57 protein-coding genes (1 of these 57 cut by a window edge) are annotated in these 54913 nt (G+C 64.7%); 24 read left to right on the forward strand and 33 right to left on the reverse strand.

Annotated elements, in window-relative coordinates; translation table 11 throughout:
- Positions 1–19: 19 nt before the first annotated feature.
- Together ACXMDM_RS03770 and ACXMDM_RS03775 are read left to right on the forward strand one after the other, a co-directional pair.
- Positions 20–1351 (forward strand): hypothetical protein, encoded by a 1332-nt coding sequence (locus ACXMDM_RS03770; protein WP_233831196.1) that lies wholly within the window; start codon positions 20–22, stop codon positions 1349–1351.
- Between the two features lie 658 nt (positions 1352–2009).
- Entirely contained in the window at positions 2010–2891 is an 882-nt protein-coding gene (locus ACXMDM_RS03775) for a formate/nitrite transporter family protein (protein ID WP_071800661.1), read from the forward strand.
- Positions 2892–2998: 107 nt separating this feature from the next.
- Here ACXMDM_RS03775 and cynS read toward each other — a convergent pair whose 3' ends face one another.
- The 5 genes from cynS to ACXMDM_RS03800 form a co-directional block, all read right to left on the reverse strand.
- On the reverse strand, positions 2999–3466 hold the full coding sequence (cynS, locus tag ACXMDM_RS03780) for a cyanase (protein WP_071800662.1): 468 nt from the start codon (positions 3464–3466) through the stop codon (positions 2999–3001).
- Positions 3467–3614: 148 nt separating this feature from the next.
- Complete coding sequence (gene ureC, locus ACXMDM_RS03785; protein ID WP_071800663.1) at positions 3615–5339, reverse strand: urease subunit alpha; 1725 nt, start codon at positions 5337–5339, stop codon at positions 3615–3617.
- Positions 5340–5402: 63 nt separating this feature from the next.
- Complete coding sequence (locus ACXMDM_RS03790; protein ID WP_499570117.1) at positions 5403–5738, reverse strand: urease subunit beta; 336 nt, start codon at positions 5736–5738, stop codon at positions 5403–5405.
- Entirely contained in the window at positions 5735–6037 is a 303-nt protein-coding gene (locus tag ACXMDM_RS03795; RefSeq protein ID WP_071800665.1) for an urease subunit gamma, read from the reverse strand. Before ACXMDM_RS03795 ends, ACXMDM_RS03790 begins: the two co-directional genes overlap by 4 nt.
- 232 nt (positions 6038–6269) lie before the next feature.
- Complete coding sequence (locus tag ACXMDM_RS03800) at positions 6270–6677, reverse strand: type II toxin-antitoxin system VapC family toxin (RefSeq protein ID WP_071800666.1); 408 nt, start codon at positions 6675–6677, stop codon at positions 6270–6272.
- Between the two features lie 270 nt (positions 6678–6947).
- Between ACXMDM_RS03800 and ACXMDM_RS03805 the strand changes: the two genes are divergently transcribed.
- Positions 6948–8324, forward strand: a complete 1377-nt coding sequence (locus ACXMDM_RS03805; protein ID WP_071800667.1) for an MFS transporter — start codon at positions 6948–6950, stop codon at positions 8322–8324.
- On the opposite strand, the gene ACXMDM_RS03810 is transcribed toward ACXMDM_RS03805, so the two are convergent.
- On the reverse strand, positions 8316–8984 hold the full coding sequence (locus tag ACXMDM_RS03810) for a TetR/AcrR family transcriptional regulator C-terminal domain-containing protein (RefSeq protein ID WP_071800668.1): 669 nt from the start codon (positions 8982–8984) through the stop codon (positions 8316–8318). The genes ACXMDM_RS03805 and ACXMDM_RS03810 overlap by 9 nt on opposite strands.
- Positions 8985–9086: 102 nt before the next feature.
- On the opposite strand from ACXMDM_RS03810, the gene ACXMDM_RS03815 reads away from it, so the two are divergent.
- Positions 9087–10145 carry an NAD(P)-dependent alcohol dehydrogenase gene (locus tag ACXMDM_RS03815; RefSeq protein ID WP_233831198.1) on the forward strand — a complete coding sequence of 353 codons (1059 nt, stop codon included), beginning with the start codon at positions 9087–9089 and terminating at the stop codon, positions 10143–10145.
- Here the strand turns inward: ACXMDM_RS03815 and ACXMDM_RS03820 are convergent.
- Positions 10119–11060, reverse strand: coding sequence for an urease accessory protein UreD (locus tag ACXMDM_RS03820; RefSeq protein ID WP_071802065.1), 942 nt, complete (start codon positions 11058–11060; stop codon positions 10119–10121). The two genes, ACXMDM_RS03815 and ACXMDM_RS03820, sit on opposite strands and share 27 nt — an antisense overlap.
- Before the next feature lie 78 nt (positions 11061–11138).
- Here ACXMDM_RS03820 and ureE point away from each other — a divergent pair, with 78 nt between their 5' ends.
- The 8 genes from ureE (at position 11139) to urtE (ending at position 18771) form a co-directional block, all read left to right on the forward strand.
- The gene (gene ureE / locus ACXMDM_RS03825; protein WP_083544450.1) at positions 11139–11693 is read left to right on the forward strand and encodes an urease accessory protein UreE; all 555 of its coding nucleotides are present in this window, start codon (positions 11139–11141) and stop codon (positions 11691–11693) included.
- On the forward strand, positions 11647–12399 hold the full coding sequence (locus ACXMDM_RS03830) for an urease accessory protein UreF (protein WP_083544451.1): 753 nt from the start codon (positions 11647–11649) through the stop codon (positions 12397–12399). Before ureE ends, ACXMDM_RS03830 begins: the two co-directional genes overlap by 47 nt.
- A 119-nt stretch (positions 12400–12518) precedes the next feature.
- Positions 12519–13166, forward strand: a complete 648-nt coding sequence (gene ureG / locus ACXMDM_RS03835; protein ID WP_071800669.1) for an urease accessory protein UreG — start codon at positions 12519–12521, stop codon at positions 13164–13166.
- Positions 13167–13282: 116 nt separating this feature from the next.
- On the forward strand, positions 13283–14578 hold the full coding sequence (gene urtA, locus ACXMDM_RS03840) for an urea ABC transporter substrate-binding protein (RefSeq protein ID WP_071800670.1): 1296 nt from the start codon (positions 13283–13285) through the stop codon (positions 14576–14578).
- A gap of 227 nt (positions 14579–14805) precedes the next feature.
- Complete coding sequence (locus ACXMDM_RS03845; protein WP_071800671.1) at positions 14806–15963, forward strand: ABC transporter permease subunit; 1158 nt, start codon at positions 14806–14808, stop codon at positions 15961–15963.
- Positions 15964–16026: 63 nt separating this feature from the next.
- Positions 16027–17169, forward strand: coding sequence for an urea ABC transporter permease subunit UrtC (gene urtC / locus ACXMDM_RS03850; protein ID WP_071800672.1), 1143 nt, complete (start codon positions 16027–16029; stop codon positions 17167–17169).
- A gap of 101 nt (positions 17170–17270) precedes the next feature.
- Positions 17271–18017, forward strand: a complete 747-nt coding sequence (urtD, locus tag ACXMDM_RS03855; RefSeq protein ID WP_071800673.1) for an urea ABC transporter ATP-binding protein UrtD — start codon at positions 17271–17273, stop codon at positions 18015–18017.
- Between the two features lie 37 nt (positions 18018–18054).
- Positions 18055–18771, forward strand: coding sequence for an urea ABC transporter ATP-binding subunit UrtE (urtE, locus tag ACXMDM_RS03860; RefSeq protein ID WP_259723290.1), 717 nt, complete (start codon positions 18055–18057; stop codon positions 18769–18771).
- 12 nt (positions 18772–18783) lie between these two features.
- Here the strand turns inward: urtE and ACXMDM_RS03865 are convergent, their stop codons facing one another.
- The 8 genes from ACXMDM_RS03865 to ACXMDM_RS03900 all read right to left on the reverse strand — a co-directional run bounded on the left by ACXMDM_RS03865 (position 18784) and on the right by ACXMDM_RS03900 (position 27022).
- Positions 18784–19056, reverse strand: a complete 273-nt coding sequence (locus ACXMDM_RS03865; protein ID WP_071800675.1) for an FmdB family zinc ribbon protein — start codon at positions 19054–19056, stop codon at positions 18784–18786.
- 79 nt (positions 19057–19135) lie between these two features.
- Positions 19136–20341, reverse strand: coding sequence for a formamidase (fmdA, locus tag ACXMDM_RS03870; protein ID WP_259723289.1), 1206 nt, complete (start codon positions 20339–20341; stop codon positions 19136–19138).
- A gap of 66 nt (positions 20342–20407) precedes the next feature.
- Complete coding sequence (locus tag ACXMDM_RS03875; RefSeq protein ID WP_499570124.1) at positions 20408–20929, reverse strand: hypothetical protein; 522 nt, start codon at positions 20927–20929, stop codon at positions 20408–20410.
- A 27-nt stretch (positions 20930–20956) separates the two neighbouring features.
- Positions 20957–21871: an aminotransferase class IV gene (locus ACXMDM_RS03880; RefSeq protein ID WP_259723287.1), complete on the reverse strand. Its 915-nt coding sequence runs from the start codon at positions 21869–21871 to the stop codon at positions 20957–20959.
- Positions 21868–23178, reverse strand: a complete 1311-nt coding sequence (locus tag ACXMDM_RS03885; RefSeq protein WP_259723286.1) for an anthranilate synthase component I family protein — start codon at positions 23176–23178, stop codon at positions 21868–21870. Before ACXMDM_RS03885 ends, ACXMDM_RS03880 begins: the two co-directional genes overlap by 4 nt.
- Positions 23179–23185: 7 nt before the next feature.
- Positions 23186–23884, reverse strand: coding sequence for a 7-cyano-7-deazaguanine synthase QueC (gene queC, locus ACXMDM_RS03890; RefSeq protein ID WP_259723285.1), 699 nt, complete (start codon positions 23882–23884; stop codon positions 23186–23188).
- 11 nt (positions 23885–23895) lie between these two features.
- Complete coding sequence (locus ACXMDM_RS03895; protein ID WP_499570127.1) at positions 23896–25974, reverse strand: serine/threonine protein kinase; 2079 nt, start codon at positions 25972–25974, stop codon at positions 23896–23898.
- A 16-nt stretch (positions 25975–25990) separates the two neighbouring features.
- Complete coding sequence (locus tag ACXMDM_RS03900; RefSeq protein ID WP_259723283.1) at positions 25991–27022, reverse strand: cysteine synthase A; 1032 nt, start codon at positions 27020–27022, stop codon at positions 25991–25993.
- A 98-nt stretch (positions 27023–27120) separates the two neighbouring features.
- Here ACXMDM_RS03900 and egtB point away from each other — a divergent pair, with 98 nt between their 5' ends.
- The 5 genes from egtB to ACXMDM_RS03925 are packed head-to-tail and all read left to right on the forward strand — an operon-like array spanning position 27121 to position 30991.
- The gene (egtB, locus tag ACXMDM_RS03905; RefSeq protein ID WP_259723282.1) at positions 27121–28395 is read left to right on the forward strand and encodes an ergothioneine biosynthesis protein EgtB; all 1275 of its coding nucleotides are present in this window, start codon (positions 27121–27123) and stop codon (positions 28393–28395) included.
- A complete protein-coding gene (gene egtD / locus ACXMDM_RS03910) occupies positions 28392–29390 on the forward strand; it encodes an L-histidine N(alpha)-methyltransferase (protein ID WP_259723281.1) in 999 nt (332 codons plus the stop codon). Before egtB ends, egtD begins: the two co-directional genes overlap by 4 nt.
- Positions 29387–29611, forward strand: coding sequence for a hercynine metabolism small protein (locus ACXMDM_RS03915; protein WP_071800683.1), 225 nt, complete (start codon positions 29387–29389; stop codon positions 29609–29611). Before egtD ends, ACXMDM_RS03915 begins: the two co-directional genes overlap by 4 nt.
- A gap of 38 nt (positions 29612–29649) precedes the next feature.
- Positions 29650–30180 (forward strand): hercynine metabolism protein, encoded by a 531-nt coding sequence (locus ACXMDM_RS03920; protein ID WP_071800684.1) that lies wholly within the window; start codon positions 29650–29652, stop codon positions 30178–30180.
- 13 nt (positions 30181–30193) lie between these two features.
- Positions 30194–30991: a YdcF family protein gene (locus ACXMDM_RS03925; RefSeq protein ID WP_071800685.1), complete on the forward strand. Its 798-nt coding sequence runs from the start codon at positions 30194–30196 to the stop codon at positions 30989–30991.
- A 35-nt stretch (positions 30992–31026) separates the two neighbouring features.
- On the opposite strand, the gene ACXMDM_RS03930 is transcribed toward ACXMDM_RS03925, so the two are convergent.
- The 7 genes from ACXMDM_RS03930 to ACXMDM_RS03960 form a co-directional block, all read right to left on the reverse strand.
- Positions 31027–31290 (reverse strand): DUF8660 family protein, encoded by a 264-nt coding sequence (locus ACXMDM_RS03930; RefSeq protein WP_048016474.1) that lies wholly within the window; start codon positions 31288–31290, stop codon positions 31027–31029.
- A 29-nt stretch (positions 31291–31319) separates the two neighbouring features.
- Positions 31320–32888, reverse strand: a complete 1569-nt coding sequence (gene lysS, locus ACXMDM_RS03935; protein WP_233830553.1) for a lysine--tRNA ligase — start codon at positions 32886–32888, stop codon at positions 31320–31322.
- 80 nt (positions 32889–32968) lie between these two features.
- The gene (gene rpaB / locus ACXMDM_RS03940; RefSeq protein ID WP_071800686.1) at positions 32969–33775 is read right to left on the reverse strand and encodes a response regulator transcription factor RpaB; all 807 of its coding nucleotides are present in this window, start codon (positions 33773–33775) and stop codon (positions 32969–32971) included.
- Between the two features lie 82 nt (positions 33776–33857).
- Positions 33858–35195 carry an ABC transporter substrate-binding protein gene (locus ACXMDM_RS03945; protein WP_399252942.1) on the reverse strand — a complete coding sequence of 446 codons (1338 nt, stop codon included), beginning with the start codon at positions 35193–35195 and terminating at the stop codon, positions 33858–33860.
- 27 nt (positions 35196–35222) lie between these two features.
- Positions 35223–35726: a rod shape-determining protein MreD gene (mreD, locus tag ACXMDM_RS03950; protein WP_071800688.1), complete on the reverse strand. Its 504-nt coding sequence runs from the start codon at positions 35724–35726 to the stop codon at positions 35223–35225.
- 3 nt (positions 35727–35729) lie between these two features.
- Complete coding sequence (mreC, locus tag ACXMDM_RS03955) at positions 35730–36494, reverse strand: rod shape-determining protein MreC (RefSeq protein WP_259723280.1); 765 nt, start codon at positions 36492–36494, stop codon at positions 35730–35732.
- A 5-nt stretch (positions 36495–36499) separates the two neighbouring features.
- On the reverse strand, positions 36500–37546 hold the full coding sequence (locus ACXMDM_RS03960) for a rod shape-determining protein (RefSeq protein WP_071800690.1): 1047 nt from the start codon (positions 37544–37546) through the stop codon (positions 36500–36502).
- A gap of 243 nt (positions 37547–37789) precedes the next feature.
- Between ACXMDM_RS03960 and ACXMDM_RS03965 the strand changes: the two genes are divergently transcribed.
- Positions 37790–38194 carry a single-stranded DNA-binding protein gene (locus ACXMDM_RS03965; RefSeq protein WP_071800691.1) on the forward strand — a complete coding sequence of 135 codons (405 nt, stop codon included), beginning with the start codon at positions 37790–37792 and terminating at the stop codon, positions 38192–38194.
- A gap of 33 nt (positions 38195–38227) precedes the next feature.
- On the opposite strand, the gene ACXMDM_RS03970 is transcribed toward ACXMDM_RS03965, so the two are convergent.
- Entirely contained in the window at positions 38228–38893 is a 666-nt protein-coding gene (locus ACXMDM_RS03970; RefSeq protein WP_071800692.1) for a DedA family protein, read from the reverse strand.
- Positions 38893–40377, reverse strand: a complete 1485-nt coding sequence (ahcY, locus tag ACXMDM_RS03975) for an adenosylhomocysteinase (RefSeq protein ID WP_083544453.1) — start codon at positions 40375–40377, stop codon at positions 38893–38895. The genes ACXMDM_RS03970 and ahcY overlap by 1 nt, the downstream gene beginning before the upstream one ends.
- Positions 40378–40476: 99 nt before the next feature.
- Here ahcY and tsaE point away from each other — a divergent pair, with 99 nt between their 5' ends.
- Positions 40477–40962, forward strand: coding sequence for a tRNA (adenosine(37)-N6)-threonylcarbamoyltransferase complex ATPase subunit type 1 TsaE (tsaE, locus tag ACXMDM_RS03980; protein WP_233830555.1), 486 nt, complete (start codon positions 40477–40479; stop codon positions 40960–40962).
- Here tsaE and ACXMDM_RS03985 read toward each other — a convergent pair.
- Both ACXMDM_RS03985 and ACXMDM_RS03990 read right to left on the reverse strand, forming a co-directional pair.
- The gene (locus ACXMDM_RS03985; RefSeq protein ID WP_071800694.1) at positions 40937–41986 is read right to left on the reverse strand and encodes a carbohydrate kinase family protein; all 1050 of its coding nucleotides are present in this window, start codon (positions 41984–41986) and stop codon (positions 40937–40939) included. The two genes, tsaE and ACXMDM_RS03985, sit on opposite strands and share 26 nt — an antisense overlap.
- A gap of 57 nt (positions 41987–42043) precedes the next feature.
- A complete protein-coding gene (locus ACXMDM_RS03990; RefSeq protein ID WP_071800695.1) occupies positions 42044–43189 on the reverse strand; it encodes an A/G-specific adenine glycosylase in 1146 nt (381 codons plus the stop codon).
- Positions 43190–43416: 227 nt separating this feature from the next.
- On the opposite strand from ACXMDM_RS03990, the gene ACXMDM_RS03995 reads away from it, so the two are divergent.
- Complete coding sequence (locus ACXMDM_RS03995; protein WP_145536875.1) at positions 43417–44949, forward strand: serine hydrolase; 1533 nt, start codon at positions 43417–43419, stop codon at positions 44947–44949.
- A gap of 31 nt (positions 44950–44980) precedes the next feature.
- Here the strand turns inward: ACXMDM_RS03995 and ACXMDM_RS04000 are convergent, their stop codons facing one another.
- The 3 genes from ACXMDM_RS04000 to mgtE form a co-directional block, all read right to left on the reverse strand.
- A complete protein-coding gene (locus tag ACXMDM_RS04000) occupies positions 44981–45697 on the reverse strand; it encodes a putative 2OG-Fe(II) oxygenase (RefSeq protein WP_071800697.1) in 717 nt (238 codons plus the stop codon).
- Between the two features lie 13 nt (positions 45698–45710).
- On the reverse strand, positions 45711–46661 hold the full coding sequence (locus ACXMDM_RS04005) for an RpoD/SigA family RNA polymerase sigma factor (RefSeq protein WP_071802072.1): 951 nt from the start codon (positions 46659–46661) through the stop codon (positions 45711–45713).
- Positions 46662–46875: 214 nt separating this feature from the next.
- Positions 46876–48294: a magnesium transporter gene (gene mgtE, locus ACXMDM_RS04010; RefSeq protein WP_071800698.1), complete on the reverse strand. Its 1419-nt coding sequence runs from the start codon at positions 48292–48294 to the stop codon at positions 46876–46878.
- Positions 48295–48374: 80 nt separating this feature from the next.
- On the opposite strand from mgtE, the gene ACXMDM_RS04015 reads away from it, so the two are divergent.
- On the forward strand, positions 48375–48854 hold the full coding sequence (locus tag ACXMDM_RS04015) for a glutathione peroxidase (protein ID WP_071800699.1): 480 nt from the start codon (positions 48375–48377) through the stop codon (positions 48852–48854).
- On the opposite strand, the gene ACXMDM_RS04020 is transcribed toward ACXMDM_RS04015, so the two are convergent.
- From ACXMDM_RS04020 to gyrB, 4 genes are read right to left on the reverse strand one after another with little or no spacing between them, the layout of a single operon-like run.
- Entirely contained in the window at positions 48820–49251 is a 432-nt protein-coding gene (locus tag ACXMDM_RS04020; RefSeq protein ID WP_071800700.1) for a fluoride efflux transporter FluC, read from the reverse strand. The genes ACXMDM_RS04015 and ACXMDM_RS04020 overlap by 35 nt on opposite strands.
- A gap of 1 nt (position 49252) precedes the next feature.
- A complete protein-coding gene (locus ACXMDM_RS04025) occupies positions 49253–49627 on the reverse strand; it encodes a fluoride efflux transporter FluC (protein WP_071800701.1) in 375 nt (124 codons plus the stop codon).
- Positions 49628–49642: 15 nt separating this feature from the next.
- Positions 49643–49951 carry an SH3 domain-containing protein gene (locus ACXMDM_RS04030; protein WP_071800702.1) on the reverse strand — a complete coding sequence of 103 codons (309 nt, stop codon included), beginning with the start codon at positions 49949–49951 and terminating at the stop codon, positions 49643–49645.
- Complete coding sequence (gene gyrB / locus ACXMDM_RS04035) at positions 49951–51909, reverse strand: DNA topoisomerase (ATP-hydrolyzing) subunit B (RefSeq protein ID WP_071800703.1); 1959 nt, start codon at positions 51907–51909, stop codon at positions 49951–49953. The genes ACXMDM_RS04030 and gyrB overlap by 1 nt, the downstream gene beginning before the upstream one ends.
- Before the next feature lie 302 nt (positions 51910–52211).
- Here gyrB and miaA point away from each other — a divergent pair, with 302 nt between their 5' ends.
- The 3 genes from miaA to ACXMDM_RS04050 form a co-directional block, all read left to right on the forward strand.
- Entirely contained in the window at positions 52212–53111 is a 900-nt protein-coding gene (miaA, locus tag ACXMDM_RS04040) for a tRNA (adenosine(37)-N6)-dimethylallyltransferase MiaA (RefSeq protein WP_071800704.1), read from the forward strand.
- A 118-nt stretch (positions 53112–53229) separates the two neighbouring features.
- Complete coding sequence (gene infC / locus ACXMDM_RS04045; protein ID WP_259723279.1) at positions 53230–53886, forward strand: translation initiation factor IF-3; 657 nt, start codon at positions 53230–53232, stop codon at positions 53884–53886.
- A 106-nt stretch (positions 53887–53992) separates the two neighbouring features.
- On the forward strand, positions 53993–54913 hold the 5' portion of the coding sequence (locus tag ACXMDM_RS04050) for a GntR family transcriptional regulator (RefSeq protein WP_071802073.1). 108 nt of this gene lie beyond the right edge of the window; the window shows 921 of its 1029 coding nt (coding positions 1–921); the start codon lies at positions 53993–53995; its stop codon lies off the right edge, out of view.

Below are 54913 nucleotides of genomic sequence, written 5' to 3' on the forward strand. Positions count from 1 at the left end.
CATCACCTGCGAGGACGGCGTGGCCTGCACGCCTGAGACAAGCCTGTTGCCGGCCGCCTTGCCGGGCCCGGAGTCTGCGCAGCGCTGGCCCTGGCTGCAGCGGCTGCGGCGCAGCAGCGATGTGCCCCTGGAGGCCTGGTTGCAGGCGATCGAAACCGGAGCCCTGTCGCTCGATGCCGACCTGATCGCCGCCCTGGCCCCGCGCCTCGACGCCGCGGCGGCGCTGCGGCTGCTGGACGGCTGGTTGAGGGGCGGCTCCAGGGATCCCGCCGTGCTGCAGGTGATCGGTCAGCACCGCGGTCCCGCCCTGGCGGCCCGCTTGCGCCAGGCTTTGGCCGCCGATGGGGTCGGGCGGGCGCCCTGGCTGCTGCCCCTGCTCGGTCATCAGCGCGATCCGGCCGACTTTGCGTTGTTATCGAGCTGGCTGCTGGGTCCGCAGCCGTTGCGCTGCCGTCAGGCGGCCCTTGAGGGGCTGGCTGTCGGACTCTCCAGCTGGCCCCTGCCTGCGCTGCGCGCCCTGTTGCGCCAGCTGGTTACGGGTCTGCAGCCTTCCCTGGCCGCCCCTGCGCTGGATCTGCTGGCCCGCTTGCCCCAGCCCAGGCGGGCGCTCGCGGGCCTGGCGCCCGCAGCCCTGGAGCCTTCGGTGCAACGGCGCCGGCAACGCCGGCTTGCGGCCTTGCCGGCCAATCCCCTTGTCCTGGTGGTGCACGGCCGCAGTGGTGGGCTGATCCCGCCCGAGCTGGAGGTCCTGCGCGCCGAGTTACAAAGCCTGCGTCGCTCGCCGGTGCTGCTCCAGGCTCTGACGGCAGCGGCCTTGCCCGTTCCCGAACCGCTCCGCCAGGCCGCTGAGGGCCAGCCCCTGAGCCTGATGCCACTGCTGCTGCTGCCTGGCAGTCACGTCTGCGGCGATGTGCCGGCGCTGGCCGCCCGCTGGCGTAGCAGCGGCCCAGTGATCCGCTTGCCCTTCCTGGGGGCCTGGCCCCTCTGGCAGCAGGCCCTGCGCCAGGAAGTGTGCGCCCTGGTGGCGGCCAGCGAGCCATCCGCTGGCGACGACGGGCCGCTGCTGCCACTGCTGCTGCATCACCCGCTTCGGAGCTCCCTGGCCGGGCGCTATCTGGCCCACCTCGGCCCGTTCTGCGGCGCCACCTGCCTGCCCACGCCCTACAGCGCGCCGGATTCCGATGCAGGGCGCTCGCTGCTTGAAGACCCTTCAGACCGCCCCGTTGTGCTGCCGTTGGTGCTGGCCAGCAATCGCCTCACTGAGGCCTTGCCCGATTGGTGTGCTGAGCCCCTGCTGCAGCGCCCCGCACTGCGCGCGTGCCTGCTGGATTTGCTCCTCTGCCTGCCTTAAGCGCTCCCGCTGCGTGAGCAGATGACCACATGGGGCGGCTACCGAGCCGGGATCGGGGTGGTTGGTAACACGAGCTACAGGCAGGAAGACTCGCCCCTGTTCTAATAATTGAGTGAATGAGTCAGCCTTGGCTGCTTCATTTTCTTTTTGGGTCAATATCTGCGGGTGCAACTTTGTTATGGGGCCAATCGGCTCCTGACGCCCGCACATTGACTTCCACGCGTGAAACGCTTGGGCTCTGTGTCCTTCTAGGCATTGACCCGCAAGCTTTTGTTGCGTCGTTGCTTTGGCCAGCACGATTCAGCCGTTTGAATGATTTGCGTTGCTTGGCATCTTGGGTCCGCTCAGGTCCCTGCTGCCGCTGTATCTCAGCGAATCTCGTCCAACTATTTTTGCATTGAGTTTTTATGGCTTCCATCCCTTCCAAGCAAGCTTCTGACCCGATGTCGCGGCTCCTCAATTGGTTCAGCGCCCTGGGCGCAGATACCCCTGAAACGCAGCCTTCACGGAAACGGCTTGATCCATTCAGCAGGTTGATGAATCGAATTAGCGGCTGATGTCTTCTCTTTTTGCGAACGTCAGGCTCGAATCCCAGGCCTGATTCAAAATCTGATACGCGCTTCTGTCCCACACCCTTTTCCAGGCTTACCTTCCTCCAATGGATTACGTCTTACCGAATGAACTCGTCGACGGCATGATTGCCGCCGGCGGCAAGAAATCCAGCGTCAGTATTAAGAATCTGTTGTTGCGCGGGTTTTATTCCGGATCCGCCCTCGGCCTGGCGTTGTGCCTGGCCCTCACGATCATGGTTCAGACGGGCATTCCCTGGATCGGCTCGTTCATCTTCCCGTTCGGATTCGCCAGCATCGTGCTGTTCGGTATGGAGTTGGTGACTGGAAACTTTGCCCTGCTGCCGATGGCGGTCTGGGCAGGCCGGACCACCTGGAGCAAAACCTTCCGCAACTGGATCTGGGTGTGGATCGGTAATTTCCTTGGCACCGGCCTGGTCGGCATTCTCTTTGCCATCAGCCTCACCAGTGGTGGCACCGCAGACCTGGCCACAGGCTCCGGTGACTGGGTGGAGGTCGCCAACAAAATCATCGGCCTGAACAAGGCCAATGTGATTACCAAGTATCAAGATCTGGGCCTTCTTGGCTTTTTTCTTGCCTTTCTTCGTGGCGTGATTGCCAACTGGTTGGTTTGTCTTGGGGTCACCCTGGCGCTGGTGAGCAAGAGCGTTCCAGGCAAGATCATGGCCTGCTGGCTACCGATCACCGCCTTCCAAGCCCTGGGTATGGAGCACATTGTGGTGAATATGTTCCTGCACACCACCGGCCCTTTGCTGGGTTCTGGCGTGGGCTTCGCCCAGATCGTCTTCTGGAATTATCTTCCCGTCACTCTGGGCAACATTGTGGGCGGCATGGTGTTCATCGGCATGCTCTTCTACAGCACGCACCGTTCACCCATCAGCAATGTGTTGCCGCTGAAGCATGATGAACGGCTGGAGCGTGAATTGGCTGCCGAGCTTGGTGCTCGCTGATCCAGCACTCTCTCGATAAGTGGCTACTCTTCGTGAGTGGCCGAAACCCAGCCTCTGGCTGGGTTTTTTATTGGCGAAAAGAACCGGGTCTGATCACCTGGCGGCGATTACCACTTCTTGTAGGGCAGGAACTTGCCACACATGCTGACCTGGACGCGAGCGCCGCCGGGGTCTTCGATTTTTTCCACATTGAGGGTGAAGTCGATGGCGCTCATGATGCCATCGCCGAATTTCTCTTGAATCACATCTTTGAGCGGCAAGCCGTACACCTGCATGATCTCGTAGAAGCGATAGATCAAGGGATCGGTGGGCAGCACCGGATCCAGGCAGCCTTTGGTGGGGTAGGCCTGCAGGGCTTCGGCAATCTCCGCTGAGAGATCCAGCAGGCCAGCCAGTTGTTCGGCCTCCGCCGCTGAAGCTGCGGCCTGGCCATAGAACAACGAGGCAATCCAGACCTCATCGAGACCCATGGCCGCTTCCAGGTCAGCAAAGCTGAGGCCCTTGGCTTTCTTGGCGGCCATCAGGGTGGCGGTGAGGCTGGGGCCTGGCGAAGCTGAGGCAAACGAGTGGGCCATAAAATGAGTAGAGCGGCGTACAGAAGGGATGGAAACAAGCAGGTTTTTATGCTGCTGAGCAACCGCCATTATGCGGCCTTTCAATCATCTCTTCCTAACGCGCAATAGCCCGTGCCGGTTGCTACGAATAGCCCCACCCTGCCTGGACTCAGAGCAGGAAGTAGCGCTGGGCCATCGGCAGCACATCGGCTGGTTCGCAGGTGAGCAATTCGCCGTCGCCGAACACCTCGTAGGTCTGCGGGTCCACCTCCACCTTGGGCAGGGCGCTGTTGTTGCGCATGTCTGCCTTGCCGATATCGCGGCAGTGCACCACCGGCACGCAGGGCCGCTTCAGGCCCAGTTTGCGCGGCAGGTCGTCGTCGAGGGCGGCCTGGCTCAAGAAGGTGAGGCAGCTGGGGGCGAGTGCTGCCCCGTAGGCGGCAAACATCGGCCGGCCATGCACGGGGCCCGGGGTGGGAATCGAGGCATTGGCATCACCCATCTGCGCCCAGACAATCGAGCCCCCCTTGATCACCAGCTCTGGCTTGACGCCGAAGAAGCCCGGCTTCCAGAGCACAAGATCGGCCAGTTTGCCCACTTCCACCGACCCCACTTGGCTATCGATTCCGTGAACAATCGCTGGATTGATCGTGACCTTGGCGATATAGCGCTTGAGGCGGTGATTGTCGTTGCGGGCGCCGCGGGGATTGGCGGCATCTTCGGGGAGATGGCCCCGCTGCACCTTCATCTTGTGGGCCGTCTGGAAGGTGCGGGTGATCACTTCACCCACCCGGCCCATGGCCTGGGAATCGCTGGCGATGATGCTGAAGGCGCCGAGGTCGTGGAGGATGTCTTCAGCGGCGATCGTTTCACGGCGGATGCGTGATTCAGCGAAGGCCACGTCTTCGGGGATTGAAGGATCCAGGTGGTGGCACACCATCAGCATGTCGAGGTGTTCCTCGAGCGTGTTGCGGGTGTAGGGGCGCGTGGGGTTGGTGGAGCTGGGCAGCACGTTGGCCTCGCCGCAGACCCGGATGATGTCGGGGGCGTGGCCGCCGCCGGCCCCCTCGGTGTGAAAGGTGTGGATGGTGCGACCGCCGATTGCCCGGATCGTGTCTTCAACAAAGCCCGCTTCGTTGAGGGTGTCGGAGTGGATGCAGACCTGAATATCGAACTTGTCGGCCACTGTTAAACAGCAGTCGATGGCGGCGGGGGTGGTGCCCCAGTCTTCGTGGAGTTTGAGGGTGCAGGCGCCGGCTCGAATCTGCTCTTCGAGGGCTTCGGGGGTGCTGGCGTTGCCCTTGCCGAAGAAGCCCAGGTTCACCGGCAGACCTTCGGCCGCCTGCAGCATGCGGCCCATGTGGAAGGCGCCGGGGGTGCAGGTGGTGGCGTTGCTGCCGGTGGCCGGGCCGGTGCCGCCGCCCAGCAGGGTGGTGACCCCGGAAGCCAAGGCGGTTTCGATCTGCTGCGGGCAGATGAAGTGGATGTGGGTGTCGAGGGCTCCGGCGGTGAGGATGTGACCCTCGCCAGCGATCGCCTCGGTGCCGGGCCCGATGACGATCGTGACGCCATCGGTGATGTCGGGATTGCCCGCCTTGCCGATCGCGCAGATGCGGCCGTCGCGCAGGCCGATGTCGGCCTTGACCACCCCCCACCAATCGAGGATCAGGGCGTTGGTGATCACCGTGTCGACGGCGCCAGCGGCGCGGGTGGTCTGTGCCTGGCCCATGCCGTCGCGGATCACCTTGCCGCCGCCGAACTTCACCTCCTCGCCATAGGTGGTGAAATCCTTCTCCACCTCCAGGATCAGCTCGGTATCGGCCAGCCGCAGCCGGTCGCCGGTGGTGGGGCCATAGGTTTCGGCGTAGGCCCGCCGATCCATCCGATAGGGCATGGGTCTGTTGGGGAAAGGTGTGGTGCGGAGAGGTTCGGTGCTGAAAGGGTTGGGCGAGCAGATTCAGTCGAGCGGACCGTTCACCAGGCCGTTGAAGCCGTAGACATGGCGCCGGCCGGCCAGGGGCACCAGATGCACCTCCCGTTCGTCCCCCGGTTCAAACCGGATCGCTGTGCCGGCGGGGATGTCCAGCCGCTGGCCGCGGGCGGCCTCCCGATCGAACTGCAGGGCGCTGTTGGCCTCATGGAAGTGGAAGTGGGAGCCCACCTGCACCGGCCGGTCACCGCGGTTGGCCACCGCCAGGGTGGTGACCGGCCGGCCTGCGTTGAGGGTGTGGCTGCCGGGCTCGCTGAACAGCTCGCCGGGAATCAGGGGGTCATCGGGGGCGGGGGTGTTCAACGGATCGGGTCGTGCAGGGTGACCAGCTTGGTGCCGTCAGGGAAGGTGGCTTCCATCTGCACCTCGCTGATCAGCTCAGGGATCCCCTCCATCACCTGGTCGCGGCGCAGCCAGGTGGTGCCCTCACTCATCAGCTCAGCCACGGATTTGCCATCCCGCGCCCCCTCCAGCACCTGGAAGCTCAGCCAGGCCACCGCTTCTGGGTAGTTGAGGCGCAGGCCCCGCAGCAAGCGGCGCTCCGCCAGCAGGGCAGCCGTGACGATCAGGAGCTTGTCTTTCTCCTGGGGAGTGAGATGCATGGGTGGAAACGACCAGCGACACTCTGGCAGTGGCCAGGCGTCCGGGCAGGTTCAGCAGGAACGTTCAGACGGTGCTGGTTGAGAGGCCCAATTGGCTACGAAAGAGACGGTGGGGAGTTCGCACTCCACATCAATGGGGTCTCTCTTGGGAGTCAGGTTGGCGAACTTCAACTCGTAGACACTCTGGGAGGATCGTCTCATCCAACGGCCTGTGATCTGGAGCCAAGCGACGTCACCAGAGGGTCTGACAGGGAAAGGTGGAGAGCTGTGGATCGGCGGAGAGCAGCACCAAGCGATCCAGTTTGGCCTGGGCAGCGAGGACGCGATCAAAGGGATCCCTGTGAGGCTGGGGGTAGGCCCCTGCCCTCAGCCCGTGGGCCGCTGTGATCGGCAGGCCCCCGAAGCCATCGGCCTGCAGCAGGCCCTGCAGGTCAGCGATGGAGCCTTCCAGTTCGGGCAGCTTGCCGCGGTGGTGCTTGAGGCTCAGTTCCCAGACAGAGGCAGCACTCACCAGGATCTGGCTGGTGGGATCCACGAGCAGCGCCTGCACGGCTGAAGAGAGCCGTTCAGGATCGAACCACCACCAGAGCAGCACATGGCTGTCGAGCAGGTAGCCCGAGGAGTTCGTCCCAGGCTGCAAGCTCTTCAGCCTCCATGGGCTCCAGCAGGGCGTTGGGTTGGCTCAGTGGCCCTTGGTTGCGCAACCGGCCTGGTAGGCGCTGCGGGGGTGGGGGCGCCAGAGGCCCCAGCTGTGGGGCAGGCTGTTCCATGCCGGCATGACTGGATGATTTTTTAGCTTAGGGCTGGACTTAGTCCATCACAAGCCACCGAAATCCTGCCGCCTTGGCCCAGCCCGCTTCCGGCACCGGGGGCAGACCAACATGCTCAGAGTCTGAGCCGCTGCACCGCCATGGCCGAGCCGATGGATCTGCTGGCCTTGCCGTCGGCCCTGCGTCACCGCACGGTGGTCGCCTACGGCATCGGTGATGCCGGCACCGGCATGGCTGCGGCGCTGATCGGCTTCTATTTATTTGTGTTCTATACCCAGATCGCCGGGCTGCCGCCCTGGCTGGCGGGCCTAGTGCTGATGGTGGGCCGGCTCTGGGATGCCATCAACGATCAGCTGATGGGCTGGCTCAGCGATCGCACCCGATCGCGCCTCGGCCCGCGCGTTCCCTGGATGATCTGGAGTGCGCTGCCGCTCGGGTTGAGCATGGCGCTGATGTGGTGGTTCCCGCCGGGTGGTGAACTGCTGCGTTTCGGTTGGTTCGTGCTCAGTTCGGTGGTGTTCATGGCCGCCTACACCGGCGTGAACCTGCCCTATTGCGCCCTTGCCACCGAGCTCACCGAAGACACCAAGCTGCGCACCCGCCTCAACGCGGCCCGCTTCACCGGCTCGATTCTCAGCAGCCTGGTGGGCCTGCTGCTTGGCGCCCTGCTGGTGGGCTACGGCGCCCCGGGCTACCTGGCGATGGGGGCGGCCGCCGGAGCGGTCGCGGTGGTGGGCACCCTGCTCTCGGCCTGGGGCCTGGCCCCCGCGGCCCGGGTCTGCCGCCGGCCATCGGGGCGACCCGAGCCGATCACAGCCCAGTTGGGGCGCATCCGGCGCAATGGCCGCTTCCTGCGCGTGGTGGGGTTGTATCTGCTGCTCTGGGGAGCGCTGCAATTGATGCAGCCGGTGTCGTTGCTTTATCTCTCTGAGGTGATGCATCTGCCCCAGTCTTGGAGCACCTGGATGCTGATTCCTTTCCAATTGAGTGCCATGGCCGGCCTGGAGTTGTGGAGCCGGTTGGCGGCGCGGCGTGGACGGCTGGTGGCCCTGCGCTGGGGCGGTGGACTCTGGATCGCCATGGGTGTGCTGGCCATGCTGCTGGTGCCGCTCGATGCCACCGCGGCACCGTTGGCTCCTGGTGGCAACAGCCTCAGGTTCGCGTTGCTGGTGCTGGTGGTGCTGCTGCTCGGCCTGGGGGCCGCCACCGCCTACCTGCTGCCCTGGTCGTTGCTGCCCGATGCGATCGATGCCGATCCGGAGCGCCCCGCCGGGCTGTTCACCGCCTGGATGGTGATGACCCAGAAGCTGGGCAGTGCCCTCTCGGTGTTTCTGCTAGGCAACCTGCTGAGCTGGAGCGGTTATGTGGCCGGGCTCGCCGAGGATCAGCCCGCCACGGCCGTGGCGATGATCCGCCTCTGCATCGGCTTGATCCCAGCGGTGCTGGTGACGCTGGGGCTTGTGGTGATGCGGCGCTGGCCTCAGCAGCCAGTCGTTTCACAACAAGCATCAGCCTGAGGATTCCGGCGGCGCTGCTGGGCCAAGGGAGCGCTCCAGCCCATCAAGGATGAACTCAAGTCCGAAGCTGAAGGCATGAAGCCCGTCGTAGCGGCACTCGATCACCTGGCGGCTCAGCGCGTTCAAGTGGGGAAAACGATCGACGGGAAGCTGGGGCAGGAAAGAGGAGGCCATCGCGGCGTAGTCCTGAGCCTCGATCGGAAAATTGATCTCCTGCAGGGTGAAGCCGTAAATGTGGCTGTCGACGGCGTTCCAGCCGTGATCGGCCTGCTCCAGGGAGAAACCCGCCGCCACCAGGCATCCGAGGGTGGCATCGATGGAGCGGAGCATGGCCGGCCCGGTGTTCAGCCGCGAGAGAATCGCCAGGGCGGCCCAGGGGTGGCGTAGCAGGGCCCGATGGGCCGATAGCGCCCGTTGCCGCATCGCGGCCTTCCAGTCGCCGCCGATCTCCGGCAGGGCGATCTCGCTGACCACGATCTCAACGAGGCCGTCGATGATCGCGTCCCGGTTGGCCACGTGGTTGTAGAGCGACATCGCCTTGACCCCCAGCGCCTCGGCGAGCTTGCGCATCGAGAGGGCCGCGAGCCCCCCCTGATCGGCGATCTCCAGCGCAGCCGCCAGCACCCGCTCCCTACTGAGGGGACGTCGGGCGATCGGCATCGAAGGGTTCGCTTCAGCCAGGTTCCCCGCTGCCAATCCGATCCAGTAAAGGCACAAACCTTACGGCGTATGCTTCGCTTACGGTGTAAGTGAGCAGCGTTGATGTCGAATCCGGGCCCGGCCACGACCACCATGCGGGCCATCACCCAAGACGTCTACGGCTCCGCAGACGTCCTCTCGCTCCAGACGGTTGAGAAGCCCGCCATCGGTGACAAGGATCTGCTGATCAGGGTTCGCGCCACCTCCGTCCATGCCGGCGACTGGCATCTGATGCGTGGCAAGCCGTTTCTGGTGATTCGGCTGTTTTTCGGGGGCCTGCGCCGACCGAAGTTCCGAACACTCGGCTGTGATGTCGCCGGAACCGTCGAGGCCATTGGCAAGGGGGTCGGCCGATTTCAGGTCGGCGACGCGGTGTTCGGTGATCTCTCGGTGTGCGGCTTTGGCACCTTTGCCGAGTACGCCCGTGCCACCGAAGACGCCCTGACGCTCAAGCCCGCCACGATCTCTTTCGAGGCCGCCGGCACCGTGGCCTGCTCCGGTTTGGCAGCCCTGCAGGGCCTGCGCGACCAGGGCCAGCTCCAGGCGGGACAGCACGTGTTGATTCTTGGGGCCGCCGGTGGGGTGGGCTCGTTCGCCGTACAGATCGCCAAGGCCTTCGGGGCTGAGGTCACCGGCGCCTGCAGCGCCCACAAGATGGCCATGGTGCGCTCCATCGGCGCTGACCACGTAATCGATTTGGCCGGCGCGGATTTCAGCGCCGGCAACCACCGTTATGACCTGATCCTCGATACAGCGGCCTATGGCCCCCTCGCACAAGTTCTGCCTGCACTTACTCCTGACGGCACTTACGTGCTGGTCGGTGGCTCGACGGCACGCTTTTTCCAGGTGATGCTCTGGCAGGGTCCCTGGATCTCCCGAACCAGCCGTCGCCGGGTCGGCGTGTTGGCCTCGAACCCCAATCCGGCCGATCTGCAGACCCTGGCGGATCTGCTCGAGTCCGGCAAGATCGTGCCGTTCATCGATCGCCGCTGTGGCCTCACAGAGGTTCCCGAGGCCATCACGGCGCTTGAGCAGCGCCAGGTCCAGGGGAAGATCGCCATCGCGGTTGCACCCAAGAGCAGCGGCAAGGAGTCATCAGACCGGACTGAAAGAGCCGCCTGAGCCATCAAGCCATGGCGCCTCCTGGAATGGCCACACCCGGGGCAGAACCGGTGCCGGCAGGCCGCGCTCGGCCCGAATCCGGGCCCAGATCCTTGTGAACCAGAAGCGGGCCGCCTGGCTGGAAGGGCCCCGGTAGCGGGCCACCAGGCCCTGATCGAGGCGGCCGCAGACCATCTCCCCGTCGAGCCCGGCTCGGTCGGCGCGGCAGAGCTCCAGCAGCGCTTCGGGAACCGGCGCCGGCGCGGCCCAGACCAAACTGCCGAACACCGGGTGGCCGCCGAGGCCATGGCCGCCCATCAGGCTGTCGCCGCCCAGCTCGATTCGGTCGGCCACACTCCAGCGTCCCTCACGGCGCACCTCCAGCAACGAGCGCCAGCACCCGCTGCCGAGGGTTTCGGCGTCGGCGCTGCGGCCCAGCCGCACCACTTCAGCCCCCAGCCAGCTGGCGCCCGCGGCCAGCTCCACCCGGCACGACTGCTCGAACAGTCCGCCGGCAAACATCACCAGTTCCTGGGGCAGCCACTCCAGATCCGCGCCCGGCTGCAGCGCAAAGCGCAGCTCCTGCCGCGTCCAGCGACCCTCGGGCGCCAGCCGCGAACGCCCGACCGAGCCATAGACCTTCTGGGCCGCCACGCTGGTGATCAGGGCGCGGCTGCCGGCGGCCAGCTCCGCCTGGATCGACAGCTCATCGCCCCCCACCAGTCCGCCGGCGGTGTGCAGCAGGGGCAGTTCGCAGCGGCCGTCGCTGAGGGCAAAGGCCTTCTGAATCTTCAGTGGTGCGGTGGTTCCGCCCTGATGGCTGGTACGACCGTTCGCTTCGCCGCTGGCCTCGAAGCGCAACAGCGCCGAACCGCGCCAGGGGGGCGAGGCCTTGGTGTTGGTGGTGGCCAGAGCCGGTGGGGGAAGGGCGGTCATCGGGGCGATCGTCAGCGCCAGTTCGGTGCGCGCCAGTAGCAACGGGCACCATTGGCCGCCAGAGCGCTGGCTTAGGTGATGCTCAGCCCGTGGAGCAGCTCCGTTGTCAGCGAACCCGGCGTGAGCGAGTCTGCAGTCAGTCCGATCGTGTTGATACGACGGCTGGGCCTTGTGAGCGGTAGCCCTGGCTCAGCCCTTTCCCCATACAGCGAGCCCCTGCGGCTGCCGCTCAGCGCTGACCAGCGCAGCAGCCTTCGCGGCCACCGCCGCAGTGCCTGCGGCCGCGACCTTCTCCTGCAGTTGCCCCGCGGCGGCGCGCTGGAGCCCGGCGAATATCTGGCCGGAGCCACGGGCTCGGCCCTGGTGATCGTGGAGGCGGCCCCGGAGCCGCTGCTGCAGGTGCGCAGCCCCGATCCGCTGGCCCTCCTGCAGGCCGCCTATCACCTGGGCAACCGTCACGTGGCGATGGAGCTGCAGGAGGGCCAGCTGCGACTGCTTCAGGACTCGGTGCTCGAAGAGCTGCTGCACCAGCGGGGCCTGGTCGTCGAGAGGATCACCGCACCGTTTCAGCCCGAATCCGGCGCCTATGCCAGCGCAACCAGCCATTCCCATTCCCATTCCCATTCCCACTGAGCCTGGCGCCCGGCGCCTGCAGCTGCTGCAGCTGGTCAGCCCGGCCTTGCCGGTGGGGGCGTTCAGCTATTCCGAGGGCCTGGAGGTGCTGGTGCAAGCCCAACGGATCACCAGCGCTGGCGATCTGCGCAGCTGGTTGGAGGCCGAGCTCGACCGGGGTGCGATCGCGATCGAGGCGGCGGCCCTGGGCCCGTTGCAGGTGGCCTTGCGTCGATGGCGCGACGGGGAGCGTGAGCAAGATCGGCTGTCAGCGGCGAGCGCCCAGGCGGAGCTCATCGATCTCGATGGCTGGCTGCTGGCCCTGCGCGAAGCGCCGGAGCTGCGGGCCCAGCAGCGCCAGATGGGACGGTCGCTGCTGCAGTTGGTCGCTGAACTGGGCTGGCCGCTACCCAGCTCACCCGCCCCACGGCTCGCCTGGCCGGCGGCCTGGGCTTGGGCTGGCCTGGTGCTTGAGCTGGGCCAGCTGGAGTTGCTGGAGGCCTACCTCTACAGCTGGGTGGCCAACCAGGTGAGCGCGGCGGTGCGCCTGATTCCACTCGGACCCACCCAGGGCCAGCGCCTTCAGCTCGCCCTGGCCGCTCCACTGGCGCGCCGGGCCGGCGAGCTGATCGGCGTTGATCCGCGCAGCCTCTGGAGCGGGGGCGTTGGATTAGGGATGGCCCAGCTCGGCCACGCGGAGCTCTACTCAAGGCTGTTCCGCAGCTGAACGGTCTCTGTCGGGCAAGGTTGCAGACCCCGGAATTCGCAGTTCAGAATCTGCAGCCGCTTGGACCCAGGGCCCCGCACCAACCACCTAGAACCCCGTCAACCGTTGAAGACTCCTCCATGAGCAAATTGCGTGTCGGCGTGGCCGGGCCGGTGGGCTCCGGCAAAACAGCTCTGGTCGAAGCGCTCTGCCGGCGGCTGCGGCAGCGGCTGCAGCTGGCAGTGGTCACCAACGACATCTACACCCAGGAGGATGCCCAGTTCCTCACCCGCGCTGGTGCACTGGAGCCCGAGCGGATCCGGGGGGTGGAAACCGGCGGCTGCCCCCACACCGCCATCCGGGAAGACTGCTCGATCAACCGGGCGGCGGTCGAAGAGCTCGAACAGCAATTTCCAGATCTGGATCTGGTGCTGGTTGAAAGCGGCGGCGACAATCTGGCGGCCAGCTTCAGCCCCGAACTGGTGGATCTCTGCATCTATGTGATCGATGTAGCCGCTGGAGACAAAATCCCGCGCAAGGGCGGTCCTGGCATTACCCGCTCCGACCTGTTGGTGATCAACAAAATCGATCTTGCCTCCATGGTGGGCGCCAACCTGGAGGTGATGCAACGCGACACCGAGCGCATGCGTGGCGGTCGACCCTGGTGCTTCACCAACTTGCGCAGTGGCGAGGGGCTTGAGCAGGTCGAGGCCTTTCTGTGGCGCCAACTACCGAAATCCATCCCTGATCATGACCAACAAGTGCTGGAAGCGGGATCTCTGCCTTGAGCGCGCCCTGTCGCCCTGCTGATTTGTGCTTTTGACTACACGCCCTAAAAGGCATGCTCCCTAGGTTCACTCAGCCGACAGCATTGCGGCGTTTCCATCATTTTAAACAAGCCCCAATGGTTTCCATTTCCCAACGACAACTCTTCGCAGGATTTGCCGCAACTGTTCTCGGAGTTTCACTCTCTGCCTGTGGTGGCGGAACGGAAACGACCACAGACTTTGATGGTGAAATCAAGGTTGGAATTCTCCACTCCCTGAGTGGAACGATGGCAATTTCTGAAACCACCCTCAAGGAAGTTGAGGAGATGGCCATTAAAGAAATCAATGACGCCGGTGGTGTCACGGTCGCAGATAAGAATTACAAGATCGTTCCGGTCATCGAAGATGGTGCTTCAGACTGGCCCACCTTCGCCGAGAAATCCCAGAAACTGATCGATTCCGACGGCGTCAACGTTGTCTTTGGTGGTTGGACTTCGGCAAGCCGTAAGGCGATGTTGCCGGTGTATGAGGCCGAAAACCACATGCTCTTCTACCCCATTCAATATGAGGGTCAGGAATGTTCGAAAAATATTTTCTACACCGGAGCCGTTCCGAACCAGCAGGCTGAGCCTGCGGTGCAGTGGCTGATGGACACCTACGGCGAGTCCCTCGGCAAGAAGGTCTACCTGGTGGGTTCCGACTACGTCTACCCAAGAACAGCCAACACGATCATCAAAGAGCAGATGAAAGCTCTTGGTGGTGAAGTTGTTGGTGAAGATTATATTCCCCTCGGCAACACGGAGGTTGCTCCCATCATCGCCAAGATCAAGGAAGTCTTCCCTGAGGGCGGCATCATCATCAACACCTTGAACGGTGATTCCAACGTTGCCCTCTTCAAGCAGTTCCAGGCTGCGGGCATTGATCCTGAGAAGTACAAGATCATGTCGTTCTCGATCGCTGAGGAAGAAATTCGTCAGATCGGGCCTGAATTCACAGCTGGCACCTACGCCGCCTGGAATTACTTCATGAGCCTGGACACCCCAGCCTCCAAGAAGTTCGTCGAAGATTTCCAAGCCGCCTACGGTGACGACCGCGTGGTGGGCGACCCTGCGGAGTCGGCCTACAACATGGTTTACCTCTGGAAGAATGCCGTCGAAAAAGCCGGCACCTACGACGATCTCGACAAGGTCCGCGAGACCATGATTGGCATCACCTTCGATGCTCCCCAGGGTGAAATTGAGATGTTCCCGAACCATCACACCTCCGAACGGGTGATGATCGGCGAAGCTGAACCCAGCGGCCAGTTCAAGATCCTCCAGGACAGCGGCACGGCCATCCCGCCGCTTCCCTGGAATCAGTTTGTGCCTGAAACCAAGGGCTACACCTGTGATTGGACCCAGGATCGTCCAGATGCCGGCAAGTTCCGGATGTGATAAGCCCGGTAGCTTCAATGATTCAGTGGAGCCAATAGTAGAGCCAGCAGTAGAGCCATCAGTGGCGTCAATCTGATCTCTTCCTACGTAACGGATTCAGTCAATCATTTGAACTGGATTCGCCGCAGGTGGGGGAAGCTCAGCTTTCTCCACCATTTTCCCTACACAGGTGACCATCATCGTCGCTTGTAAGAAGCGACCCCACTTCCACTTATCAGTCTTCGTCGGTGGAACTTTTCTTTTCTCAAATTTTAGATGGCCTCAGCATTGCCTCAGTGCTGCTTTTGGCCGCTACTGGATTGGCCATTGTCTTTGGCTTGATGGGTGTCATCAATCTCGCCCACGGTGAGCTGATGATGTTGGGTGCCTATGTCACTTTTGTGGTTCAAAATCTGTTCAAGCCCCTGGGCCCGGCGATTTTCGAACTGTATTACCCGGTGGCGTTGATCCTTGCCTTCATTATCACGGCCATGGTTGGGGTGTTGCTGGAGCGAACCCTGATCAGAAAGCTCTACGGCAGGCCTCTTGAAACATTGCTGGCCACCTGGGGTGTCAGCTTGGTGCTGATTCAGTTGATTCGCAGCATCTCAACGTCCATGCTGATTGGCATCCTGGCGGCCGTCGCGATTGGTTTGATTGGAAGTAAGTTTATGGCCAAAAAGATTGGTGATAAGCCGTATTTCACCTATCTCAATGGTTTGATGTGGGCTTTTTCTCTGGGCATTGGCTTGATTGTTGTCAACTCCATGTCTTCGGTGCGGCAGCTCTCGTCGCCCTGGTTTGGTCCTCGAAACCTGGATGTCAGCCCACCGAAATGGCTGCAAGGCAGTTGGGGCAAGATCGGTACCGTTGAGTTGCCTGGTATTCGGGTCTTCATTATTCTTCTATCAATCTTTTTGCTCATCGGTGTTCTCTGGTTTCTCAGTAAGAGTGCATGGGGGTTGCGGATTAGGGCGGTCACCCAGAACAGGCAGATGAGCAATTGCTTGGGAATTCCAACTGATCGTGTCGACAGCATTACCTTCGGGCTTGGTTCTGGTTTGGCCGGTGTCGCCGGTGCTGCGATTACGCTGTTGGGTTCGGTGGGTCCCAACCTCGGTACGGCTTATATCGTTTCCTGTTTCATGGTGATTGTGCTTGGGGGCGTTGGCAATCTGCTCGGCACCGTGCTGGCTTCAATCATGCTGGGCATCATTCAATCTGTTGTCGGTTCGGGCTCAATCCTGATCGTCTTCCCCAACCTGCCGCCGGCGCTTAAAGGGGTGGTTGAATTCTTTGCCACCACCAGTATGTCGTTGGTTCTGGTCTTCATCTTTATTATCGTCTTTCTGCAGTTTAAGCCGAATGGGATGTTCCCTCAAAAGGGACGTTCAGTCGATGCTTGAGTCCTACTTGGCCTACCCAACTGTTTTACTTTGTCATAGATCCACTTGGAGAACTAGTTAACCATGAAACTCTTCAAACGCCTGGTTCCCTGGATCCTCCTTGCCATTGCCCTTTTCGTCCTTCCGGCAATTCTCAGTGATTTTCGGCTGAATCTTTTTGGACGCTATTTTGCCCTGGCCATCACGGCCTTGGCGATTGATTTGATTTGGGGCTATACAGGTCTGCTCAGCCTTGGCCAAGGAATCTTCTTCGCCTTGGGAGGTTATGCAGCGGCGATGTACCTCACGCTGAATACGCCGAGCCAACAAGGCGGTAACGGGATTCCCAAATTCTTTGAGAACTTTGGAGTTAGTGAGTTGCCATTCTTTTGGCAGCCGTTTAATTCTCCATTCCTTACCCTGGCTTGCCTGTCTCTGATCCCCGCATTGGTTGCAGGAGTAGTTGGATACTTGATTTTTAGAAATAGAATCAAGGGTGTTTATTTCTCCATCATCACCCAAGCGGCCTTGATGGTGTTTTTTCACTTCTTTAATGGCCAGCAAAAGCTAATTAATGGTTCCAACGGGCTCACCACCAACACTACTGAATTATACGGCCTGTTGGTTGGATCTAGTGATATGAAGCTCTGGTTTTATCGATTAACGGTATTATTGCTGCCTGTTGCTTTTCTAATCTGCAGATATTTCACGACAGGCCGTTTTGGCGATGCTTTGATTGCGATCAGGGACGATGAGCAAAGATTTAGATTTGCTGGTTTTAATCCCGTTCCCTTCAAGACCATTGTTTTTATTGTTGCTGGTGGCCTTTGCGGTGTTTCAGGAGCTCTTTATACCGTCCAAACAGGCATCGTCTCGCCTCAGTTCATGTCGATTTCATTCTCGATTGAAATGGTGATCTGGGTCGCAGTGGGCGGCAGGGGGTCCCTCGTGGGACCGATCATTGGGGCCGTTCTCGTCAATTACCTGCAGAGCTTGGTGAGCGAAGCCTTGCCAGAGCTCTGGTTGTTCGTCCAAGGGGGTTTGTTCATCTTTGTCGTCGTCTTGATGCCTGATGGCATCTACGGATGGTTCACCGGCGGCGGTTTGCGCAGCTTCCTAGCTTCTTTCGGGATTGCCCAGAAAGCCCGAACCTATCCCAAAATCGATGAGCAGATCGAAAGCCTGCAGGAGGTTGTCAGCACAACTCCAACCGATTCTTCTGCTTAGGGGCCCTCATAGCCGAAGCACCTTGCCGATCAACTAATGACCCTCCTTTTGCCAATTCAGGTTCTCTCCACCCCCTCAACGTTGTCGCAACGCTAAATGCCATGGCTGAAACGCTTCTTGAATTGACTGATGTCAGTGTCAGCTTTGATGGCTTTTATGCTCTGACCGATCTTTCTCTCAAGCTGATCAAAGGAGAGGTCAAGTCGATCATTGGGCCCAATGGTGCTGGCAAGACGACGTTTCTCGATGTGATCACTGGCAAGGTCCGTCCGACTAAAGGAACAGTGACCTACAGGGGCCAATCGTTGGTTGGCATGTCGGAGCAGAAAATCTCCAGGAACGGCATTGGCCGAAAGTTCCAAACACCAAGGGTTTTTGACAATCTGACAGTGCTTCGAAACCTTGAATTGGCTGTGTCACCGCGAAAGAACGCCTTAAGCCTGATGCTTGATCCTCTGCCAATGGCGGCCAAGGATGAGGTCCATCGGCTGATGAGTTACGTGGGCCTGGCTCCCTTTGCCGGCACCCAGGCGGGTTCGCTCTCCCATGGTCAGAAACAGTGGCTTGCCATTGCCAGCCTTGTGGCCCAAGCTCCAGAAGTGCTGCTTCTCGATGAGCCAGTGGCTGGCCTCACCGATGAAGAAACCCTACGCACAGCTGAATTGATCAAATCACTGGCCGGTGATCATACTGTTGTGGTGATTGAACATGACATGGAGTTCATCAGAGATCTCGACTTTGATGTGACAGTCCTCCACCAAGGCCAACTTCTCACAGAAGGTCCCCTTGATGAAGTCAAGAAAGATCCAAGGGTGATTGAAGTCTATCTTGGCACCACAGAAGACTGAACTAGATCCACCCCTATTGACTGTCAACTCACCAGCCATGACAACATCCAACATTCTTAAGGTCAATGATCTCAATGTTTATTATGGTCAAAGCCATATTCTGCGAAATGTAGATCTTTCGATTCCAGAAGCCCAAATGGTTTGCTTGATTGGCAGAAATGGCGTTGGCAAGACAACATTTCTTAAAACAATCATCGGGCTTCTGAAGCAACGTTCCGGTTCGATCCTCTATGGTGATCAAACGCTTACAGATCAACCGCCCTATCGTCGCGCCAGATCAGGGATTGGCTATGTTTCCCAGGGGCGAGATATCATTCCCCAGGTGACAGTCAAGGAAAATCTGTTGCTGGGTATGGAAGCGTTGCCTGGGGGGTTAAGTAAGAATCGCCACATCGATCCGATTGTGTTCGACCTCTTCCCCATTCTCGAGAAATTTCTAGGACGTAAAGGTGGTGACCTCAGTGGCGGCCAGCAGCAGCAATTAGCCATTGCCAGAGCCCTTCTTGGGAAGCCCAAACTGCTTTTGCTTGATGAGCCAACTGAAGGTATCCAGCCTTCCATCATTCAAGACATTGAGATTGCAGTCCAACGCATCATGAAAGAAACGGGAATCAGTGTTTTGCTTGTTGAGCAACATCTTCACTTCGTCAGGCAGTCAAACTATTACTACGCCATGCAACGGGGTGGAATCGTGTCAAATGGGCCAACGGAGAATCTCTCGGATGATGTGATCCAAGAGTTCCTCACGGTGTAAGGCCCATCCAGTTCAGCAACCTCGGTTGAGCATCCATGGACGGCTGGTGTTTTCGCGAAGTCTGGGCGACTTGGATGGTTCCTGGCTTTGTTTGCGAACCAGCTTTGGCTCTTTTGTCTCGACCTTGAGCCTGAAGGCCCCAGACAGTGTCATCGGTGGCGTAAAAAATCTGATCCCATCATCACCACAGGATGGGCATTGCGTATTGGTCTGGCGCTCTTCAATGCTGCGCCAAACGTCATAATTCTCGCATCCTCTTGTGCAGCTGAATTCGTAGACGGGCATGGAAGTAAAGTCTTGAGGAATTTTCAATCAGCAAAAGCTCCTTTCAATTCGTTGAAAGGAGCAGGAATAAGCCTAACCACTAGTGTGGCAATATATCCTGGTCGAAAATGGACGTTGGCAAGGCCAGGGTGCAGCAGGCATTAGGAATATCAACAATTCCGCTGATGCGACCCTCCACCGGCGCACAACTCAACAGCAGGTAGGCTTGTTCGCCCGTGTAGCCAAACTTCTTGAGATATTCAATGGCATTGAGGCACGCCCTGCGGTAGGCAATGTGCACGTCCATGTAATACTGCTTGCCGCTGAATTCATCAACAGAAATCCCCTCAAACACCAGGTAGTCAGTGAAATGGGGCTCCACTGGGCTGGTTTTGAACATGGGATTGACCATCCCATACTTTTCAACGCCGCCTTTGATGATCTCCACATGAAGATCAAGAAAGCCAGACATTTCAATGGCTCCACAAAAGGAGATCTCACCATCTCCTTGCGAGAAGTGGATATCACCCATTGAAAGCTTGGCGCCTTCAACATAGACAGGGAAGTAGATCTTGGTGCCGCGCGTGAGGTTTTTGATGTCACAGTTGCCGCCATGCTCCCGCGGCGGAACGGTGCGAGCGGCTTCATTGGCCACACGCTGAAACTCAGAACCAGGCAAGGTTCCAAGGATGGCGCTGTTGGGATTTGGCAAGGCTGCCAGCACCGGCTCACTGCCGGATAGTCCGGCGCCATAGGTTCGACGGTCGGGTGCCGTGTTGACCAATTCGGTTTCGCGGCGGTTCCATTCCCGCAGCAGCTCATGCGAAGGGGCACAGCCGATCAGGCCTGGATGGGTGATCCCGGCGAAGCGAACGCCTGGGATATGGCGTGAACTCGTGAAAATCCCTTCAAAATCCCAGATGGCCTTGGCTGCCTTGGGGTAGTGATCGGTCAGAAAACCGCCACCATTTTCTTTAGCAAAGATCCCTGTAAAACCCCATTCATCGCCTTGCAAGGCGCCGACATCAAGAATATCCACCACCAGGATGTCTCCTGGCTGGGCGCCATTCACCCAGATCGGACCACTGAGAACGTGAACCACTTCGAGGTTCACATCGGCAATGTCCTGGGGATCGTCATTGTCTTTGATCTGTCCATCCGTCCAGTCTTTGCATTCAATCCTGAACACTTCACCGGGATTCACTGAAACGACGGCAGGAATGTCTGGATGCCAGCGGTTGTGGCCGGGCATCTCCTGCTGATCCATCGATTTGGTCAGATCAACCTTGAAAAGTGTTTTGGGCATGGATGCTGACAGCACTTGCTAGCGATTCATCCAAGGCGATGACACCATCTACGGTGGTGTCATTGGCTACTGGATCCCAGCCTGCTTCGGCTTGGCCGTGCTGTCGTTGAAGTCACCCCGCCGGCAGAGATTGTCTTTCAGGCGCGCAGTCCAGGCCTTGCCCTTGAGATCGCTTTTGCTTTCGACACGGCCATCGTAGTGATAGAGAATCTGCCAACGGGAGGCTGTAGAGAACTCGCCAACTTTCTCGATATCGGTTAACGGATGGCCATAGAGATTGTCATACTCGGGCCATCCCGGCAGATCTTCCATGCTGCACACCGCGCTCACCTGATACAGCACCTCTGGCGACTTCTCCGCTGCATCTCTGACATTGACGGCCCCGTTGTACAGCCCGTTCGGAGTTCCCGCTGTGAATTGTTTCACCAACGACACCTGGGTGTCCTCGGTGTTAACCAGGACATCACCTGCCTTTGCATCCTGAATCGCGACTTCTTTTTGTTGACCACAACCCAGCAAGCCGATCAAGGCAAGGCCGCAGACCAGGGAGTTGCGCCACGGCTGTCTGTGGATGGCATCCCTTGGCATGATGTCGAGATGGAGAGTTTGGGCACCCTATGGCAGGGGCCTCGGCGCGGAAAGCAGCGACCGCCACAGCGGCTCCACGTCCAGCCACTGCGGTCTGGCGAACCCGTTGAGATTCACGATTGCCCGGCAGCTGAGGCTGTTGATCAGCACGGCAGCCCCCTCAAGCCCCTGGCCGCTCGCCAAATCACGGTCCAGGTCGGCGGGATTGATCCAGGCTTCTTCGGCCAGCCCCAGGCTCAGGGCCCGGCCTCGCATGACCCCGGGCAGGCAGCCGCTGGCCGCCGCTGGTGTTCGCCAGCGTTCGCCGTGGTGAACCAGCAGATTGGCGGTGCTGCCGCAACAGAGCCCACCGGCTGTGCTGAGCAGTAGGGCGTCGTCAGCGCCGGCGGCGCGTGCCTCGCGTCGTGCCTGGATCGAAGCGCCGTAGGCGAAGGTCTTGCAGCGGCTCTGCAGGCTGTTGGCGTTGCGCTGCTCGCTGCCGCTGACGAGGACGCTGACTGGCTCGAAGCAGGGTGTGGCGGCGTCGAATTGCAGCCAGAAGCGATGCGGTGGCGCTGGTTCATCGGCGGCGGGCAGGTTGATGCCGCGGCCAGTGGCCGGGCCATGGCCGCGCCCCCAGTTCAGTCGCAGGGCTCCGTTGCGGATGCCGCTGCGCCCGATCGCTTCTGCCAGCAACAGCTCCACTTCCTGGCGCTCAGGCGGTTGTTCCATTCCCAGCAAGCCGGCGCTGCTCTGCCAGCGCTCCAGGTGCTCACTCAGCAGATGGGGCTGGCCGGCTTCGACGCAGAGGGTTTCGAACAGTCCATCGGCCAGTTGCAAGGCGCGGTCGCCGAGGGGCAGGTTCAGGCTTTCGGGTGATCCCCATTCCCCCGCCCGGACCTGGCCCGGTGCAGGGCAGCGAGGCGTCCGCTCGGCTGCTGCGATCCAGGCGATCGCCCTCATCCCAGGGCCTCGAGCAGGGGCCTGAGTTTCCAGCCCAGTTCTTCGGCCTCGGCCGCCGGGTCGGAGTCGGCAACGATGCCGCAGCCGGCGTGGGCCCGCAGGCGCCGGCCGTGCAGCATCAGGCTGCGGATCAGGATGTTGCTGTCGAAGCTGCCATCGGCCCCCAGCCGGAACAGGGAGCCGCAGTAGGGGCCGCGGGCCACGGGCTCGATTTCGCCCAGGCGTTGGCAGGCCCGCAGTTTCGGGGCGCCGCTGATCGAGCCCCCCGGCCAGCAGGCCCGCAGCAGATCCACCAGGCCGGCGCCGGAGCGGAGCTGGCCCTCCACCACCGAGGTGAGATGGTGCACCTGGCGGTAGCTCTCCAGCCCCACCAGTTGCGGCACCTGGATGGTGCCCGGCTCGCAGACCCGTCCCAGGTCATTGCGCAGCAGATCGACGATCATCACGTTCTCGGCGCGGTCTTTGGGGCTGCTCACCAGGGCGGCGGCCGCAGCGGCGTCGGCCTCGGCATCGCCATGGCGGGGGCGGGTGCCTTTGATCGGCCTGGTTTCCACCTGGCCGCTGGCGCTCACCTGCAGGAAGCGTTCCGGGGAGGCCGACAGCACGGCGTCCTCGCCGTTGATCAGCAGTCCGGCGTACGGCGCCGGACAGTGTTGGCGCAGGCGTTGATAGAGCGCCAGCGGATCGGGGCGTTGCTCCAGCACAACCTCGCAGCAGGCCGAGAGATTGGCCTGGAAGAGATCGCCGGCGGCGATCCTTTCGCGCAGCTGGCTCACCTGGGCGGCAAAGACGGCCTCGCCGGTGTGCCAGTGCCAGTGGCCGGGATCGATCGGCTGACCAGGCGGGTCGGCGGGCACCTGCTCGGGGCTGAGCCCGGCCACCAGCCCCTCCCAGATCCCCAGCCGGAGGGGCTCCTCGCCCTCAAGCCAGAGCCGCCGGCCGCTCAGATCGAACTGCAGCAACGGGTCGTAGCGGCCGGCCACAAGGGTGGGCATAGCGGGGGAACGCCAATGATCGGCGGGCTCCACCCAGGCGCCGGCCTCGTAGGCCAGCCAACCCAACCAGGTACCGCCTGCGCCCACCAGCTGGGCCAGGGCCTCGAAGGGATCCCTGGAACCGTCGCTGCCCGGTAGCCCGCGACAGACCACCAGCTCCCGGGGATCGGCGCCCAGCACGGCGGTGGCGCCGAGCGGACTGCCATCGCCATCGAGCCAGCCGAGCCCATCGATCCCGAAGCGGGCGGTCAGGGCCTTGGCAACGGCCCAGGGTTCCCGCCAGGGAAGCTCTCGCCGCTGGACTTCTGCCATGCTGAATTCAGCTGCTGCTAGCCCCGGCTCGCCGCCAGGGGCTGGCCAGATCAGGGCGGCCGGCCTCGCTGAGGGCCGCGTCGCGGATGCGGCAACTGTCACAGCGGCCGCAGGGTTCAGCACCGCCGGCGTAGCAGCTCCAGGTGGTCTCAATCGGCACCCCAAGCCGGAGCGCCTCGCGAACGATCCGTGCCTTATCCCACTCCACCAGGGGTGCCCAGAGCCTGGTGGAGTGGCCCTCGCGGCCGCTCTTGCTGGCCAGATCGGCCAGCTGTTGAAAGGCGGCCAGGTAGTCGGGCCGGCAGTCGGGGTAACCGGAGTAATCGATGGCATTGACGCCGAGCACCAGCCGCTGGGCGCCTCGGGCTTCAGCCAGGCTCAGGCCCAGGGCGATGAACACCGTGTTGCGGCAGGGCACGTAGGTGGGTGGGATCGTGCCTTCCACCACGCCGCTCTTTGGCAAGGCGATGGCGGGATCGGTGAGGGCAGAGCCACCCCAGGCCGCCAGATTCACCGCCACGGTGAGGTGCTCCTGCAGGCCCAGGGTCTGGGCCAGGCTGGCTGCGGCAACCAGTTCCTGTTGATGGCGCTGGCCATAGTCGAACGACAGGCCGATCACCCGATCGCCTGCTTCGATCGCCAGGGCCGCGGCTGTGGCTGAATCCAGGCCGCCGGAGAGCAGGGCAACAGTGGTGTGGGTTGTCACGTCTGCTGCTCTCACGGTGGTGGTGCTGGCGGAGCAATTGGTCTTGGCGGTGCCGGGGGCGGATTGGCTGGCCTGGAGGGTTGCTGCTCTGCTTCGCCGCCTGGCCGGATCGGTTGGTTCGGGGCCGTTGGCGTCCGGGGCACCAGGGGGAGGCCAGGGGCGTCAGGCTCCGTCAGAGCCGGTTCGGGCCTTGGTTCGGGTGGCGGCTCCGGAGGCGGTGCCTCAACCTGCAACGTGAGCGAGATCGAGGCTGCGGCAACGCCGTCATTGCTGACCAGCACCTGCACCTGGGAGTCTTCGACCCGTTCAACGGTGATCCTGCGCAGGGGACCTTTCGGTTCGAGCTGGGTGCCATTGCTGTCGTAGACGCTCATCTGCATCAGCGGGGACCCGTTCACCCCGAGGGAGAGTCGGTAGCCCTTGGGTACTCGGATCGGGAAGACCCGCGCGCCGCCGGCCTGAATGCGGGCCGAAACGATTCGCGCCTGTTCGGGAGCGACCTCGATCGATTCGATTCTCAGGTTTTCCAGGGTTTGTTGAGCAGCGGCATACCAGAGCTGTCGCTGGGGCTCGGGTGGGATGTCCTTGCCGGCGCGGCCTGGCAGCAGGTTCTGGGCATTGCCGGACACCAGCTGCCGCAGCACCGGCGGGCTTAAGCCCTGGCCGGCCAACCGCTGCTGCTGGGCTTCCCAGTCGCCGGCACTGAAGCCTCCCAGCCGGCTGCGTAGCGACAGGGGCAACGTCTCCACCCGCACCAGCCAGTCTTCAGCCAGCTCATTCCACACCCGGCGCAGGGGCGCATCCTCAAGACCATCGCCTGGCAGGCGCCCACCCCGCTCGGGGAACTGGGCCAGCAGGCTGGAATCCACCAGCTTGAGGAACCAACCCCGATTCACCTGCAGCGCCCTCAGGCGATTGAGCAGCTGCTGGCGTTGGTCCACCTCGGCGGGTGGCAGGCTGGAGGGGAGCTGCTGCAGCGGTACCTCCGCCTGGGTGTCGCTGGGGGCACTGGAGCGGCCCAGAAGCCACCAGCCCAGACTGATTCCCACCACGGCGGAGAGCGCCAAGGTCACCACCAGGGGCCAGAGGCGTCCTTCGACAGCCTCCTCCTTGTTCTGCTGGCGCGATCGCGCCAGCACCGGCGGCACCGGCTGGGGCGACGGAGTTGGCTCGGCCGCTGCTGGCTGGGTTTGGGGCAGTTGGATCTGTTGCGCCGGGCTGGCCGCTGCCGGCGGTGGCACCAGAACCACGGTGCGGTCGGCCCTGGGCACCGGCCCTGTGCTCTCGGGCATCGGCAGCTGTTGAAACGCCTCCAGGGCATTGCCGGCCGAGCTGAACCGCCGGGCGGGATCGGCGCTGATCAGGCGTTCTATGGCGGCCTGAAACGGGGGATCGAGCGCCAATCCACTCGGCCAACGCCAGGAGAGGCTGGCTGGATCCAGCAACCCTGCGGGCTCCTCGCCACTGAGCAAGACCAGGGCCACCACCCCCAGGCTGTAGAGATCCATCCAGGCCGCTGCCGGCGCGCCGCGGCCCAGCTCCGGCGGGGCATAGCCAGGCGTCGCGCCCGTGGCAGCACGACTGTCGTTGCCGAGGCCAGTCGTCAGACCGAAGTCCAGCAGGACGGGCAACCCATCGCGGTCGCGGCGCAGCAGGTTGGCGGGGCAGAGATCGCCATGGACCAGCTCCTGGCCATGGAGCACCGCCAGCACCGGCAACAACTGGCGCAGCAACAGCATCACCTCCCCGTTGCCGAAGACCAGCTGGCGTTCACGCCTCGCCTCGATCAGCTCCCGGTAGGTGCGACCCCCCTGCCACTCGCGCACCAGCCAGAGATCGCCGTCGCGGCTGATCACCTCTCCGAACCGGGGGACCTGGGGGTGAAGCACCCCCCGCAGCTGGGCCCAGAGCTCCTGCAGCCGGGGCTGGTCCTGATCGGGCCCCAGTTGCCGCAGCACAATCGGCGCCTCAGCCGCCAGCTGGTCGCTGGCGCGCCAGAGCTTGCCCTGGGTTCCATCGCCCAGTTCCGCCTCCAGTCGGTAACGCTCGGCGATCACCATTCCAGGTGCCGCGCTGGCCATGCTGTCCATCAGGTTGCCGTGTCCATCAAGGCGCTCGCCGGGGCTGACTGAGCCCCTTGGCGGCCAGCCAAGCGTTGTCATAGAGGCGGGAGCGGTAGCGGTCGCCGCTGTCGCAGAGGACCGTCACGATCGTGTGGCCGGGCCCGAGCCGCCGGGCGGTCTCGACGGCCGCGGCCACATTGATGCCCACGGATCCCCCCAGGAACAGCCCTTCGCGCCAGAGCAGGGCGTAGATCGTGTCAAGGGCGCTCTGATCGTCGATCCGAACCGCGTCATCCACCGGAGCACCTTCCAGGTTGGCGGTGATGCGGCTGTTGCCGATCCCCTCGGTGATCGAGCTTCCCTCGGCCTTCAGTTCGCCTGCCGTCGCCCAGCGGTAAAGGGCGCTGCCATGGGGATCGGCGAGCACGCAGCGCACAGCGGGCGAACGCTCCTTGAGATACAGCGCCACCCCGGCATAGGTGCCACCCGTGCCGGTTGCCGACACCCAGGCATCCACCTGGCCGCCGGTCTGCTCCCAGATCTCCGGACCAGTGGTGCGGTAGTGGGCGCGCCGGTTGGCGAGATTGTCGAACTGGTTGGCCCAGATGGCTCCGGGGGTTTCGGCGGCGAGACGGCCGGAGAGCTTCACATAGTTGTTGGGGTCGCGGTAGGGGACCGCCGGCACGGTGCGCACATCGGCCCCGAGCGAGCGCAGCAGGTCGATCTTCTCGGCCGACTGGGTGTCGGGGATGACGATCAAGCTGCGGTAGCCGCGGGCATTGCAGAGGTGGGTGAGGCCGATGCCGGTGTTGCCAGCGGTTCCTTCCACGACCGTGCCCCCTGGCTGCAGCTGGCCGCTTTCCTCAGCCTCCAGCAGGATTCCCAGGGCGGCCCGATCCTTGACAGAGCCGCCGGGGTTCATGAATTCGGCTTTGCCGAGAATCTCGCAACCGGTGAGCGCGCTCAGCTGGTGCAGGCGAATCAGCGGCGTGTTGCCCACCGCCCCCACGAAACCCTGGCAGATCATGCCTGGCGGGTTCGAGCCCTGGATCACCGTTGGCTGGCTGCTGCCCATCACGCCGGCACTGCAGAAGTGAACGAACTTTGCCGATCGTACGGTCGGCGGCAGCCCCGCCTGCGCCCCCTACGATCAGAATCAGCAACAGTTAGGCCATGGCCACCGCCGCCCCGACCGAGGCCTTGTTGGAACGCCTGGGGTCCACACGGCGGCGAAGCGAAGAGCTGGTGTCAGGGCTGGAGCCCGAAGACCTCGGCCTGCAGGGGATGGCCGACGCCAGCCCGCCCAAGTGGAACCTCGGCCACACCACCTGGTTTTTCGAAACCTTCCTGCTGCGGCCCCATCTGCCCGGCTACACCCCGGCCGACAGCCGCTGGGGCTACCTGTTCAATTCCTATTACGACGCCATCGGCGCCCGCCATCCCCGGCCGGAACGGGGCCTGCTCAGCCGCCCGGTGATCGCTGAGGTGATCGCCTGGCGGCGGCGGGTGGATGCCGGACTGACGGCCCTGCTGGAGCGGCTCGGCAACGAATCGGGCCCCGAGGCCGAACCCCTGCTCGCCTTGCTGGAACTGGGGTTGCAGCATGAGCAGCAGCACCAAGAGCTCCTGCTCATGGACCTGCTCGACGGGTTCAGCCGCAATCCGCTTGAGCCTGCGGCCTGGGTGGGGGGCGCTGGCCCCGAAGCCGGTTATGGCCCCAGCCAAGTGGCCGGCCCCCTGCGCTGGCTGGATGGCCCCTCCGGACTGGTGGAGATCGGCCATCCAGCCAACGGCGGCGGCTTCCACTTCGACAACGAGGCCCCCCGTCACCGCGTCTGGCTGGAGCCCTATGCCATCGCCAACCGATTGGTGCGCAACGGCGACTACGCCGCCTTCATCGCCGATGGCGGCTACGAGCGCCCGGAACTGTGGCTGAGCGAAGGCTGGGCGGCCGCGCTGGCTGAGGGCTGGCAGGCGCCCCGCTACTGGCGTGGCAGTGGGCCTGCCTCCGGCTGGGAGTGGGAATTCAGCCTCGCCGGCCGCCGCCCCCTGCATCCCGAGGCTCCCATTCGCCATCTCAGCTGGTTCGAAGCCGACGCCTATGCCCGCTGGGCCGGTGCCCGGCTGCCCAGCGAGGCCGAGTGGGAGGCCGTTGCTTGTGCCGCAGCGCTTCAGGCAGGGGCAGATGGCTGTGGCGTGCGGATCGCAGAAGTGGATGGGCTGCTCTGGCAGTGGACGGCCAGCCCCTATCGCCCCTACCCGGGCTTCCAGCCAGCGGCCGGTGCCGTGGGCGAATACAACGGCAAGTTCATGAGCTCCCAGATGGTGCTGCGCGGCGGCAGTTTTCTGACGCAGGCGCAGCATGCGCGCCCCACCTACCGCAACTTCTTTCCGCCGGGCAACCGCTGGATGGCCAGCGGCCTTCGCCTGGCCAGGGACGCCTCATGAACACCCAGTTCCTGGAGCGGCAGTCTTCCCTGGAGCGACAGGCCGTTGCCCTGATCGATCTCCACCCGGTTCCCGCTGATCTGGAGCGGCTGGCAGTGGAAGGCCTCAGCCGCGTCCCTAAACAACTGCCCGCTTGGTTCCTCTACGACGCCGAGGGCTCCAGGCTGTTCGATGCGATCTGCCGGCAACCCGAGTACCGCCTCACCGCCACCGAAACCGCCCTGCTGGAGCAAGAAGCGGTGGCGATGGCCGCGGCGATCGGCCCCGGCCTTCCTATTGAGTTCGGTGCCGGCAGTGCCCGCAAGGTGTCGCCCCTGCTGGAGGCCCTTGCCCCTGCGGCCTATGTGGCGCTGGACATCAGCTCCAGCCACCTGACGGCAGCCTGCGGCACTCTCCAGGCCCGCCATCCGGCCACCGCCGTGCTCGGCATCTGCTGTGATTACAGCCAGTTGCAGGACCTGCCGGCCCATCCCCTGCTCGAAGGCCAGCGCCGGATCGGTTTCTACCCCGGCAGCTCCCTGGGCAACTTCGAGCCCCCCCAGGCCAGGGCGTTGCTGGCCCAGTTCGCCCGGCTGCTCGGCCCCGATGGCTGTTTGCTGATCGGTATCGATCAGCCACGGGCGGTGGCCAGCCTGGAGGCGGCCTACAACGACCGAGCCGGCTATTCCGCCGCCTTTGCCAGCAACCTGCTGGTGCGGCTCAACCGTGACCTCGGCGGCAGCTTTGACCCCGAGGCCTTCAGCTATCGGGCCCGCTGGCAGCCTGATCAGTGCCGCATCGAGATGGCCTTAGTCAGCCAGGGGCAACAGGTGGTGCGGCTCGCCTCCCAGGACTGGACCTTCGCCCCCGCTGAAGCCCTGATCACTGAGTACAGCTACAAGTACACGCCGGAGGCCTTCGCGGCCCTGGCCGGCTCTGCAGGCTGGCGGCCGCGCCAGCGCTGGAGTGATCCGGCCGGTACGTTCTCTCTGCATCTTCTGGAGCCTCAGCCATGAGCCGCGACGACCAACGCCAGGCGATGCGCCAGGTGCGGGAGGGGCTGATCGACCAGCTCGAAACGCTCTACCGCCAGGCCTTCGACAGCATCGGCGCCCAGGATCTGGGCGAAGGGGCCATCGCCCGGCTCACCCAGCTATTGCTGCGTTCGCGCGAAGCGGCGATCACGCCGCTGCAGGAAGAGATCGAGGCTCCGCTGATCACGCGGGCCCCGGAATGAACCACTTCTGATGGGCCGTCGCCGATGACCTCTCCCCGATGAGCAGCAGCTGGTTCGATCAGCTTGAGGCCCAGCTGGATCGTCAGCTAGAGGCCTTTTTGGGCTCTCACCCGGAGCAGCAGGTGCTGCTTGAGCTGGAGGAGCGCCAGGAGCGGCAGCGGCGCCTGAACCGCCAGCGCCTGCAGATTCAGGGCCAAGCTGAGAGCGCCCGAGCGGCGCTGCTGGAGCTGGCGGCCGAGATCACCCAGTGGCAACAGCGGGTCGAGCGGGCCCGAAAGGCCGGTGCCGAGGCGCTGGCCGATCAGGCGGAGGCCCACCTGCGCCAGCTGATGGGGCAGGGCCGCGACCGCTGGCAGGTCCTCAACGACCTGGGCCTCACGTTCAGCCAGGTGGAGACGGAGCTGGCGGAGCTTGAGGCCTCTGGCGGCCCGGCCACCCCGTCGGGTGGACGCCCCAAGGCCGCTGCTGATCGCTCCGAGCCACCTGACCTGGAGCAGGCCTGGGCCAGCTTCGAGAAGGAGCAGGCCCTGGAGGATCTGCGCCGCCAGCGCCGCTCCCCGAGGGCCTGAGCAAGCAACGGCGATGGGATTTCTGCTCTCCAAGTTGCTGCCGCTGCTCGCCTATCCCCTCGGTCTCAGCCTGGTGCTGCTGCTGGCCGCCCACTGGGGCCGCAGCCGCCGCTGGTCTGGCTGGCTGGGCAGCAGTGGTCTCGCCCTGCTCTGGATCAGTGCCATGCCGCTGACGGCCCGGCAGCTGGTCTGGGGGCTGGAGGAAGCCAGCGCCGCCCTCACCCCGGTGGTGGTGCCCCGCGCCGATGCCGTCGTCGTCCTGGGCGGCGGCCTGCAGGCCCAGCTGCCGCCCCGCGCTGCCGTGGAGGTAACAGGCGCCGGTGACCGGCTGCTCACCGGGGTGCGGCTGATGCGGGCCGAGAGAGCGCCGCTGCTGTTGCTCAGCGGCGGCAAGGTCAGCTTCCGCCGTGACGACCCCGCCCCGGCTGAAGCCGTCACGGCCCGCACCCTGGCCCTGGAGCTGGGTGTTCCCACAGCCCGCATCGCCATCAGCGACACGGCGCGCACGACCGCCGAGGAGGCCGCCGCGGTGGACCAGATCGCCAGGGAACGGGGCTGGAGCTCGGTGCTGCTGGTCACCAGCGCGCTGCACATGCCCCGCGCCCTTGCCAGTTTTCAGCGCCGCACCGGCCTCACGGTGATCCCGGTGGCCTGCGATTACATCCTGCCGAGCCGTAACCAGCTCGGCACCGTCACGCCTGGATCGCTGCTGATGTCCCTGCTTCCCGATGCCAACGCGCTTCAGCTCACGACATTGGTGGTCAAAGAGCGGATCGGCCTGCTGGCCTATCGCTGGCGCGGATGGGGTTGAGCTGAACCCAACGGAGCCGAACGGGCTCGGGCCAATTACTTCTTGGGGGCCGGTGGTACCAGGCTCACCCCTTCCGGCGGCGGGGTGGGATCGGGATCGGCGATCAGCATGTGCTGCAACACGATCTCGGGGCGCTCACTGTCGCGCCAGCGGATGCGGTAGGCAGGCATCTTGGTGCCTCGGCTGGTGGTCTGCTCCACCGGCTCCATCACCCAACCCCGACGGGACCGGCCCTGGGGATTCCGCTTGACCACCGCATCGGCGTGTTTGAAGCGAAACCCGACGCGCTCACCACTCATGGGCTGGGATGGATGCCAACGTCTCCCAATTATCCACTGTGGCCGTCTGCGCCTCCAACCGGAGCCGCCACCGCCACCGCCTCAGCAACCGCACCGGTCTCTGGCCTCATCAGCGGAAAGGCGATCACATCACGGATGCTGGGGCTGTCGGTGAGCAACATGGCCAGCCGGTCGATGCCGATACCCAGCCCGCCGGTGGGAGGCAAGCCCACCTCAAGGGCTGCGAGGAAGTCTTCGTCAACGCCCTGGGCCTCGAGGTCGCCGGCGAACCGGCGCTCCTGCTGGGCCTCCAGCCGCCGGCGCTGGTCGAGGGGATCGATCAGCTCGCTGAAGGCGTTGGCCGTTTCGCGCCCGACGATGAACAGCTCGAAGCGTTCCACCAAGCCCGGCTTGCTGCGATGGGCCCGGGCCAGTGGCGAGATCTCCACCGGGTAATCCAGCACAAAGGTGGGCTGGATCAGGTTCGCTTCCACCGTCTGCTCGAATGCTTCGTTGAGCAGACGACCGACGCTGTCGGCCGCCGCCGGCACCTCCAGGCCCACGGCGGCCATCGCGGCCGCTGCTGTCTGCCGCTGCTCGAAGTTGTTGAAATCGAGGCCGGTGGCCTGCTCCACCAGCTCATGCATGGTGGCCCGGCGCCAGGGGGGCGTCAGGTCGATCGGCGTGCCCTGATACGCGATCTGCGTGCTGCCGCAGACCTGCTGAGCGGCCTCGGCGATCAGCGCTTCGGTGAGCGCCATCATGTCGGTGTAGTCGGCGTAGGCCTGGTACACCTCCACCGAGGTGAACTCGGGGTTGTGGCGGGTGCTGATGCCCTCGTTGCGGAAGATGCGGCCGAGTTCGTAGACCCGCTCGAAGCCGCCAACCACTAGTCGCTTGAGGTGGAGCTCGGTGGCGATCCGCAGGAACAGCGGCAGATCGAGGGTGTTGTGGTGGGTGGTGAACGGCCGGGCGTCGGCGCCGCCGGCCTCGGCATTGAGCACGGGGGTTTCGATCTCCAGAAATTCGCGCTCATCGAGCCAGCGGCGGATGCAGCTGACGAGCTTGGCGCGGCGGCGGAAGGTCTCCCGGGTCTGGGGAGAGACGATCAGATCGAGATGGCGCTGCCGGTAGCGCTTCTCCACATCGGCCAGGCCATGCCATTTGTCGGGTAGCGGTTGCAGCGCCTTGGAGAGCATCTCCCAGCGCTTCACCTTCACCGACAGTTCGCCCTTGTCGGTGCGGCGCAGACTGCCATGCACCCCGATCAGGTCACCGGCATCCACCAGGGAGGTGAGCTGGGCGAAGCTTTCGGGCTGGTCCGGCAGCGCGGCGGCGAGGGTGGCCTTCTCAATGAACAGCTGGATGGGGCCGCTTTCATCCACCAGGGTGAAGAAGGCGAGCTTGCCCATCACCCGCCGGGTCATCACCCGCCCGGCCACTGCCACGGCGAAGTCGCGGTCCTGGCCATTGGCCAGATCGGCATGGGCCTGCTGCAGCTCGGCGTTGCGGTGCGTTGGATCGAAGCGCAGGGCATAGGGGCCCTGGCCGATGGCCGCCAAGGCCTCAGCCTTCTCCAGGCGGGCCTTCTCCAGGCGGTTCAAACGCGGCTCAGGCAAGGGAAGAAGGAGCGGTTGCAGCCCTCCATCCTGCAGGAACGGGCCTGCACGGGGTTGGCCCCAGGCCGTTTTCACCGGATCTAGGTGGTGGCGGTGCCCACCGGTTCACCCGTCCGCTGGGAGGAATAGCCGGTGCCGCGCACGGTGAGGATCAGCTCGGGGTTGCGGGGATCCGGTTCGAGCTTGCCGCGCAGGCGGGCCACATAGACATCAACAACGCGCAGGTCGGCGGCGCGACGTGGTGGGTAGCCCCAGAGCTGCTCGAGGATCTCAGCGCGGGGCACCACACGGCCGGGCTCGCGGAACAGCATCTCCAGCAGGCTGAATTCGGTGTAGGTGAGCCCGATGCGCTCGCCGGCCCGGGTCACCTGGCGGCGGTTGGTGTCCACCATCAGATCGCCCACCCGCAGGATGCCCTGACCAACCGGAACGTCGCGGGGCTCGATCGTGGCCGAGCCCCGCCCGACCCGGCGCAGGATCGTTGAAATCCGTGCTTCGAGCTCCTTGGGGCTGAACGGTTTGGGGAGGTAGTCGTCGGCTCCGAGATCGAGGCCAGACACCCGCTCGGTGATCGCATCGAGCGCCGATAGAAAGATGATCGGAACGCAGGATTCAGCCCGCAGACGCCGGCAGACCGCGAAGCCATCAAGCTTCGGCAGCATCACATCGAGAACCACCAGATCCGGCTGCTCCCGGTGGAAGAGGGTCAGGGCCTCTTCGCCATCGACGGCGCAGAGCACCCGATAGCCAGCGAGTTCCAGGCGCATCTGCAGCACCCGCCGCACCGTGGCTTCGTCATCCACCACCAGCACCGTGGCAAGCGGTGCACCGACTGGTTCTCTGGAGGCTTCACCCTGAGCAGGTCTGGGTTGTGCTTCCAGGGACATGGCACCAGAGGCATTAAGAAACGCAACCCTACAACTCAGCAAGTCGTCGCTGAGAGCTGGCAGCCACTGGGGAGTGGCCCCATCAGGGCCAGCGGCCCACCGCATAGCTGTTCCACTCCCGCTCGGCGGCAGCCAGCGCTTCATCGCTGCTCGACTGGCCCAACATCGCCCGTTGCAGCTGCCTGTAGAGGATGGCTTGCAGCCGTTTCACCCCCGGGCTGGCGGGCACCAGCACCTCGGCCATCTCGAGCGTCTCGAGGGATTGCAGCCGGGCCCGACGCACCAGCTCTTCCTGCGCGTCGCCCAGGGCTGGCTGACGCAGGCCCTGCTCGATCTTGGCGAGGGCGCCGCTGGCGGAAGGCAACACCCGGGCTTCCTCGGCGAAGCGGGCCTGGTTGGTGGCATTGGTGAGGAAGAGGGCAAAACTCAGCGCTTCCTCTGGAAAGGCGCTCTGGCGTGGCACCGCCAGGTTCATCATCGCCACATTGGCTCTGTCCTTTGGTCCGGTCAGCGGGGGGTGCGGTTCGGTCTCCGCGGCGATCTGGGGGGCGTTGGTCTGGATGCTGCGCAGGAACTCGGCGCCGCTGGCCAGGGTGGCCAGCTCTCCGCTCTGGTACAGCTCAACGGCGCGGCGGTAGCCCTGGCTGACCACCTCCCTGGGGAGCAGGCCGCGGCGGTAGAGATCGGTCCAGAAGGCAAAGGCACGGCGGCCGGCAGGGCTGTTGAAGGCGGCACGGCGCCGCTGGTCCTGGAGGGTCACCCCCATCTGTACCAACGACTCCAGCAACTCGGCGGAGTCGTCGGGAACTGCGGTGACGAACAGGGCGTAGCGCCCGGTGCGGCGTTTGACCGCTTCAGCGAAGGCGGGAACCTCCTGCCAACGGCGGGGCGGAGCGCTGTAACCGGCGCGTCGCAGCAGGTCGTTGTTGGCCAGCGTGATGCGGGCGGTGAGATACCAGGGGATGCCGATCTGCTCGCCTTCGATTCGGCCGGCCTGCCAGATCCGTGGCAGAAAGGTGTCGCCAGCGCCAGGTGGCAGCAGTGGATCCAGTGCCAGCAGTCCCCCTTTGCTGGCCAGGTTGGCGGCGAACAGGGGGTTGAGGTTGACCACATCCGGTGCCGTTCGGGCGAACACCGCCGCCAGCAGCTTGCGCTCCACCGATCCCCAGGGCAGGTCGGTCCAGCGCACCTTGATCCCGGGATGGAGCGCTTCCCAGGCGGCGATCACCGAGGTGATGTAGGTGTCGAACTTCGGTGAGAGTTCGAGGCTCCAGAACTCCAGCTCCCGGCCCGGGCGGCGGCGCGGCGCGCAGCCCGCCGCCAGCAGCAAGGCCGACCCCAGCACGGCGCGCCGGCTCCAGCGAATCCCGCCGCTCATCGCTGCCGCCCGCTTGCAATCGGCCGCCGGCCGGCCTGGCATCGGTTCAAGTTCATCAGATCGGCTCTTCTAGATCGCGCCCTGCCGTCGCCAGAGCAGCAGCAGTAATGAACAGATCATCGGTGCCAGCAGCGCGGTGACCAGGGTCTGGGCCAGCAGGGTGTGCAGGCCAGCCTGCCGGAGGAGCGGTTCCGACAAGCTGATGCCATGGCGCTGCAGCAGCAGGCTCAGGCCAAGAAAGAGGGTTCCGAGGAGGGCCAGCAGCCCCAGGCTCAAGCTGCGCTCGATCGGGGCCCCCTTGCGGGCCAGGCGCCCCCACCACCAACCCAGCAGGGCCAGGGCGGGGATCTGGGTTTCCGGGCCCACCTGCAGGGAATCAACGAGCAGCCCCAGGCCCACCCCGGCCAGGGCGCCGGAGAGCGGGCCATCGGCCAGGGACCAGGGCAACAGCCAGAGCACGGCCCAGCTGGGCGACACCCCAGCCACTTTCAGAAAGGACGGGGAGGCCAGGGTGAGCAGGGGCACAACGCCAGCGCTGGCCACGGCCCACCGAAGGCGATGCAGGACCCCCATCGCTCAGGGTGCCTGCCTGCTGGCGGGCGACGTCACCAGCACCTGCACCCAGTCGATCGCACCAACCGGTGCGCTCAGCTGCACCACCGCCGTGGGGGCCGGCACCGCCTTGTCATCCACCGCCTGGAGGACCCCCACGCTCAGCCCCGGCGGCACCAGGGTGCTGGCCGGAGAGGTGACCACCAGATCCCCCGGTCGCACTTGTGGGTCTTTCTCCAGGAAGACGAGCTGCGGCCGGCTGGTCCCCAGGCCAGTGAGCAATCCATGGCGCTTGGTGCGTCCCACCCAGACCCCCACCCGGCTGGTGCGATCGGTGAGCAGGGTCACCCGGGCCGTGGTTGGGGTCACGCTGGCCACCCGGCCGATCAATCCGCCCGGACCCACAACCGCGTCGCCTGGGCCGATTCCCTGAGCCTGACCGGAGCCGAGCACCAGCTGCTGCCACCAACCCTCAGGCTCCCGCGAGATCACGGCGGCGGTGAGTTTGTCGGGATTGGCCCGTTGCAGGTCAAGCAGCATGCGCAGCCGGCGGTTGTCCTGCTCCAGATGGGCCTGACGGGTCAGCAGCTCCAGACCCGTGCCCGACTGCAGCCACTCGCGCTGGGCCGTACCGGGCCAGAACGGCCTGCTCAGTAGGGCATAGGCGTCGCTGAGCACAGCCCCCTTGCTCAGCCTCACCGCAACCAAGGCCAGTACCAGCAGCCCCCAGGGCCAGGAGCGGAGCACCAGCCGCAGGGGCTGGAGGCGTGGCAGACGCCCTATGGGCATGGCGATCAGCTGGAGAGGCGGCTGAAGCTAGGGGTGTCGAGAACCCGCTCCAGTCGCTTGTAATCCTCAAGCACCTGACCGCAGCCGTTGACCACGCAGAGCAGGGGGTCCTGGGCCACGTGGGTGAGGATGCCGGTTTCGTGGCTGATCAGATCACCGATGCCGCGCACCAGAGCGCCGCCGCCGGCGAGCATGATTCCTCGATCGACGATGTCGGCGGCGAGCTCGGGCGGGGTGCGCTCCAGGGTGCGCTTCACCGCCTCCACGATCACGTTGAGCGGATCGGCCATCGCCTCGCGGATGTCGCCGGCGCGGATATTGATCGTGCGGGGCAGGCCCGAGAGCAGGTGCAGGCCGCGCACGTCCATCGAGCCGTTGTCGTGGGCGTCGTCGGGGAAGGCCGAGCCGATCCGGATCTTGATCTCCTCGGCGGTGCGTTCGCCCACCACCAGGTTGTGCACCTTCTTGAGATAGACGCTGATGGCGTCACTGATTTCATCGCCCGCCACCCGCACCGACTCGCTGACCACCGTGCCGCCGAGGCTCAACACGGCCACTTCGGTGGTGCCGCCGCCGATGTCCACGATCAAAGTGCCGACCGGTTCGGTCACCGGCAGGCCGGCGCCGATCGCGGCTGCCACCGGTTCGTCGATCAAATGCACCTCCCTGGCCCCGGCCAAACCGGCCTCGCGCACGGCCCGCCGCTCGACGCCGGTGACGCCGCTGGGGATGCCGATCACCAGCCGGGGCGCCACGATGCCGCGACCCTCGTTGCCCTTGCGGATGAAGGTCTTGATCATCATCTCGGCGGCGTCGAAGTCGGCGATCACGCCATCGCGCAGCGGCCGCACCGCCCGGATGTTGCCGGGGGTGCGGCCGAGCATCAACTTGGCCTCATCGCCCACCGCCAGGGGGATGCCGCGCTCGAGATCCAGGGCCACCACCGAGGGCTCCTGCAGCACGATCCCCTTGCCGGACACATACATCAGTGTGTTGGCCGTTCCCAGATCGATGCCGATGTCACGGGAGAGCTGGAACCGTCTGAAAAACACGGATGTGCCGCACTGCGGCGCGAATCATAGGAGTGAAGGATCGAGTGCTTGGCCTACGTCAGCGCCAGCTGTTCAGGCCCGCCGTGCGCTGGCGATGGAGCCCGAACCCTTCGCTGAAAACCTGGCTGAAACCCGTTTCTGATACATCCGGGTCAAAGGGTGGAACCTGCGGAGTGAAGCGCCTTGAACCAATGGCGCATCATTGATCCAATCAACCTCTAGCCCCCGTCCAAGGAGAACCCCATGGGTGTCAATTCCATAACCCTCGTCGGCCGTGCCGGCCGTGATCCCGAAGTGCGCTACTTCGAATCCGGCACAGTGGTGGCCAACCTCACCCTGGCGGTGAACCGCCGCAGCCGCGACGACGAACCCGACTGGTTCAACCTCGAGATCTGGGGTAAGCAGGCACAGGTGGCCGCCGACTATGTGCGTAAAGGCTCCCTGCTCGGCATCATCGGCAGCTTCAAGCTCGACCGCTGGACCGATCGCAGCAGCGGCGAGGAACGCTCCAAGCCGGTGGTGCGGGTTGACCGGCTCGAACTGCTGGGCTCCAAGCGCGATTCCGACCAGGGCGCCTATGGCGATGGCGGCCCCAGTGGAGGATCGAGCTACCAGGGTGAGCCGAGCGACCAGGAAGTTCCGTTCTGAAGCAGCGGGGTTGCAGGTGGGAGAAGCAAAGGGTTAGTGGTTGTGGATGTTCTGGCGTTGGCGCCAGACCCGCAGCCCGAGCCACACAACGAGGGCGAGCCCGCCGATCACCACCGCCACCTTGATCACCTGGGCCACCGGCTCGATCCACACCTCCACGTTGGTGTAGCCCTCACCCAGCAGGATGCCGGCCACGGTGAGCAGCACGGTCCAGATCAGGCTGCCAGCAGTCGTCCAGATCAGGAACGGCACCATCGGCATCATTTCGATGCCCGCTGGCACGGAAATCAGGGTGCGAATGCCGGGTACCAGCCGGCCCCAGAACACCAGGGCGGTGCCGTGGCGGCTGAACCAGGCGCGGCTGCGGCGCAATTCCTCGGAGCGCACACCGATCCAGCGGCCGTGGCGATCGAGCCAGTGCTCGATGCGCTCCTCATTGACCAGCCGGCCGATGCCGTACCAGGGCAGGGCCCCGAGCACGGTGCCGAGCAGGCCGGCCAACACCACCGGCACCAGGGCCAGCTGGCCTTGGTGCACGTAGAAGCCCCCGAGGGGCATGATCAGTTCCGAGGGAATGGGCGGGAAGAGATTCTCGAGAAACATGGCGAGAAAAATCGCGCCATAACCCGCCCATGGATTGGCTTCCACCGCTGCACCGATCAGTTCGGGCAGTTTCTGGACCAGTTCAGCAAGGCCCATCAATACCGGTAGTGCTCGGGCTTGTAGGGGCCCTCCACCGGCACGGCGATGTAATCGGCTTGTTGCTGGCTGAGTTCGGTGAGCTTGGCGCCGATCTTCTCGAGGTGGAGACGGGCCACCATCTCATCGAGGTGCTTGGGCAGCACATAGACCTCCTTGCCGTAGGCGTCGGGTTTGGTGAAAAGCTCGATCTGGGCCAGCACCTGGTTGGTGAACGAGTTGCTCATCACGAAGCTTGGGTGGCCGGTGCCGCAGCCCAGGTTCACCAGCCGGCCTTCGGCGAGCAGGATGATCCGCTTGCCATCGGGGAAGATCACATGATCCACCTGGGGCTTGATCGTGTCCCATTCGTATTGCTTCAGCGAGGCCACATCGATTTCGTTGTCGAAGTGGCCGATGTTGCAGACGATGGCCTGATCCTTCATGCGCAGCATGTGCTCATGGCCGATCACCTGGAAGTTGCCCGTGGCGGTCACGAAGATGTCGACATCGCCGACCACCTCTTCGAGCCGCACCACCCGGTAGCCCTCCATGGCCGCCTGCAGGGCGCAGATCGGATCCACTTCGGCGATCATCACCGTGGAGCCCAGGCCCCGCAGCGACTGGGCCGAACCCTTGCCCACATCGCCGTAACCGATCACCAGCGACACCTTGCCCGCCACCATCACATCGGTGGCGCGCTTGATCGCATCCACCAGGGATTCGCGGCAGCCGTAGAGGTTGTCGAACTTGCTCTTGGTGACTGAATCGTTGACGTTGATCGCCGGGAACGGCAGCTCACCAGCCTTCTGCATCTGGTACAGGCGAGCCACGCCGGTGGTGGTTTCCTCGGTTACGCCCTGGATCTGGGCATGGATGCGGGAATAGAAGCCCGGCTGAACCGCCAACCGCGCCCGGATCGAGGCGAACAGGGCGATCTCCTCTTCGCTGCCGGGGTTATCGAGCACGGAGAGGTCTTGCTCCGCCTTAGTGCCGAGCACGACGAGGCCGGTGGCATCACCGCCGTCGTCGAGAATCATGTTCGGCGTGCCGCCGTCGCCCCACTCCAGGATCCGGTGGGTGAAGGCCCAGTATTCGTCAAGGGTTTCGCCCTTGTAGGCGAACACGGGAATGCCCGCTGCCGCCATCGCCGCAGCGGCGTGGTCCTGGGTGGAGAAGATGTTGCAGGAGGCCCAGCGCACCTCGGCGCCCAGGGCTGTGAGCGTTTCGATCAGAACGGCCGTCTGAATCGTCATGTGGAGGCTGCCGGCGATCCGGGCTCCCTTCAGCGGTTGTTCGGTGCCGTACTTCCGGCGCAGGGCCATTAGCCCCGGCATCTCGGTTTCGGCGATGGCCAGTTCTTTTCGTCCCCAGTCGGCAAGGCCGAGGTCGGCGATCACATAGGACGAGGGGGCCGGGAGGCCGGATGCAGTCGTTGCTGTTGCGGGCGTTGCTGTTGCGGCCGTTGCGGCGTCAGACAGCACAGAGGTAGGTGCAGCCACCATGGTGGGATAGCTCCCATTCGGGAGGAAGAAGTGGACGGGGAATATCTGCAGAGACGCCGAGGCTTCGGGCTCGCTTCTGGCGAATCTACAGGGACCTCGGTGAGCCTGGAGACAGGCACACGGTTTCGGGCCGACCTGGTTCTGGCCGACCTTGCGGCCACGCGCGCCTTGGGCAGTGAGCTGGCGGTGTGGCTGTTGGAGCTGGAGCCACCGCGGCCGCTGCTGCTGCTCAAGGGCGAGCTGGGGGCCGGCAAGACCAGCCTGGTTCAGGGGCTGGCAGCCGCCCTGGGCATCGAGGAGCCTGTCACCAGCCCGAGCTTCGCCCTCGCCCAGCACTACAGCGGCCGCCGCGAGGGCCGTATCAGCCATCTCGTCCATCTTGACCTCTACCGCCTGGAGCAGGCCGCTTCCGCCGATGAGTTGTTCGCCCAGGAAGAGGAAGAAGCCCAGTCGCTTGGTGCCCTGCTGGCGGTGGAATGGCCCGAGCGCCTGAGCCAGCCGCCCGCGCTGGCCTGGACGGTGGAACTGTTCCATGGAGGCGAAGGCCGCCATGCCCTGATCACGCCGGCGGATTCTCTGGGTTAGCCCCGCTGCTGTCTGCAGAGAACTGCTGCAAAAAGGTTTCTACCTCTGCCGCGCTGGGCTGGGGCTCGATCGCGCCGGACCCCGCGCAGACCAGGGCCCCGCAGGCACTCCCGAAGCGCATGGCCTGCCGCACCCCATCGGGATTGGCGGTGGTGTTTTCGGCAGCAGTGAGCAGGCTTGGATCCAGGCAGAGGCGATGCAGCAGGCCGGCCAGGAAGGCGTCGCCGGCGCCGGTGGTGTCGACCACCTCCAGCTTGAAGGCCGCCATCGAGCCGGCCTGGCCGCCCAGCCACCAGGCCAGGCCGTTGGCGCCGTCGGTGACGATCACCGCAGGCTTCTGGGGTAGGCCGGCGCTGATCGCGGCCGGATCCCGGCTGCCGGCGATCCAGTCGGCCTCTTCGGCGGAGAACTTGAGCAGGGCGGCGTGGCTGAGCAGGGGCCGGATCGATTCGAGGGCCTCAGCGGCCCCACAGCTCCAGAAGGTGGGTCGCCAGTTCAGATCGATGGCCAGGGCCACGCCGCGGGCGGAGGCCCGATCAATCGCCAGCTGCAGCGCAGCGGCGGAGGCTGGGCTGGCCAGGGGGATCGTGCCGATCAGCAACCACCTGGCCCCTTCCAGCAGTGGCTCCAGGGGCGACGCCAGGGCCGCGGCCTCGATCGCCTGGTCGGCGAAGCCAGCGCCTTGATCGCCGCTGAAGCCACCGAAGCTGCGCTCGCCATCGGCATCACGGCGTACCAGCACGATGCGGCTGGGCCGGAGCGGATCGCTCTGCAGGGCGGTGGTGTCGACGCCGCGTTCGGCGAAAAGCTGGTTGAAGGCTGCAGCGATGCCGTCGTTGCCGAGCCGGCCGATCAGGGCGGCGCCGCTGCCGAGCCGGGCCAGGGCGCAGGCCACGTTGGCCGGGGCCCCGCCGAGGCAATCCTGCAGCGGGCGATCGCTGGCCGGATCACCCCCCAGCGGCCCGAGCCGGTCGATCAGGGCCTCACCGAAACAGAGCACCTGGGGGGGCGAACACCGGTTCATCAGCAGGCAAGGTGTGAGCGCCCAGCATGGCTGGATTCACTGCTTCATTTACTGCCTTTAAGTAGCGCTGCTTCGGCCCAGCTGCTCTAACAGGGCCGCCATGATCCGGCTGTTGGCGGCGGGGAAGGGAAAGTCGGCCAGCTGCTCCGGCTCCACCCAGCGCACCTGTTGGCTGGCCAACGGGCGGGGATCACCGGAGCACCAGCGGCAGAGATGGACGATGAAACGCAGCCGCTTGTGGCTGTAGATGTGCTCCAGGGTGATCAGCTCTTCGCCGACCTCCACCGTGATCCCCAGCTCCTCGGCCAGCTCCCGCCCGATCGTGGCGGTGATCGCTTCGCCGGCTTCCTGCTTGCCGCCGGGGAACTCCCACAGCCCGCCCAGCAGCCCCACATCTAGGCGTTGATCGATCAGCACCCTGCCGCCGGCATCCAGCACCACGCCCACGCCAATCACCTGAAACGGCAAGGGTCTCGTGGCGTCTTTCACGGGGTAAGCAGCGGGATCGCCGGCAGCGTAGGCAGCGCAGTGCCCCTGCCAGGGGCAGCGGTCGCAGGCGGGTTGGCGGGGCGTGCAGACCGTGGCGCCCAGGTCCATCAGGGCCTGGTTGAACGCCCGGGGCCGCTGCGGGTCGAGCAGTGAATCACTGAGTTGCCAGAACCCGGCCAGCTGCCGCTGCGGAGGCCGGGGGCTGGCGGTCAGTCGCGCCAGCACCCGTTGCACGTTGCCATCGAGGATCGAAAACGGCAGGTTGTAGGCGGAGCTGAGGATGCTGCCGGCGGTGCTGAGGCCGATTCCCGGCAACGCCAGCCAACCCTCCAGCTGCCGCGGCCAGGGATCGACCGCCGAGGCCTGATCGCCGTCCAGCCCCGCTGCCAGCAGCTGGCTTGCCCCCTGCTGCAGTCGCCGGGCCCGGGCGTAATAGCCCAGGCCCTGCCAGAGCATCAGCACGTCGTGCTCGCCTGAGCCAGCCAGCGCCGCGAGGGTGGGGAAGGCGGCCATCCAGCGCCGCCAGAAGGGCAGCACCACCGCCAGCTGGGTCTGCTGCAGCATCACCTCAGCCACCCAGAGCGGGTAGGCGGGCAGGGGCTCCCCATCGCCAGGCCGCTGGCCGTCGGGCCTCAGTTTCCAGGGGATGTCGTGGCGACCGTTCGCCTCCCACCAGGCCAGCAACAAAGCGCGCAGTGACGGGGCCTGCTCCAAGACCCCTTCCCAGCCGCCATCACAAGCCCAACGTAGGGGCCAACTGAAAAGGTGTTCGTAGGGTTGGTCTCTTTGGCTTGGAGGCCTTGGTGCCAGCGCTCATTGCCGGAATCTGGCCTGACTCCCGCAGCCATGGGCTGCGTTCCATTCGACGACCAACGACATCCCGCTCGCTAGGCAGGGCCTTGCCGCCCTTGTGTGGCGCCACCCTGGCTCTGGCTACCGCCTTGGCCACAGCTTTTGCCACGGCCTTCGCCTCCTTCTTCATCCCTGTCCGTGCCGCCGAGGGTCTGCCGGGCTTTGCCCCAGGCAAGGGCGTGGATGCCGCAGCGGCAAGGCGAATCAGCCGCTGGGCGCTCAACACCTACGCGGTGCCCGGGATGGCGATCGCCCTGGTGCAGGACGGCCGGCTGGTGATGGTCGAGGGCTTCGGGGTTCGCGATCTCGCCACCGGCGCGCCCACCAGCGCCGACACCGTGTTTCAACTGGCCAGCGTGTCCAAGACCTTCACCGCCGCCACGGTGGCGGCTTTGGTGGATCGCAAGCAGCTGGCCTGGGAGCAGCCGATGGTGGAACTGTTACCGAACGTCCGCCTCCAGGACGCCTACGCCGGCCAGTGGGTGAACGTCCGCGACCTGCTGAGCCACCGCGCCGGCTTTCCGGCCTTCTTCGGCGACCTCTTCGACCATCTCGGCTACGAGCCCCGCGATGTGCTGCGCCGCATCCGCTACGTGAAGCCAGCCACCAGCTTCCGCGACCGTCCTGCCTATTCCAACATCGGCTTTTTCCTTGCCGGCGAACTGGCGGCAGCGGCCGGCGGCCAGCCCTTCACCGATCTCAGCCGCAACTTGATCTTCCAGCCGCTGGCCATGACCCGCACGGGCATCGCCTCGGCCCTGATCGGTGAGCGGCCGGGCCAGAGCGGCGCGCTGACGGATGTGAGCCGTTCCCACGCATTGGTGGGGGATCGCCTGCAGGTGGTGCCCCCGAACCTGAGCGGTGTGTTCATCCCCGCCGGCGGCTTCGCCAGCAGCGCCAACGACCTCGGTCGCTTCGTGGCGATGCTGGCCCGGGGCGGCGAGCTGGGCGGCCAGCGGGTGCTCTCGGAGCAGGCCGTGAAGGATCTGTTCGAGCCGGTGATCGCCGAAGAGCCCGGCTTCGCCGAGTTTCCCCCGATCGATGAACACTCCGGCTTCGACTACTCCCCCGGCTGGGGCGTGTATCAATACAACGGCCTGAAGGTGCTGGAGAAGGGCGGCGCCCTCGATGGCGTGCGCACCCTGCTGCTGGTGGTGCCCCAGAAGCGCTTCGCCGTGGCGATCGTGGCCAACCGCAACCTCACGGCCTTGCCGGAAGCGGTGCGCGCCGCCCTGCTGCAGCAGGCCTTCGGCCGACCGGGCGAACCCGACATGCAGCCGGAGATCAGGGCCAAGGCCAACGAGCTCGAAAGCCTCCTTCTGGCTGTCGAAGTGAAGCCCACCAACTCAAAGCCCCCCTCGTTGCCCCTGCCGGCCTACACCGGCACCTATGTCAACGATCTGTTCGGCTCCTGGACCGTGGCCCAGCGCGATGGGGCCCTGCAAGTGCTGGCGGGGCCAGCCGACTACCGCGGTTCGTTGACGCCCTGGAACGGCGATACCTTCCAGTTGCTCTGGCCCGGAGTGATCTCCTCATCGGTGGATGTGCCGTTCCAAACCGATGCCAACGGGCAGGTGAGTGGCTTCCTCTACGAGGGGTATCAGTTCACCCGCCGCCCGTAGAGCGCTGCCGCACGGCTGACGCGATGAACCCTCAGGCAAACCCCCCGGGCCGTTGCCGCGAGCTGGAGAGGGAGATATTGGTAGCAGCGGCCGGTGCCGGCCCAGCAGGCTGCGCCGGCGTTGGCACGGCCACCACGTTGAAGGCCAGAGACCAGCGCTCGCCGTCGCCACGGAAGGGCGGCACCGAATGGGGTTGCCAGGCGGGGAACACATACAGCTCGCCGGCCACCGGCAGCATGTATTGGGCCATGCCGGTGCGAAAGCTCTGGATGTGCCACTCCTCGGGGCCGTGAAAACAGAGCTGGCCGTCGAAGCTGTCGTTGTGGATCTGGGGCGGCACCTTAAGGAAGATCACACCGGAGAAGGAGCCACCGTGGGTGTGCATCGGGTTGTAATCCCCCGCCACCTGGGAATTGAGCCAGACATCGATCATCTGCAGCCGGTAGCGGCCAGGCGTCCACGGCCCCCGACCCTGGGGCGGCTGGCGGTCGATCACATGGCGGATCCAGTGCTCACAGGCCGGCAGAATCACTTCGGCGCAGAGGGCCTGAATACAGGGGTGCTGGGGGCCCAGCTCCCGCTGCTGGGCCAGCTGACCGGCCAGCTTGGTGGAAGCATCGGGGCTCTGCTCGGGGCGCTCCAGCACCTGAACTCCCAGTTGCAGCAGCTCAGCGAGCAGGGGCACGGACAGCCGGCTCTTGAGCACGTAGCGCGGGAAGAGGGCGAGAACTTCGGTGCTGCTGTCCATGGCAGGGGAACGATCAGCTGGCCGCGTAATCCTCCACGCAGGCGCTCAGGCGCCGCAAGCCCACGAGGCCATCCCGCTCCAGGTTGCGCACCCGATCACGGCTCATGCCCAGGATGCGGCCGATGCCGGTGAGGCTCATCGGCTCCTCCACGTCCATGCCGTAGCGCATCTTCAGCACATCGCGCTGCAGCTCCGGCAGTTGCTCCAGCAGCGCCCGCATGTCACCGCGTAGGCACTCGTTATCGACGTTTTCCTCGGGCAGGGTGCCATCGCCCTGCAGCAGATCGAGCAGCTCGGTGTCTTCGCCGTCGCCCACCTTTGTTTCCAGGCTCACCGGTTGCCGCGCCCGGCAGAGCAGTTCCTTCACTTCCTCCTCCGGCAGCTCCACCGACACCGCCAGCTCGCTCAGGCTCGGGGTGCGGCCCAGTTCCTGGCTCAGCTCACGCTGACCTTTCTTGAGCTTGTTGAGCGTTTCGGTGATGTGGATCGGCAGCCGGATCGTGCGGCTCTTCTCGGCAATCGCCCGGGTGATCCCCTGGCGAATCCACCAGTAGGCGTAGGTGGAGAACTTGTAGCCGCGGGTGGGGTCGAACTTCTCAACGCCGCGCACCAGACCGATCGTGCCCTCCTGGATCAGGTCGAGCAGCTCCATGTTCCGCTTGGTGTATTTCTTCGCCACGCTCACCACCAGGCGCAGGTTGGCCGCCACCATCCGCTCCTTGGCGCGGCGCCCGCAGGCCAGCTTGCGCTTGAGCACGGGCTGACTCAGGCCCAGGGCCTGGGCCCACTCCAACGAACTCGGCTTGGCGCCGCTGCGGATTTCCAGTTCCTGCTCCATTTCCTCGAGCCGCATCAGGTCTTGAACCTGGCGGCCGAGGGTGATCTCCTGCTCATGGCTGAGCAGGGGCACCCTGCCGATGTCGCGCAGGTAGGAGCGCACTAAGTCGCCATCCACCGGAGGCATGGAGCGGCCGGCCGTGGCGGGCTTGGCGTCAGCAGCTGCCTTGGGCTGCGAACCAGCCTTCGTTTCCGAACCAGGCTTCGCTTCTGAGAAAGCCTTGGACTTGGACGGGCGATCCAACGAGAGTGCGACAACCACAGCGAAATCCAGAACGTGTGTAAAGCCTAACCTGAAGAAGTGTGAAGCAACTCTCAGGAAGCCTGCGGATTTCCACCGTTCAGGGGGTCAGGCCCACGTGGTTCAGCAGCCAGGAGGCGGTCTGCAGGTAGATGAACACCCCGGCCACGTCGGTGGCGGTGGTGATGAATGGAGCCGACATCAGGGCTGGATCCAGGCCCAGCCGGTGAAACAGCAGGGGCAGGGACGCCCCGGCCGTGGCCGCCAGGGTGGTGATGCAGACCAGGCTGATGCCGGCGGCGGTGGCCACCAGCATGCCGCCGCCCACCTGCCAGGCCCAGGGCACCACCACGATCACCAGCAGCAGGCCCAACAGCAATCCTGAGAACGCTTCGCGGCCCACCGTGCGCCACAGGCCCAGGGCCTGGATCCGCTGGGTGCTCAGGCCGCGGATCACCACCGTGGAGCTCTGGGCGCCCACGTTGCCGCCGGTGCCGATCAGCAGCGGGATGAAGGCGGCCAGTCGCACCACCTCCTGCAGCACCCCCTCCTTCGAGGCGATCACCGCCGAGGTGCCGGTGTTGGCCACCAGCAGCACCAGCAGCCACACCACCCGGCGCCGGGCCACGGTGAACAGGTTGCTCTGGAAGTAGTCGTCCTCGTCGCCGGCCTGCACGGCACCGGCGGCGTAGAGGTCGCGGGTGGCCTCCTGCTGGATCACGTCGATCACGTCGTCGACCGTGACGATCCCGACCAGCCGCTCCTCCCGATCGACCACCGGCACGGCCAGGAAGTCGTAGCGCTGGATGATCCGGGCCACCTCTTCCTGGTCGGTGGTGGTGGTCACGTTGACCAACTCCCGGGTCATCACATCGCCAATGCGGTCGTCGGGCTCGGCGGTGACCAGATCCCGCAGCGAGAGGATGCCGGTGAGATGGCGGGAGCCATCGGTGACATAAAGGCTGTAGACGGTCTCGGTTTCGCGGGCCCGGCGGCGGACAATGGCGAGGGCCTGGGCGGCGCTGTGGAATTCCTTGAGGTCGATGAACTCGGTGGTCATCAGCCGGCCTGCCGTCTCGGCCTCATAGCCCAGAAGTTGGGCGGTGACGCGCCGCTCGGCCGGGCTGAGCTGCATCAACAGCCGGCGCACCACCTTCGCCGGCAGCTCGTCGAACAGCCGCACCCGGTCGTCTGGTGACATCTCCTCCACCAGCTCCAGCACTTCGCCGGAGCGCAGCCGCTCCAGCAGGCTCTGCTGCACACCGGGATCGAGATATTCGTAGACCTCAATCGCCTCGTTTTTGACCAGCAGCCGAAAGGCCAGGGCCTGCAGGGTGCGGGGCAGGCGGCCGATCGCCTCGGCGCAGTCCACCGGCTGCACCGGCTCCAGCAGCAGCTTGACCCCGTCATAATTGCCGGCCGTGAGCAGGCCCTGCAATTGGCGGGCCACCACATCGGCCACCTGCAGGCTGTTGTTTCCCGCCGCAGTGGGACTGCTGGCGCTGGTTGCCTCGCTCATCGCCCCAGAGGATCGCAGCCTTCCGAAGTGTATGGGGAGAGCCCGAACGCCTAGGGTCCGCTTCGACTGCACTTGGTCCCATGACTGTGAATGTATCGGACGTGGTGGTGAAAAACGCCATCGGCAGCGAGCAGCGGCTCGGTGATCTCGGCGGTGAGGTGCTGCTGATTGTCAATGTGGCCAGCCGTTGTGGCTTCACCCGCCAATACGCCGGCCTGCAGGCGCTTCAGGACAGCTACGGCCCGCGCGGCCTGAAGGTGCTCGGCTTCCCCTGCAACGACTTCGGCGCCCAGGAGCCCGGCAGCCTCAGCGAGATCCAGCAGTTCTGCGCCACCACCTACGGCGCCAACTTCACCCTGTTCGACAAGGTTCACGCCAAAGGGAACAAGACCGCCCCCTACGACCTGCTCACCCAGGTAGAGCCGGCCGGAGACGTGGAGTGGAATTTCGAGAAGTTCTTGGTGGGCCGTGACGGCACGGTGCTGGGGCGCTTCAAGAGCGCCGTTGAACCCGACAGCGCCGAGCTCAGCGCTGCGATCGAGGCGGCCCTGGCGGCCTGATCCACAACCAGCGGCTGGTCGCCAGGCCGGCGGCGGCGGCGGCCAGGCCCAGCACCAGGCTGAGGATCAGCAGGGCCTGGGCCTCTTGGGGTTGACCCTGGCCGTTGAGGCGCACCAGATCCAGCATCCAGGAGCTGAAGGTGGTGAGCGATCCACAGAAGCCGATGCCGCCGAGCAGCAGCAGGGGAGTTCGCCGGGGGATCGGTCCGGCCAGCACGCCGAGCAGGAACGATCCCAGCAGATTGGAGAGCAGGTTGGCTGCGGCTACCCCGGTGGCGCCGTCGGCGAGGAGGGGCCCGATCTGCACCCCCAGGCGCCAGCGCAGCATCGCGCCGGGCACAGCACCGGCGGCCACCAGCCCCAGTTCCCATAGGGCGAAGCGCAGGCGGCGTTTCATCTCAGCCTGCTCCCAGAAGCAAGCCCAGCTGCACGGCCAGGACGCCGGCGAGCACCGAGGCGGCTGCCAGCAGCGCCGCATCGCCGGGTTGGCCCTGGCGCAGGTTCTGCAGAACTTCCACCATCAAGGTGGAGAAGGTGCTCAAGCTGCCCAGGAAACCGGTGGCGATCAGCAGCAGCAGCTCTTGGCCGTCCGGGCCGCCACGCTGCACCAGGGCGACCAGCAAGCCGAGGGCGAAGGCGGCGCCCACGTTCACTCCGAAGGTGGCCCAGTGCCGACGGGGCAGCATCGGCTCGAAATGGTTGACCAGGCGCAACCGCAGCCAGGCGCCCGGCACCGCTCCGAGTGCCACCAGAAGGGTGCTATGCCAGGTCAAGAATCAGGCATGTGATCATCCGGGCAGCCAGCCGCGGCGGGGTTGGCCGACCGTGGGGCTGGAAGCTTGAACCTGCAGCCAGCGGTTGCCACCGGGTTCCCGCCAGGTGCGCAGCAGCCGCACGGGCTCGCTGCGCTGCAGTTGGGTCAGGACAGGGGCGGAGTGCTGGGGCGCGCAACGCAGCGACAGCGGCCCGGCGGCCAAGAGGGGATCTTTGCTCTGGCGCCGACGCAGCTCCGGCGAGCGGCGCTCACCGCCCCCGGCCGGCAACGCTGCTGGAGCGATCAAGGCCAGCCCCAGCACCCATGGCAGACGCCAATCCATCAGATGTCGAGCTGGGCGAAATCGAGTTCGGCGCTGTGGGCCTCGATGAACTCCCGCCGCGGGGCCACCTTGTCACCCATCAGGATTGTGAAGATGCGATCGGCTTCGGCAGCATCTTCAATCTCGACCCGCTTCATCGTTCGGGTCGTTGGATCCATGGTGGTTTCCCAGAGCTGCTTGGGCATCATTTCGCCCAGGCCCTTGAAACGCTGGATTGTGTAATTGGCCTTGCCGCCAAAACCATCGAGGGTGGTTTTGAGATCCTGCTCGTTGTAGCAATAGGTGTGATTTTTACCGCGCTCCACTTTGTAGAGAGGCGGGCAGGCGATGTAGATGTAGCCACCTTCCAGCAGAGTTTTCTGATAGCGATAGAAGAAGGTGAGTAGCAAGGTGCGGATGTGGGCGCCATCCACATCGGCGTCGGTCATGATCACGATGCGGTGATAACGCAGGGCCGATTCGTTGAACTCCTCCCCCTTGATGCCCAAGCCCAAGCCTGTGATCAGGGCCTGAATTTCGGTGTTTTTATAGATCTTGGCATCGTCGGTTTTCTCGATGTTGAGGATCTTGCCGCGCAGCGGCAGGATCGCCTGGAAGCGCCGATCCCGGCCCTGCTTGGCTGAACCACCGGCGGAGTCGCCCTCCACCAGGTAGATCTCGGATTCGGAGGGATCGCGGGAGCTGCAGTCAGCCAGTTTGCCCGGCAGGGTGGAGCTCTCCAGCACCGATTTACGCCGCACCAGCTCCCTGGCACGCCGCGCGGCCTCAGCAGCGTTGAAGGCCTGGATCGCTTTCTCCAGGATCAGGTCGATCACCTGGGGATGGAATTCCAGAAATTCAATCAGCGATTCGCCCACCACCGTGTCAACGATGCCACGAACCTCGGTGTTGCCGAGCTTGGTTTTGGTCTGGCCTTCGAATTCAGGATCCGGCACCTTCACCGAGAGCACAGCGGTGAGGCCTTCGCGGATGTTCTCGCCGGCCAGATTGGAATCGGCGTCTTTGCGTTTGCCGCGCTTTTTGGCAAAGGTGTTGAAGGTGCGGGTGAGCACCGTTTTGAGGCCCTCGATATGGGTGCCCCCATCGACGGTCCGGATGTTGTTGGCGAAGCCGAGGATGCTGTCGGAGTAGGCATCGACGCACCACTGCAGGGCGGCTTCAACCTGAACGCCGTCCTTCTCGTTGTTGACGTAGATGATGTCGGGATGGAGAGGATCCTTGCCCGCATTCATGTAGGTCACATATTCGCGAATGCCGCCTTCGTAATGATAGATCTCCTCATGGGCTTCACCCTCAGGGCTCAGGGCTGCCGCCCTTTCGTCGCGGAAGACGATCCGCACCCCGCCGTTGAGGTAGGCCAGCTCGCGCAGGCGTCCTGAGAGGGTGGCGTAGTCGAAGACGATGCCGACGGTGAAGATCTCGGTGTCGGGCTTGAAGCGCACGGCTGTGCCGGTTTTGCCGCTGCTGTCGGCTTCAGAGCGCAGTAATCCGATCGGTGTGCCCTGCTCAAAGCGCTGGCGGTGCACCTGGCCCTGGCGGCGCACGGTGACTTCCACCCATTCGCTCAGGGCGTTGACCACCGAGATGCCCACCCCGTGCAGACCGCCGGACACCTTGTAGCCGCCACTGCCGAACTTGCCGCCGGCGTGCAGCACGGTCAACACCGTTTCCAGGGCCGACTTGCCGGTGCGGGGATGGATGTCGGTGGGGATGCCGCGGCCGTTGTCGGTGACTTCCACCGAGCCGTCGTCGCAGAGGCGAACGAAGATTTCGTCGCAATGGCCCGCGAGGGCCTCATCCACAGAGTTGTCGACCACCTCATAAACGAGGTGGTGCAGACCCCTTGGCCCGGTGGTGCCGATGTACATGCCCGGGCGCTTGCGCACCGGTTCCAGCCCTTCAAGGACCTGGATCTGCTCGGCGCCGTAGGCGTGCTCGATTCTGGAGGGATCGGTCATGGTCAGATGCTCAGCGGCTGGCGCCGGTCGGTGGAAACGGCCCTAGCCCCAGCGGCGATGGCCAGATCTGCGCCAGCCCCATCGGCGAGATTCATCTGAATTGGGAACGCTGAGATTGGAAAGCGAGGTTCTGAGGGCTTCAAGAGACGCTCAAAGCCCAATCAAGAGGTTGACTTTATCACCCTGGGCCCTGAGAGGCTCCCAGGGGGCTCTGAGAGCCTGTTCGGGTATGGAGACCAACCATGCCTGGACTGTCTCCTGCTCCAGTCCCCTGTTTTCGCCTCCGCCCAGCGGCCGACCCGATGGCTCCCCAACCCCTGCCCGTGATCGTTCTGCTCGGCCCCACGGCCGCCGGCAAGACCGACCTGGCGATCGAGATCGCCGGCGCCCTCGACCTGGCTGTTCTGTCGGTGGATTCCCGCCAGCTCTATGCCGGCATGGACATCGGCACCGCCAAGCCCACAGCGCTGCAGCGGGCCCGGGTACGCCATGAGCTGCTCGAACTGCGCTCACCGGATCGGCCGATCAACCTCCACGACTTCCGCCAGGCCGCAGACGCCAGCATCGCCGCCGAGGGGGAGCGTCGGGGTATGGCCTTCCTGGTGGGCGGAAGCGGCCTCTACCTCCAGGCCCTGATCCAGGGACTCGAGCCCCCGGCCGTGCCACCCCAGCCGGCCCTGCGTGACCAGCTGGGGCGCCTGGGTCAGGCCAGCTGCCACCAACTGCTTGCCCAGGCCGACCCGATCGCCGCCGCCCGGATTGCCGCTGCCGATTCGGTGCGCACCGTGCGCGCCCTGGAGGTGCTCTATGCCACCGGCCGCCCCCTCACGGGCCAGCGCAAACGCAATCCGCCTCCCTGGCGCGTGCTCGAACTCGGCCTCGATCCACCTGACCTGCCAAGCCGCATCGCCGCGCGCAGCCGCCAGTTGTTCAGCGGCGGCCTGCTCGAGGAAACCGCCGCACTGATTGGTCGCTACGGCGAGGCTTTGCCGCTGCTCGACACGATCGGCTATCGGGAAGCCAGGCAGACCCTGGCCGGCGAGCTCAGCGAAGCCGAGGCCATCGCTCTTACCGAGCGGCGCACCCGCCAGTACGCCAAACGCCAGCGCACCTGGTTCCGCCGCCAGCACCAGCCCCTCTGGCTCGAAGGCCAGGATCTGCTGGGACAGGCCTTAAGGGCGGTCAAGAGCGGCCTAGAGTGAAGGTCTGGGTGTTTCCAGGGATTGATCTGTCGATCAGGCTCTCGGAAAGTTCAAGCTCTTGCCTCCCGCCCAGACGTCCTAAGAGCGGCACCTCCGCTCCGTCCCCTCGCTTCTTTGAATGCCACCTCGTCCCCGTTTTGATCGCCGCGCTCCTGTGCGGGAGCTCCCCAACATCAACGACCGCATCAGTTACCCCCAGTTGCGGGTGGTCGATGCCGACGGCAGCCAGCTCGGGGTGATCACCAGGGAAGCGGCCCTGGAGGTGGCCAAGGATCGGGATCTGGATCTGGTGCTGGTCAGCGAGAAGGCCGATCCGCCGGTCTGCCGGATCATGGACTACGGCAAGTTCAAATTCGAGCAGGAGAAAAAGGCCAAGGAAGCCAAGAAAAAATCTCACCAGACGGAAGTCAAGGAGGTGAAGATGCGCTACAAGATCGACTCCCACGACTACCAGGTGCGCATCAGCCAGGCCGTCCGCTTCCTCAAGGACGGTGACAAGGTCAAGTGCACGGTGATCTTCCGTGGTCGGGAAATCCAGCACACAGCCTTGGCTGAAGTGCTGTTGTATCGCATGGCCAAAGACCTCGAAGAGAGCGCTGAGATCCAGCAGGATCCGAAGCGGGAAGGCCGCAACATGAGCATGTTCCTCACCCCGCGCAAAACTCCACTCACCAAGGAGAAGGATGCTGCTGCCCTGGCAGCCAAGGCGGTGCGCACCATTCCCTCACCGGTGCGTCAGATCACCACGGCCAACCACGCCCCTGCCGAGGCCTGAGCAGCGCTCCTGGCCCCAACCGGCACAGCCCCGTATGCCAAAGGGGGAATTGTCACCGGGACAGAAGCTCCGTAGGGTGGCGGCAAAGCTGCAGGTTCCCACCGGCGTGCGATTCCACATCCAGCAGGAAAGCGACATCCCGGCGTCGACCCAGCTGTACAACCAGATCTGTTTCGCCATCGCGGCGCGCCACTACCCGCCCGGCCACCGGCTGCCCAGCACCCGCCAGCTGGCGATGCAGACCGGCCTGCACCGCAACACAATCAGCAAGGTCTACCGCCAACTCGAAAATGACGGCGTTGTAGAGGCCATGGCTGGTTCCGGCATTTATGTGCGCGACCAGCAGAAGCCCCGCGAGCTCAAGGTGCCGCCGGGGCTGCGCAATCGCCTCCGCCCCGACATTGACCGGGAAGTGCGGCAGTCGGTCGACGGGCTGCTTAATGCCGGTTGCACCCTGCAGCAAGCCCGCGAGCTGATCACCCGCGAGATCGACTGGCGCCTGCGCTGCGGCGCCCGGGTGCTGGTCTCCACACCCCGGGAGGACATCGGCGCCTCCCTGCTGATCGCTGAGGAGCTGGAGCCTGTTCTGGAGGTGCCGGTGGAAGTGGTGCCGCTCGAGGAGCTCGAAGCGGTGCTCGAAACCTCCAGCAACGGCACCGTGGTGACCAGCCGCTACTTCCTGCAGACCGTCGAAGAGCTGGCCCATCGCTATGGGGTGCGGGCGGTGGCCGTCGACCTCAATGATTTCCGCCACGAGCTCGACCTGCTCAAGGAACTGCGCACCGGCAGCTGCGTGGGGCTGGTGAGCATCAGCCCCGGCATCCTGCGGGCGGCCGAGGTGATTCTGCACAGCATGCGCGGCAACGATCTGCTGGTGATGACCGCCAACCCGGATGTCGGCAGCCGCCTGCTGGCGCTGCTGCGTGCCGCCAGCCATGTGCTCTGCGACAGGCCCAGTTTGCCGCTGGTTGAGCAGACCCTGCGCCAGAATCGGTCCCAGCTGATGCGCCTGCCCCAGGTGCACTGT

This window comes from Synechococcus sp. CS-603 (genome assembly GCF_977929215.1).

Excerpts from the sequence above, each read along its gene's own strand:
- ACXMDM_RS03775 (WP_071800661.1), top strand. The coding sequence starts at position 2,010 with ATGGATTACGTCTTACCGAATGAACTCGTCGACGGCATGATTGCCGCC.
- cynS (WP_071800662.1), bottom strand. The coding sequence starts at position 3,466 with ATGGCCCACTCGTTTGCCTCAGCTTCGCCAGGCCCCAGCCTCACCGCC.
- ureC (WP_071800663.1), bottom strand. The coding sequence starts at position 5,339 with ATGCCCTATCGGATGGATCGGCGGGCCTACGCCGAAACCTATGGCCCC.
- ACXMDM_RS03795 (WP_071800665.1), bottom strand. The coding sequence starts at position 6,037 with ATGCATCTCACTCCCCAGGAGAAAGACAAGCTCCTGATCGTCACGGCT.
- ACXMDM_RS03805 (WP_071800667.1), top strand. The coding sequence starts at position 6,948 with ATGGCCGAGCCGATGGATCTGCTGGCCTTGCCGTCGGCCCTGCGTCAC.
- ACXMDM_RS03810 (WP_071800668.1), bottom strand. The coding sequence starts at position 8,984 with ATGCCGATCGCCCGACGTCCCCTCAGTAGGGAGCGGGTGCTGGCGGCT.
- ACXMDM_RS03815 (WP_233831198.1), top strand. The coding sequence starts at position 9,087 with ATGTCGAATCCGGGCCCGGCCACGACCACCATGCGGGCCATCACCCAA.
- ACXMDM_RS03820 (WP_071802065.1), bottom strand. The coding sequence starts at position 11,060 with ATGACCGCCCTTCCCCCACCGGCTCTGGCCACCACCAACACCAAGGCC.
- ureE (WP_083544450.1), top strand. The coding sequence starts at position 11,139 with ATGCTCAGCCCGTGGAGCAGCTCCGTTGTCAGCGAACCCGGCGTGAGC.
- ACXMDM_RS03830 (WP_083544451.1), top strand. The coding sequence starts at position 11,647 with ATGCCAGCGCAACCAGCCATTCCCATTCCCATTCCCATTCCCACTGAG.
- ureG (WP_071800669.1), top strand. The coding sequence starts at position 12,519 with ATGAGCAAATTGCGTGTCGGCGTGGCCGGGCCGGTGGGCTCCGGCAAA.
- urtA (WP_071800670.1), top strand. The coding sequence starts at position 13,283 with ATGGTTTCCATTTCCCAACGACAACTCTTCGCAGGATTTGCCGCAACT.
- urtC (WP_071800672.1), top strand. The coding sequence starts at position 16,027 with ATGAAACTCTTCAAACGCCTGGTTCCCTGGATCCTCCTTGCCATTGCC.
- urtD (WP_071800673.1), top strand. The coding sequence starts at position 17,271 with ATGGCTGAAACGCTTCTTGAATTGACTGATGTCAGTGTCAGCTTTGAT.
- urtE (WP_259723290.1), top strand. The coding sequence starts at position 18,055 with ATGACAACATCCAACATTCTTAAGGTCAATGATCTCAATGTTTATTAT.
- ACXMDM_RS03865 (WP_071800675.1), bottom strand. The coding sequence starts at position 19,056 with ATGCCCGTCTACGAATTCAGCTGCACAAGAGGATGCGAGAATTATGAC.
- fmdA (WP_259723289.1), bottom strand. The coding sequence starts at position 20,341 with ATGCCCAAAACACTTTTCAAGGTTGATCTGACCAAATCGATGGATCAG.
- ACXMDM_RS03875 (WP_499570124.1), bottom strand. The coding sequence starts at position 20,929 with ATGCCAAGGGATGCCATCCACAGACAGCCGTGGCGCAACTCCCTGGTC.
- ACXMDM_RS03880 (WP_259723287.1), bottom strand. The coding sequence starts at position 21,871 with ATGAGGGCGATCGCCTGGATCGCAGCAGCCGAGCGGACGCCTCGCTGC.
- ACXMDM_RS03885 (WP_259723286.1), bottom strand. The coding sequence starts at position 23,178 with ATGGCAGAAGTCCAGCGGCGAGAGCTTCCCTGGCGGGAACCCTGGGCC.
- ACXMDM_RS03895 (WP_499570127.1), bottom strand. The coding sequence starts at position 25,974 with ATGGACAGCATGGCCAGCGCGGCACCTGGAATGGTGATCGCCGAGCGT.
- ACXMDM_RS03900 (WP_259723283.1), bottom strand. The coding sequence starts at position 27,022 with ATGGGCAGCAGCCAGCCAACGGTGATCCAGGGCTCGAACCCGCCAGGC.
- egtB (WP_259723282.1), top strand. The coding sequence starts at position 27,121 with ATGGCCACCGCCGCCCCGACCGAGGCCTTGTTGGAACGCCTGGGGTCC.
- egtD (WP_259723281.1), top strand. The coding sequence starts at position 28,392 with ATGAACACCCAGTTCCTGGAGCGGCAGTCTTCCCTGGAGCGACAGGCC.
- ACXMDM_RS03915 (WP_071800683.1), top strand. The coding sequence starts at position 29,387 with ATGAGCCGCGACGACCAACGCCAGGCGATGCGCCAGGTGCGGGAGGGG.
- ACXMDM_RS03920 (WP_071800684.1), top strand. The coding sequence starts at position 29,650 with ATGAGCAGCAGCTGGTTCGATCAGCTTGAGGCCCAGCTGGATCGTCAG.
- ACXMDM_RS03925 (WP_071800685.1), top strand. The coding sequence starts at position 30,194 with ATGGGATTTCTGCTCTCCAAGTTGCTGCCGCTGCTCGCCTATCCCCTC.
- ACXMDM_RS03930 (WP_048016474.1), bottom strand. The coding sequence starts at position 31,290 with ATGAGTGGTGAGCGCGTCGGGTTTCGCTTCAAACACGCCGATGCGGTG.
- rpaB (WP_071800686.1), bottom strand. The coding sequence starts at position 33,775 with ATGTCCCTGGAAGCACAACCCAGACCTGCTCAGGGTGAAGCCTCCAGA.
- ACXMDM_RS03945 (WP_399252942.1), bottom strand. The coding sequence starts at position 35,195 with ATGCCAGGCCGGCCGGCGGCCGATTGCAAGCGGGCGGCAGCGATGAGC.
- mreD (WP_071800688.1), bottom strand. The coding sequence starts at position 35,726 with ATGGGGGTCCTGCATCGCCTTCGGTGGGCCGTGGCCAGCGCTGGCGTT.
- mreC (WP_259723280.1), bottom strand. The coding sequence starts at position 36,494 with ATGCCCATAGGGCGTCTGCCACGCCTCCAGCCCCTGCGGCTGGTGCTC.
- ACXMDM_RS03965 (WP_071800691.1), top strand. The coding sequence starts at position 37,790 with ATGGGTGTCAATTCCATAACCCTCGTCGGCCGTGCCGGCCGTGATCCC.
- ACXMDM_RS03970 (WP_071800692.1), bottom strand. The coding sequence starts at position 38,893 with ATGGGCCTTGCTGAACTGGTCCAGAAACTGCCCGAACTGATCGGTGCA.
- ahcY (WP_083544453.1), bottom strand. The coding sequence starts at position 40,377 with ATGGTGGCTGCACCTACCTCTGTGCTGTCTGACGCCGCAACGGCCGCA.
- ACXMDM_RS03985 (WP_071800694.1), bottom strand. The coding sequence starts at position 41,986 with ATGAACCGGTGTTCGCCCCCCCAGGTGCTCTGTTTCGGTGAGGCCCTG.
- ACXMDM_RS04000 (WP_071800697.1), bottom strand. The coding sequence starts at position 45,697 with ATGGACAGCAGCACCGAAGTTCTCGCCCTCTTCCCGCGCTACGTGCTC.
- ACXMDM_RS04005 (WP_071802072.1), bottom strand. The coding sequence starts at position 46,661 with ATGCCTCCGGTGGATGGCGACTTAGTGCGCTCCTACCTGCGCGACATC.
- mgtE (WP_071800698.1), bottom strand. The coding sequence starts at position 48,294 with ATGAGCGAGGCAACCAGCGCCAGCAGTCCCACTGCGGCGGGAAACAAC.
- ACXMDM_RS04015 (WP_071800699.1), top strand. The coding sequence starts at position 48,375 with ATGACTGTGAATGTATCGGACGTGGTGGTGAAAAACGCCATCGGCAGC.
- ACXMDM_RS04020 (WP_071800700.1), bottom strand. The coding sequence starts at position 49,251 with ATGAAACGCCGCCTGCGCTTCGCCCTATGGGAACTGGGGCTGGTGGCC.
- ACXMDM_RS04030 (WP_071800702.1), bottom strand. The coding sequence starts at position 49,951 with ATGGATTGGCGTCTGCCATGGGTGCTGGGGCTGGCCTTGATCGCTCCA.
- gyrB (WP_071800703.1), bottom strand. The coding sequence starts at position 51,909 with ATGACCGATCCCTCCAGAATCGAGCACGCCTACGGCGCCGAGCAGATC.
- miaA (WP_071800704.1), top strand. The coding sequence starts at position 52,212 with ATGGCTCCCCAACCCCTGCCCGTGATCGTTCTGCTCGGCCCCACGGCC.
- infC (WP_259723279.1), top strand. The coding sequence starts at position 53,230 with ATGCCACCTCGTCCCCGTTTTGATCGCCGCGCTCCTGTGCGGGAGCTC.